This is a genomic window from Clavibacter sp. GW821-FHT01D01, assembly GCF_059422605.1.
On record NZ_JBWKXC010000010.1, the window covers coordinates 54,161 to 109,335 of the forward strand.

The 55,175-nt window shown below is 74.7% G+C and carries 51 protein-coding genes and 1 pseudogene (2 of these 52 running past the window's edge); 32 read left to right on the plus strand and 20 right to left on the minus strand.

Going from position 1 to position 55,175, the window contains the following annotated elements; genetic code table 11:
* On the plus strand, positions 1 to 852 hold the 3' portion of the coding sequence (locus AC07VC_RS13180) for a cytochrome P450 (RefSeq protein WP_494674971.1). 396 nt of this gene lie to the left of the window's left edge; only the last 852 of its 1,248 coding nucleotides appear in the window; the start codon falls outside the window, past its left edge; its stop codon occupies positions 850 to 852.
* A 19-nt stretch (positions 853 to 871) separates the two neighbouring features.
* Here the strand turns inward: AC07VC_RS13180 and AC07VC_RS13185 are convergent, their stop codons facing one another.
* Positions 872 to 1,216 (minus strand): YciI family protein, encoded by a 345-nt coding sequence (locus AC07VC_RS13185; RefSeq protein ID WP_494674970.1) that lies wholly within the window; start codon positions 1,214 to 1,216, stop codon positions 872 to 874.
* 60 nt (positions 1,217 to 1,276) lie between these two features.
* Complete coding sequence (locus AC07VC_RS13190; RefSeq protein ID WP_494674969.1) at positions 1,277 to 2,572, minus strand: hypothetical protein; 1,296 nt, start codon at positions 2,570 to 2,572, stop codon at positions 1,277 to 1,279.
* A gap of 130 nt (positions 2,573 to 2,702) precedes the next feature.
* On the opposite strand from AC07VC_RS13190, the gene AC07VC_RS13195 reads away from it, so the two are divergent.
* Positions 2,703 to 3,041 carry a hypothetical protein gene (locus AC07VC_RS13195; RefSeq protein ID WP_317230799.1) on the plus strand — a complete coding sequence of 113 codons (339 nt, stop codon included), beginning with the start codon at positions 2,703 to 2,705 and terminating at the stop codon, positions 3,039 to 3,041.
* 75 nt (positions 3,042 to 3,116) lie between these two features.
* Here AC07VC_RS13195 and AC07VC_RS13200 read toward each other — a convergent pair whose 3' ends face one another.
* On the minus strand, positions 3,117 to 4,070 hold the full coding sequence (locus AC07VC_RS13200; RefSeq protein ID WP_494674968.1) for a manganese catalase family protein: 954 nt from the start codon (positions 4,068 to 4,070) through the stop codon (positions 3,117 to 3,119).
* A 226-nt stretch (positions 4,071 to 4,296) separates the two neighbouring features.
* On the opposite strand from AC07VC_RS13200, the gene AC07VC_RS13205 reads away from it, so the two are divergent.
* The 8 genes from AC07VC_RS13205 (at position 4,297) to AC07VC_RS13240 (ending at position 14,298) form a co-directional block, all read left to right on the plus strand.
* Positions 4,297 to 5,319 (plus strand): LacI family DNA-binding transcriptional regulator, encoded by a 1,023-nt coding sequence (locus AC07VC_RS13205; protein ID WP_494674967.1) that lies wholly within the window; start codon positions 4,297 to 4,299, stop codon positions 5,317 to 5,319.
* Positions 5,320 to 5,445: 126 nt separating this feature from the next.
* The gene (locus tag AC07VC_RS13210) at positions 5,446 to 7,122 is read left to right on the plus strand and encodes a sugar ABC transporter ATP-binding protein (RefSeq protein ID WP_494674966.1); all 1,677 of its coding nucleotides are present in this window, start codon (positions 5,446 to 5,448) and stop codon (positions 7,120 to 7,122) included.
* Between the two features lie 167 nt (positions 7,123 to 7,289).
* The gene (locus AC07VC_RS13215; RefSeq protein ID WP_317229586.1) at positions 7,290 to 8,294 is read left to right on the plus strand and encodes an ABC transporter substrate-binding protein; all 1,005 of its coding nucleotides are present in this window, start codon (positions 7,290 to 7,292) and stop codon (positions 8,292 to 8,294) included.
* Between the two features lie 125 nt (positions 8,295 to 8,419).
* Positions 8,420 to 10,027 (plus strand): sugar ABC transporter ATP-binding protein, encoded by a 1,608-nt coding sequence (locus AC07VC_RS13220; RefSeq protein WP_494674965.1) that lies wholly within the window; start codon positions 8,420 to 8,422, stop codon positions 10,025 to 10,027.
* Positions 10,024 to 11,100, plus strand: coding sequence for an ABC transporter permease (locus AC07VC_RS13225; RefSeq protein WP_494674964.1), 1,077 nt, complete (start codon positions 10,024 to 10,026; stop codon positions 11,098 to 11,100). The genes AC07VC_RS13220 and AC07VC_RS13225 overlap by 4 nt, the downstream gene beginning before the upstream one ends.
* Positions 11,097 to 12,155: an ABC transporter permease gene (locus tag AC07VC_RS13230; RefSeq protein ID WP_494674963.1), complete on the plus strand. Its 1,059-nt coding sequence runs from the start codon at positions 11,097 to 11,099 to the stop codon at positions 12,153 to 12,155. Before AC07VC_RS13225 ends, AC07VC_RS13230 begins: the two co-directional genes overlap by 4 nt.
* A gap of 65 nt (positions 12,156 to 12,220) precedes the next feature.
* Positions 12,221 to 13,345: an epoxide hydrolase family protein gene (locus tag AC07VC_RS13235; protein WP_494674962.1), complete on the plus strand. Its 1,125-nt coding sequence runs from the start codon at positions 12,221 to 12,223 to the stop codon at positions 13,343 to 13,345.
* Positions 13,346 to 13,353: 8 nt separating this feature from the next.
* Positions 13,354 to 14,298 carry an aminoglycoside phosphotransferase family protein gene (locus AC07VC_RS13240; RefSeq protein ID WP_494674961.1) on the plus strand — a complete coding sequence of 315 codons (945 nt, stop codon included), beginning with the start codon at positions 13,354 to 13,356 and terminating at the stop codon, positions 14,296 to 14,298.
* Between the two features lie 50 nt (positions 14,299 to 14,348).
* Here the strand turns inward: AC07VC_RS13240 and AC07VC_RS13245 are convergent, their stop codons facing one another.
* The 4 genes from AC07VC_RS13245 to AC07VC_RS13260 all read right to left on the minus strand — a co-directional run bounded on the left by AC07VC_RS13245 (position 14,349) and on the right by AC07VC_RS13260 (position 16,349).
* Positions 14,349 to 14,780 carry a VOC family protein gene (locus AC07VC_RS13245; protein ID WP_494674960.1) on the minus strand — a complete coding sequence of 144 codons (432 nt, stop codon included), beginning with the start codon at positions 14,778 to 14,780 and terminating at the stop codon, positions 14,349 to 14,351.
* Positions 14,781 to 14,907: 127 nt separating this feature from the next.
* A complete protein-coding gene (locus tag AC07VC_RS13250) occupies positions 14,908 to 15,315 on the minus strand; it encodes a DoxX family protein (RefSeq protein WP_494674959.1) in 408 nt (135 codons plus the stop codon).
* A complete protein-coding gene (locus AC07VC_RS13255; RefSeq protein WP_494674958.1) occupies positions 15,315 to 15,737 on the minus strand; it encodes an organic hydroperoxide resistance protein in 423 nt (140 codons plus the stop codon). Before AC07VC_RS13255 ends, AC07VC_RS13250 begins: the two co-directional genes overlap by 1 nt.
* Positions 15,738 to 15,815: 78 nt before the next feature.
* Positions 15,816 to 16,349 (minus strand): MarR family winged helix-turn-helix transcriptional regulator, encoded by a 534-nt coding sequence (locus AC07VC_RS13260; RefSeq protein WP_317229595.1) that lies wholly within the window; start codon positions 16,347 to 16,349, stop codon positions 15,816 to 15,818.
* A gap of 88 nt (positions 16,350 to 16,437) precedes the next feature.
* Between AC07VC_RS13260 and AC07VC_RS13265 the strand changes: the two genes are divergently transcribed.
* From AC07VC_RS13265 to AC07VC_RS13285, 5 genes are all read left to right on the plus strand, one after another.
* Positions 16,438 to 16,800, plus strand: a complete 363-nt coding sequence (locus AC07VC_RS13265) for a hypothetical protein (protein WP_317229596.1) — start codon at positions 16,438 to 16,440, stop codon at positions 16,798 to 16,800.
* 268 nt (positions 16,801 to 17,068) lie between these two features.
* A complete protein-coding gene (locus tag AC07VC_RS13270) occupies positions 17,069 to 18,418 on the plus strand; it encodes an ABC transporter substrate-binding protein (protein ID WP_317229597.1) in 1,350 nt (449 codons plus the stop codon).
* A 55-nt stretch (positions 18,419 to 18,473) separates the two neighbouring features.
* Positions 18,474 to 19,337 (plus strand): carbohydrate ABC transporter permease, encoded by an 864-nt coding sequence (locus AC07VC_RS13275; RefSeq protein WP_043674404.1) that lies wholly within the window; start codon positions 18,474 to 18,476, stop codon positions 19,335 to 19,337.
* Positions 19,334 to 20,260 carry a carbohydrate ABC transporter permease gene (locus tag AC07VC_RS13280; RefSeq protein WP_317229599.1) on the plus strand — a complete coding sequence of 309 codons (927 nt, stop codon included), beginning with the start codon at positions 19,334 to 19,336 and terminating at the stop codon, positions 20,258 to 20,260. Before AC07VC_RS13275 ends, AC07VC_RS13280 begins: the two co-directional genes overlap by 4 nt.
* Positions 20,257 to 21,912, plus strand: coding sequence for a glycoside hydrolase family 13 protein (locus tag AC07VC_RS13285; protein ID WP_494674957.1), 1,656 nt, complete (start codon positions 20,257 to 20,259; stop codon positions 21,910 to 21,912). The genes AC07VC_RS13280 and AC07VC_RS13285 overlap by 4 nt, the downstream gene beginning before the upstream one ends.
* Positions 21,913 to 21,954: 42 nt before the next feature.
* Here the strand turns inward: AC07VC_RS13285 and AC07VC_RS13290 are convergent, their stop codons facing one another.
* Complete coding sequence (locus AC07VC_RS13290) at positions 21,955 to 23,151, minus strand: glycosyltransferase (RefSeq protein WP_494674956.1); 1,197 nt, start codon at positions 23,149 to 23,151, stop codon at positions 21,955 to 21,957.
* 64 nt (positions 23,152 to 23,215) lie between these two features.
* Between AC07VC_RS13290 and AC07VC_RS13295 the strand changes: the two genes are divergently transcribed.
* Entirely contained in the window at positions 23,216 to 24,112 is an 897-nt protein-coding gene (locus AC07VC_RS13295) for a UbiA family prenyltransferase (RefSeq protein WP_494674955.1), read from the plus strand.
* Positions 24,109 to 25,542, plus strand: a complete 1,434-nt coding sequence (locus AC07VC_RS13300) for a phytoene desaturase family protein (protein ID WP_494674954.1) — start codon at positions 24,109 to 24,111, stop codon at positions 25,540 to 25,542. Before AC07VC_RS13295 ends, AC07VC_RS13300 begins: the two co-directional genes overlap by 4 nt.
* Before the next feature lie 100 nt (positions 25,543 to 25,642).
* On the opposite strand, the gene AC07VC_RS13305 is transcribed toward AC07VC_RS13300, so the two are convergent.
* Positions 25,643 to 26,380, minus strand: coding sequence for a hypothetical protein (locus tag AC07VC_RS13305; protein ID WP_494674953.1), 738 nt, complete (start codon positions 26,378 to 26,380; stop codon positions 25,643 to 25,645).
* A gap of 93 nt (positions 26,381 to 26,473) precedes the next feature.
* Here AC07VC_RS13305 and AC07VC_RS13310 point away from each other — a divergent pair, with 93 nt between their 5' ends.
* Entirely contained in the window at positions 26,474 to 27,325 is an 852-nt protein-coding gene (locus AC07VC_RS13310; RefSeq protein WP_494674952.1) for an alpha/beta fold hydrolase, read from the plus strand.
* An 80-nt stretch (positions 27,326 to 27,405) separates the two neighbouring features.
* On the opposite strand, the gene AC07VC_RS13315 is transcribed toward AC07VC_RS13310, so the two are convergent.
* Positions 27,406 to 29,004: an MFS transporter gene (locus tag AC07VC_RS13315; protein WP_494674951.1), complete on the minus strand. Its 1,599-nt coding sequence runs from the start codon at positions 29,002 to 29,004 to the stop codon at positions 27,406 to 27,408.
* 581 nt (positions 29,005 to 29,585) lie between these two features.
* Here AC07VC_RS13315 and AC07VC_RS13320 point away from each other — a divergent pair.
* The 4 genes from AC07VC_RS13320 to AC07VC_RS13335 all read left to right on the plus strand — a co-directional run bounded on the left by AC07VC_RS13320 (position 29,586) and on the right by AC07VC_RS13335 (position 32,330).
* The gene (locus AC07VC_RS13320) at positions 29,586 to 29,936 is read left to right on the plus strand and encodes a hypothetical protein (RefSeq protein WP_494674950.1); all 351 of its coding nucleotides are present in this window, start codon (positions 29,586 to 29,588) and stop codon (positions 29,934 to 29,936) included.
* A 71-nt stretch (positions 29,937 to 30,007) separates the two neighbouring features.
* A complete protein-coding gene (locus AC07VC_RS13325; RefSeq protein ID WP_494674949.1) occupies positions 30,008 to 31,432 on the plus strand; it encodes a sensor histidine kinase in 1,425 nt (474 codons plus the stop codon).
* On the plus strand, positions 31,429 to 32,151 hold the full coding sequence (locus AC07VC_RS13330) for a response regulator (protein ID WP_494674948.1): 723 nt from the start codon (positions 31,429 to 31,431) through the stop codon (positions 32,149 to 32,151). The genes AC07VC_RS13325 and AC07VC_RS13330 overlap by 4 nt, the downstream gene beginning before the upstream one ends.
* A complete protein-coding gene (locus tag AC07VC_RS13335; RefSeq protein ID WP_494674947.1) occupies positions 32,151 to 32,330 on the plus strand; it encodes a hypothetical protein in 180 nt (59 codons plus the stop codon). The genes AC07VC_RS13330 and AC07VC_RS13335 overlap by 1 nt, the downstream gene beginning before the upstream one ends.
* Before the next feature lie 45 nt (positions 32,331 to 32,375).
* Here AC07VC_RS13335 and AC07VC_RS13340 read toward each other — a convergent pair whose 3' ends face one another.
* Positions 32,376 to 33,797, minus strand: coding sequence for an MFS transporter (locus tag AC07VC_RS13340; RefSeq protein ID WP_317230908.1), 1,422 nt, complete (start codon positions 33,795 to 33,797; stop codon positions 32,376 to 32,378).
* Between the two features lie 101 nt (positions 33,798 to 33,898).
* Positions 33,899 to 34,681: an SDR family oxidoreductase gene (locus tag AC07VC_RS13345; RefSeq protein ID WP_494674946.1), complete on the minus strand. Its 783-nt coding sequence runs from the start codon at positions 34,679 to 34,681 to the stop codon at positions 33,899 to 33,901.
* Between the two features lie 52 nt (positions 34,682 to 34,733).
* Between AC07VC_RS13345 and AC07VC_RS13350 the strand changes: the two genes are divergently transcribed.
* Together AC07VC_RS13350 and AC07VC_RS13355 are read left to right on the plus strand one after the other, a co-directional pair.
* A complete protein-coding gene (locus AC07VC_RS13350) occupies positions 34,734 to 35,567 on the plus strand; it encodes an SDR family NAD(P)-dependent oxidoreductase (RefSeq protein ID WP_494674945.1) in 834 nt (277 codons plus the stop codon).
* A complete protein-coding gene (locus AC07VC_RS13355) occupies positions 35,564 to 36,454 on the plus strand; it encodes an SMP-30/gluconolactonase/LRE family protein (protein ID WP_494674944.1) in 891 nt (296 codons plus the stop codon). Before AC07VC_RS13350 ends, AC07VC_RS13355 begins: the two co-directional genes overlap by 4 nt.
* On the opposite strand, the gene AC07VC_RS13360 is transcribed toward AC07VC_RS13355, so the two are convergent.
* The 3 genes and pseudogenes from AC07VC_RS13360 to AC07VC_RS13370 form a co-directional block, all read right to left on the minus strand.
* Positions 36,445 to 36,867, minus strand: a complete 423-nt coding sequence (locus AC07VC_RS13360; RefSeq protein ID WP_494674943.1) for a hypothetical protein — start codon at positions 36,865 to 36,867, stop codon at positions 36,445 to 36,447. The two genes, AC07VC_RS13355 and AC07VC_RS13360, sit on opposite strands and share 10 nt — an antisense overlap.
* 12 nt (positions 36,868 to 36,879) lie before the next feature.
* Positions 36,880 to 37,311: an XRE family transcriptional regulator gene (locus tag AC07VC_RS13365; protein WP_494676590.1), complete on the minus strand. Its 432-nt coding sequence runs from the start codon at positions 37,309 to 37,311 to the stop codon at positions 36,880 to 36,882.
* A 78-nt stretch (positions 37,312 to 37,389) separates the two neighbouring features.
* Positions 37,390 to 37,776, minus strand: a pseudogene (locus tag AC07VC_RS13370) (type II toxin-antitoxin system HicA family toxin); the annotation flags it as partial.
* On the opposite strand from AC07VC_RS13370, the gene AC07VC_RS13375 reads away from it, so the two are divergent.
* The 8 genes from AC07VC_RS13375 to AC07VC_RS13410 all read left to right on the plus strand — a co-directional run bounded on the left by AC07VC_RS13375 (position 37,762) and on the right by AC07VC_RS13410 (position 51,286).
* Positions 37,762 to 38,643, plus strand: coding sequence for an ABC transporter ATP-binding protein (locus tag AC07VC_RS13375; protein WP_317230859.1), 882 nt, complete (start codon positions 37,762 to 37,764; stop codon positions 38,641 to 38,643). The pseudogene AC07VC_RS13370 and the gene AC07VC_RS13375 sit on opposite strands and share 15 nt — an antisense overlap.
* 53 nt (positions 38,644 to 38,696) lie before the next feature.
* Positions 38,697 to 39,767 (plus strand): ABC transporter permease, encoded by a 1,071-nt coding sequence (locus AC07VC_RS13380; protein ID WP_094116879.1) that lies wholly within the window; start codon positions 38,697 to 38,699, stop codon positions 39,765 to 39,767.
* On the plus strand, positions 39,764 to 40,231 hold the full coding sequence (locus AC07VC_RS13385) for a small multi-drug export protein (RefSeq protein ID WP_494674942.1): 468 nt from the start codon (positions 39,764 to 39,766) through the stop codon (positions 40,229 to 40,231). Before AC07VC_RS13380 ends, AC07VC_RS13385 begins: the two co-directional genes overlap by 4 nt.
* A 190-nt stretch (positions 40,232 to 40,421) precedes the next feature.
* A complete protein-coding gene (locus tag AC07VC_RS13390; protein ID WP_494674941.1) occupies positions 40,422 to 40,826 on the plus strand; it encodes a hypothetical protein in 405 nt (134 codons plus the stop codon).
* Complete coding sequence (locus tag AC07VC_RS13395; RefSeq protein WP_494674940.1) at positions 40,808 to 43,717, plus strand: vWA domain-containing protein; 2,910 nt, start codon at positions 40,808 to 40,810, stop codon at positions 43,715 to 43,717. The genes AC07VC_RS13390 and AC07VC_RS13395 overlap by 19 nt, the downstream gene beginning before the upstream one ends.
* A gap of 67 nt (positions 43,718 to 43,784) precedes the next feature.
* Positions 43,785 to 47,198 (plus strand): tubulin-like doman-containing protein, encoded by a 3,414-nt coding sequence (locus AC07VC_RS13400; RefSeq protein WP_317230761.1) that lies wholly within the window; start codon positions 43,785 to 43,787, stop codon positions 47,196 to 47,198.
* Between the two features lies 1 nt (position 47,199).
* Positions 47,200 to 50,346, plus strand: a complete 3,147-nt coding sequence (locus tag AC07VC_RS13405) for a hypothetical protein (protein WP_494674939.1) — start codon at positions 47,200 to 47,202, stop codon at positions 50,344 to 50,346.
* A 196-nt stretch (positions 50,347 to 50,542) separates the two neighbouring features.
* Positions 50,543 to 51,286, plus strand: coding sequence for an HNH endonuclease family protein (locus AC07VC_RS13410; protein WP_494674938.1), 744 nt, complete (start codon positions 50,543 to 50,545; stop codon positions 51,284 to 51,286).
* 54 nt (positions 51,287 to 51,340) lie between these two features.
* Here AC07VC_RS13410 and AC07VC_RS13415 read toward each other — a convergent pair whose 3' ends face one another.
* The 5 genes in view from AC07VC_RS13415 to AC07VC_RS13435 are tightly spaced (at most 56 nt apart) and all read right to left on the minus strand, a layout consistent with a single transcriptional unit that may run on beyond the window.
* Entirely contained in the window at positions 51,341 to 51,991 is a 651-nt protein-coding gene (locus AC07VC_RS13415; protein WP_494674937.1) for a bifunctional 4-hydroxy-2-oxoglutarate aldolase/2-dehydro-3-deoxy-phosphogluconate aldolase, read from the minus strand.
* Positions 51,988 to 52,884: a sugar kinase gene (locus tag AC07VC_RS13420; RefSeq protein WP_494674936.1), complete on the minus strand. Its 897-nt coding sequence runs from the start codon at positions 52,882 to 52,884 to the stop codon at positions 51,988 to 51,990. The genes AC07VC_RS13415 and AC07VC_RS13420 overlap by 4 nt, the downstream gene beginning before the upstream one ends.
* Positions 52,881 to 53,726, minus strand: coding sequence for a 5-dehydro-4-deoxy-D-glucuronate isomerase (kduI, locus tag AC07VC_RS13425; protein WP_494674935.1), 846 nt, complete (start codon positions 53,724 to 53,726; stop codon positions 52,881 to 52,883). The genes AC07VC_RS13420 and kduI overlap by 4 nt, the downstream gene beginning before the upstream one ends.
* 56 nt (positions 53,727 to 53,782) lie before the next feature.
* Positions 53,783 to 54,547 carry a 2-dehydro-3-deoxy-D-gluconate 5-dehydrogenase KduD gene (gene kduD / locus AC07VC_RS13430; RefSeq protein ID WP_494674934.1) on the minus strand — a complete coding sequence of 255 codons (765 nt, stop codon included), beginning with the start codon at positions 54,545 to 54,547 and terminating at the stop codon, positions 53,783 to 53,785.
* On the minus strand, positions 54,544 to 55,175 hold the 3' portion of the coding sequence (locus AC07VC_RS13435; protein WP_494674933.1) for a fumarylacetoacetate hydrolase family protein. The gene runs 262 nt beyond the window's last position; only the last 632 of its 894 coding nucleotides appear in the window; its start codon lies off the right edge, out of view; its stop codon occupies positions 54,544 to 54,546. The genes kduD and AC07VC_RS13435 overlap by 4 nt, the downstream gene beginning before the upstream one ends.

The following is a 55,175-nucleotide window of genomic DNA, read 5'->3' on the forward strand; positions in this document are numbered from 1 at the left end:
GACGAGCTCGTCGAGGTGCTCATGCGCACCGCATGCCGCTGGGTCGGGATCCCCGTGGACGACGACGAGGTCCGGCGCGTCGGCGCCGACGTCGCCGACATGGTCGAGCGGGCCGCGTCCGTCGGCCCCGTGAACTGGGCCGCGCGCGCCCGGCGCCGGCGCGCCGAGCGGTGGGCGCGCGACGTGGTGCGACGCGCCCGCGACGGCCGCCTGCCGGTCGCCGCCGGCTCGCCGCTGCAGGACGTCGTGACCCACGTCGACGCCGACGGCTCGCCGCTCACCGTCGAGGCCGCGGGCGTGGAGCTCCTCAACCTCGTGCGCCCCACGGTCGCGGTCGCGCGCTTCATCGACTTCGCGCTGCACGCCCTGCACGCCCACCCCCGCTGGGCGCGGGCCTTCGCCGCCGGCGACGAGACCGACCTCCGGGGCTTCGTGCAGGAGGTGCGCCGCTCCTACCCCTTCTTCCCCGTGATCGCCGGCACCGTCCGGAACGGCTTCGACGGCCTCGGCGGGACCTTCGCGCCGGGCGACTGGGTGATGCTCGACCTCTTCGGCACCAACCGCGACCCCCGCCTCTGGCGGGATCCGGAGTCCTTCGACCCCACGCGCTTCCGCGACTGGGACGGCGACCCGAACACCCTGATCCCCCAGGGCGGCGGCGACGCGGCGACGGGCCACCGCTGCCCGGGCGAGGACATCACGATCGCGCTCGTCGAGCAGGCCGTGCGCCTCGCCACCCGCGCGACCGACATGACGCTCCCGCCGCAGGACCTCCGCATCTCGCTGCGGCGGTTCCCGGCGCTCCCGCGGAGCGGGGTGCGCGTCGCCGTGCGGGGGCTGCGGTCGGACTGACGCGAGGGCTCCCGGCCCGTCAGCCGCGGAGGACGCCGCCGCCCTCCACGGGGCGCACCTCGACGCCGGCACCGGTGCGCGCCGCCGGATTCCCGTGCGCGATCGCGACAGCGGCGTCGAGGTCGGGCGCGTCGATCACGCAGAAGCCGGCGACCTGCGGGCCCGACGACCGCAGCGGCCCGGCCGAGGCGGTGCCGCTCCGGATGGCGACCGCCTCGCCGGGCGGACCCAGCGCGTAGGCGATCGCGAGGGACCCGGATCCGGCCAGCTCCTCCGCATGGCGGTCGTGGGCGGCGCGCTCCTCGTCGGTCGGCGGGTCCGCCGCCTCCGGGTCGCTGTGGATGAGGACGACGTACTGCGGCATGGGCATCCCTTCGTCACCGCGATCCTGCCCCCGGCCGACGACGAGGGCAACGGAGCGTCGTCAGCGCACGCACACCGACTCGGCGGAGATGCTGAGGCCCTCGGCGGTGCCGCGGATGCTGGCGGTCGCCACGCCGTCGGCCCGGCCGTCGCCGGCGGACCAGAAGTCGCGGCCCATGGCGCGGCCGCTCGGCACGAAGCCCGCGTCGGCCCACGCGCCGGTGATCGCGTCGAAGGGGGCCTGGGCGTCGTCCATGACGGTGAACACCGGGATGAGCACGCGGCCCGTCGCCTGCGTCGCCGCGGAGCCGTCCGCGCACGCCGTGGCCTCCGCGGTCGCCTCGGCCGGCACGCCGGCGATGGCGACCGCGGACTCGAGGAAGGCGCGCACCCCGGCCTCCTGGGCGGCCACGTCGACGAGGACGGGCGGGGCCTCCGGCACCGGCGGATCGGCCGGCGCCTCCGGCTCGACCGGCTGCGGCAGGTCGGCGGGCTCGGGCGCGCCGAGGGGGAGGCCGACCCAGCCCGTGACCTCCCGTTCGTCGTCGGACGAGCGGTCCGACGCGTACGCGGTCCGCACCGTGAAGGCCGTCCGCGGGGCACTGCCCGCGTCCGCGGCCTCGTCGACCGTCGCGGCGAGGACGGCCGCGACCGGCTCGACGTCGTCCGTCTCGACGGTGACCGCGGCCCGGCCCATGTCGGGTCCCGGCGTGGAGTACACGCCGGTCACGCCCGGCCGGGCCGCGAGCGCGTCGATCGCGGACAGGAGCGCGGATCCCGGTGCCGTGGCGGTCACGCCGACCGAGACGATCTCGTCCTGGAGCACCACGAGGCCGTCGCCGAGGATCGGACGGAAGCGGTCCGCCGCCTCCGCGACCGTCGCGCCCTCGCGGAGGACGACCCAGCGGCCGCCGCCGGCGAGATGCACGGAGGCGGCACCCGGGATGCGGCGCCACGCGTCGGCGAGGTCGACGTCGTCGGCGACCTGCGGGTCGAGCGTCACGCCCGCGATCCCGGAACCCTCCGGGACCTCGAGGGAGAGGTCGAGCTGGGCCGCGGTCACGCCGTCGCCGAGGGCGCCCCGCACGGCGGCGGCCAGGGCGAGGTCGGGGGTCTCGGCGGTGACGTCGACGGAGGCGACCCACCGGCCCGATCGGAGGAGGTCGGGCGAGTACAGCGACGTCGCGACCTCCGCGACCCCGTCCACCGCGACGAGCCGCGTCCGCAGGGCCTCCACGCTGGCGACCGCCGCCTCGGGCGGTGGCGGCGACAGCCACGAGCACCCGCTCAGCACCGCGACGACGAGCGCGACCGCCGCGATCGCCGAGGTCGCGCGCCACCGCGCCGTCGCCCTCATGCCCGCGTCCCCATGCCCTCCACCGTAGGGACGGGGAGTGGAGCCGGCGTCCCTCGGAGGCATCACCGGCATGGGCCGGGCGGATGGCGTGCCGGTAGCGTCGAGGGGAGGCGAGGGAAGGCGGTCGCGCATGGGCGTGTGGACGATGCTCGGGATCATCGCGGTGGTGACCGCCGTGCTGGCGCTCCTCGTGCCGCACGCGCAGCGGTTCGACGCCCCGTGGATCCGCCGCCTCGGCTACCGCGCCGTCGACGACGCCCCCGCGTCCCGCGAGGACGCCGCCCGCCGCGCCGGATCCCGCGTGGTGACGCCGCTCGCCGTGGTCTCGCTGCTCGTCACGGTCGGCGGCCTGGTCGCGACCGGCAGCGGCCCCGCCTCCGGGATCTCGACGCTCGTCGGCCTGCTGCTCGCGGGTGCCGCCGTGCTCGCGGGGCACCTCGCCGCGGAGCGCGCGGCCCGGCGCGGCTGACGCCGGCCGCCCGGCACGACGACGGCGCCGCCTCCCGAGGGAGACGGCGCCGCGGCGTGGAGCGGTTGAGGCGGATCAGCCCTTCGCGGGTCCGTAGAACGCCTCGATGTCGGCGAGCTCGCGCTCCGCCGTCTCCTGGATGAGGGCCATGAGGTCCGTGTCGAGCCCCGGCGCGAACTCCTCGAGGCGCTCGGGCGCGATGGTCGAGGGGAAGCCCTCGGGCGCCTGCTCGGTGGCGGTGAGGTCGGTGCCGTCGTTCGAGGGCGATGCGCCCTGGAAGATGCGGCCGGCCTCGCTCTTGCCGTCGAGGTCGAAGCTGTACTGCTTGCTCTGGAGGCCCAGGTCCACCAGCTTCTTGACCTCGGGGAACTGCTCGGCGTTCGTCTTCGGGATCGGCAGGAGCTTGCCCCAGTCGACGCCGAGCGTCTCGAGCGCCTTGGCGTACGCGTTCTCGTGCGCCTGGTCGCGCACGATGAGGTACGCGACGGTGGCACGCGCCACGGGGTTGTCGGTCATCTCGTAGATGCGGCACTTCTGCAGGCGGCCGGTCGACTCGAGCATGACGTTGTAGAGCAGATCGAGCGGGAGGTTGCCGGAGTTGTAGACGTAGCTGCCGCTCCACGGGTTGCCGGCGGAGTCGACGGGCAGCGCGCCCTGCGCGCCCACGAGGTAGTGGTGGATGTTGCCCGTGTCGAGGGCGATCTTCAGCGGCGTCGCGCCGCCCTTGCCGGGGGTGTCGAGCGGGTCGGTGAGCTTGCCGCTGTACTCGGGCGCGCCGTCGAGGAGGCGCGAGATGGTGGTGCCGATCAGCTCGACGTGGCTGATCTCCTCGGTGCCGATGCCCTGGATCAGGTCGCGGTACGGCTTCGCCGACGCCCCGCGGAAGTTCATGGCCTGGAAGAGGTACTGCATCATCGTGCGCATCTCGCCGAACTGGCCGCCGAGGCCCTCCTGCAGCGCGTTGGCGGCGGCGGGGTCGGGCTCGCCGTCGGCGATCTCGTTGATCCATGTCTGTGCGTGGAAGTACATGGGAGCTCCTGTTTCTTCGGGCGGCGGAATGGCCGCTCCCTCGACCCTGCTCCCGCCTCCGAGCAGTGGGAACCGGCGGTCGGCCGCTTGCCAGGGAGCGCCGCGGGCACGGGTGGAGCCGGGAGGGCCCCCGGTAGGGTGTGCCCAGCATGGGAGATCCGACCAGCCCGCGACCCGGCGGGCGCGACGTCCGTCGCCGCCTCGGAGGATGCCGGATGGAGTGCGGGTGAGCGTCAGGAGCGGCGGCGAGCGGCTCGGGCTCCGCGAGGTCGCGGAACGGGCCGGCGTCTCCCACATGACCGTGTCGCGCGTGCTCAACGGGCACCCGCAGGTGAAGGAGTCGACGCGCCAGCGCGTCCTCGAGGTCGTCGCCGAGCTCGACTTCCGGCCCAACAGCGCCGCGCGGGAGCTGGTGACCCAGCGGGCCCTGCGCATCGGCGTGCTCATCGAGAGCGCCGTGGAGTTCGGGCCGTCGAGCATCCTCCGCGCCATCGAGCGGTCGGCACGCGACGGCGGCTACTCGGTCGCGTCGTTCGCGCTGCGCGACGACGAGGACGCGACGCCGGAGGAGGCGGTGCGCCACCTCACCGGGCAGGGCATCGACGCGCTCTGCGTCGTGGCGCCGCGGTCGTCGTCGGTGGCCGTGCTCCGCACCATCACGACGGGGCTGCCGACGCTCGTCGTGAAGGCCGAGAAGGACCCGGCGTTCCTCACCGTGTCGGTGGACCAGTCCGCGGGCACCCGGCTCGCGGTCGACCACCTCGCGAGCCTCGGCCACCGCGACGTTCTCCACCTCTCCGGCCCGCTCGACTGGCTCGACGCGCGCGCTCGCGAGCGCGCCTTCCACACGCGCACCCGGGCGTGGGGCATGCGCGAACGGCCCATCGTCATCGGCGACTGGTCGAGCGACTTCGGCTACGACTTCGCGCGGGGCCTCACGACGGTCCCCGAGTACACGGCCGTGTTCGTGGCCAACGACGAGATGGCCCTCGGCGTGATCCACGGGCTGCACGACCGCGGGATCCGCGTGCCGGAGGACCTGAGCGTCGTCGGCTTCGACGACCTCCCCGTCTCGCGGCACTTCCTCCCGCCGCTCACCACGGTGCGGCAGGACTTCCCCGCCCTCGGCGCGCTCGTGGTCGACGTGCTCATCGCGGCGATCGAGGGGCGCGAGACCCCGCGGTCCAGCCGCATCCCCGCCGAGCTCGTCGTGCGCGACTCCAGCGCCGCCGCCCGCCGCGCGGACTGACGCGCCGACGACCCGGCGACGCGGCCACCGTTCCGGCCTCGCCCGCCCGCCGGGCGGCCGCTACAGTCGAGCCAGCCGGGCGCCGCCCGGCACGCGGCCGCCACGGCCCGACCCGAGGAGCACCAGGTGCGTCACGCACGGGGATCGACGACGATCCGCCCGACCGGCCCGACGGTCGCCGCGGACGGCACGACCGCGCGCCGCGGCAGCCCCGGGCACCCCGGCACGCCGGCCGGCCCGACCGTCCGCATGACGGGCATCACCGTGGCCTTCCCCAACGGCGTGGCGCTCGACGGCGTCGACCTCGACCTGCACCCCGGCGAGGTGCACGCGCTCCTCGGCGAGAACGGCGCGGGCAAGTCGACGCTCATCAAGGCGCTGCTCGGCGTGCACCGCATCGAGGCGGGCGAGATCCTCGTGGACGGCGAGCCCGTGCGGCTCGGCGGTCCGGCGGACGCCCGGGCGCTCGGCATCCAGGCCGCGTTCCAGGAGTCGCACCTGGTCGAGAACCTGAGCGTCGGCGAGAACGTGATGCTCGGCCACGAGCTGCGCCACCGCCTCGGGATCTCCTGGCGCGCCACCCACGCCCGCGCCGCCGCGATGCTCGCGGAGCTCGGCCTCGCGGAGCTGGATCCCCGCGACCGCCTCGCCGACCTCTCCCCCGCGAACCGCCAGCTGGTCTCCATCGCCCGCGCCATGGTCGACCGGCCGCGCGTCCTGGTGCTCGACGAGCCCACCTCCAGCCTCGACGCCGACGACGTGGCGCGCCTCTTCCGGGTCATCCGGCGGCTCCGCGACCAGGGCGTCGCGATCCTGTTCGTCTCCCACTTCCTCGAGCAGGTGCTCGCCCTCAGCGACCGGATGACCGTGCTCCGCGGCGGTGTGAAGGAGGGCGACTACCTGCCGCACGAGATCGACCGGGCCGAGGTGATCGCCCGCATGATCGGGAAGGACGTCGCGCACCTGAAGCGCATCGGCTCGGAGCGGCGCGCGCACCGGGTGGACCCGGTCGGGCCGCCGCTCTACCGCGCCGCCGGGGTGGGCCGCCGCGGCATGCTGCGGCCCGTGGACCTGGAGCTGCACCCGGGCGAGGTGGTCGGCATCGCGGGGCTCCGCGGATCCGGCCGCACCGAGCTCGCGCGCCTGCTCGCCGGCGCCGACCGGGCCGACGGCGGCGTGGTGACCCTCGGGGGCCGCGACATCGTGATCGACCGGCCGGCGGACGCCCTGCGGAACCGCGTGGCCCTCTCGGCGGAGGACCGCGGCGCGGAGGGCCTCATCGCCGACCTCAGCGTGCGGGAGAACATCGTGCTCGCCCTGCAGGCGCTGCGCGGATGGGCGCACCCGCTCTCCCGCGCCGAGCGCGAGGACCTCGTGGAGCGGCACATCGAGCACTTCGGCATCACGCCAGCCGATCCCGCGACGCCGGCCGGCCAGCTCTCCGGCGGCAACCAGCAGAAGGTGCTGCTCGCGCGCTGGCTGGCGATCCGCCCGCGCGTGCTGATCCTCGACGAGCCGACCCGCGGCGTCGACATCCGGGCGAAGGTCGACATCCAGGCGCACATCGCGCAGCTGGCACTGGAGGGCGTCGCGGTGGTGTTCATCTCCTCGGCCTTCGACGAGCTCGTGCGCGTGAGCGACCGGATCGTGGTGCTGAAGGACCGGGAGAAGATCGGCGAGCTGAGCAACGGGCCCGGGGTGACGGTCGACACGATCGTGGAGCTGATCGCCGCGCCGGGCGACGAGGAGGACGAGGACGACTTCCCGCTGCCGGACCTGCCGGACCTGCCGCCCCGCCGCTGACCTCCGCACCACCGCGTGGATGTTCCCGGTAACAGATGCTTGCGCTCCGGAAACTGTTACCGGTAACATCCCCAGCACGCGGCAGCACCCCGCGCATCCGCAGCACGACCGGTCCCCGAGGGCCGGATGCGGGACGGAGCCGTCCCGCCATCTCAAGGAGGAGATACATGTCCACGAAGAGGCGCATCGCCACCATCGCCGCAGCCGGGGCCATCGCCCTGAGCCTCGCGGCCTGCAACAGCAACTCCGGCACCGGGTCCACCGCCGGCGGCGCCGCCGACAGCGGCGGGGAGACCGCCACCGTCGGCTTCGTCGCGGTCGGCCCCGAGGGCGCCTGGCGCCAGGCCAACGAGAAGAACATCCAGGACACCTTCACGAAGGAGGCCGGGTTCGACCTCAAGTACGCCCCCGCCACCAACAACGACCAGAAGTCGCAGATCGACGCGTTCACGTCGTTCGTCGACGAGGGCGTCGACGTGATCCTGCTGTCGGCCACCGAGGGCTCCGGCTGGGAGGACTCGCTCGAGCGCGCCAAGGAGGCGGAGATCCCCGTGGTCCTCATCGACCGCGGCATCGAGCCGGACGACGACTCCCTGTACGCGACCCGCATCGCGCCCGACAACATCGCGGTCAGCGAGTCGGTCGCCGACTGGGCGAAGACGGCGCTGCCCGAGGGCGGCAAGTACTTCACGCTCGAGGGCCCCGCGGGCGTCTCGGTCGTCAACGAGCGCAACGAGGGCTGGAACGACGTCATCGGCTCCGATTCCGCCTTCACCAAGGTCGGCGCGCAGACCGCCAACTGGTCCACCGAGGAGGCGAAGAGCGTCTTCGAGACCGTGCTGAAGTCGAACGGGAACGACGTGCAGATGGTCTTCGCGCAGAACGACGAGATGGGCCTCGGCGCCGTCCAGGCCGTCGAGGAGGCGGGCCTCACGCCCGGCGAGGACGTGAAGATCGCGACCATCGACGGCACCAAGGGCGCGCTGCAGGCCCTGGCCGACGGCAAGCTCAGCTTCGTCGCCGAGTACAACCCGCTGTTCGGGGACACCGCGCTCGAGGCCGTGCAGAAGCTGCTCGACGGCGAGAGCGTCGAGTCCTCGATCGTCGTCCCGTCGGACACGTTCGACTCCCCCGAGAAGGCCGCCACCGCGCTGCCCGACCGGAAGTTCTAGCCCGCCCGCACGGCACACCCGGCGGGGGGGGGGGGGGGGCCCCCCCCCCCCCCCCCCCCCCCCCGCCCGTCCCGCGCCCGCTGCCGCACGCAGCCGGCGCCGACGGCAGACAAGGAGCACGCGCCATGCAGGCACCCATCCCCATCGTCGAGATGCGGGGCATCACCATCTCCTTCCCGGGCGTCAAGGCGCTCGACGGGGTCGACCTCCGCCTCTTCCCCGGCGAGGTCCACACGCTCATGGGCGAGAACGGCGCCGGGAAGTCGACGCTCATCAAGGCGCTCACGGGCGTCTACGGCATCGACTCCGGCACGGTCGTCGTCGACGGCGCCGAGCGGCGCCTCACCGGCACCGCCGACGCGCAGGCGGCCGGCATCTCGACCGTGTACCAGGAGGTGAACCTCTGCGGGAACCTCACCATCGGCGAGAACGTCATGCTCGGCCACGAGCGCCGCGGCCGGTTCGGCATCGACTGGAAGGGCACGCACGCGGCCGCCTCCGAGGTGCTGGCCCGCGTGGGGCTCGGTCACCTGGATCCGCGCACCCCCCTCTCCTCGCTCAGCCTCGCGCTGCAGCAGCTCGTCGCGATCAGCCGCGCCACCGTCATCGACGCGAAGGTGCTCATCCTCGACGAGCCGACGTCCAGCCTCGACGCCGACGAGGTCGAGGGCCTCTTCCGCGTGATGCGCCGCCTCCGCGACGAGGGCGTCGCCATCCTCTTCGTCTCCCACTTCCTCGACCAGGTGTTCGCGATCAGCGACCGGCTCACCGTGCTCCGGAACGGCAAGCGCGTCGGCGAGCACCTCACCCGCGACATCGACCGGGCCGGCCTCATCGCCCAGATGATCGGCAAGGACCTCCAGGCCCTCCGCTCCCTCGACCGGGAGCGCGCCAGCCGACGGGTCGCCGACGGCGAGCCCGTCTACCGCGCCACCGGCATCGGCCGGAAGGGCTCGCTCGACGCGACCGACATCGAGCTGCGCCGCGGCGAGGTCGTGGGCCTCGCCGGCCTCCTCGGCTCCGGCCGCACCGAGCTCGCGCGCCTCCTCTACGGCGTCGACCGGCCCGACTCGGGATCCGTCACCATGGACGGCGCGTCCGTCGCCATCACCTCCCCCGCCAAGGCGCTGAAGCGCCGCATCGCGTTCTCCAGCGAGAACCGCCGCGACGAGGGCATCATCCGCGACCTCAGCGTGCGGGAGAACCTCGTGCTCGCCGTGCAGGCGAAGCGCGGCTGGGCCCGGCCGCTGTCGGCCAAGGAGAAGGACCGCATCGTCTCCAAGTACCTGACCGAGCTCAACGTGCGCCCGGCCGACCCCGACCGGCCCATCCGGAACCTGTCCGGCGGCAACCAGCAGAAGGTGCTGCTCGGGCGGTGGCTCGCGACCGAGCCGGAGCTGCTGATCCTCGACGAGCCGACCCGCGGGATCGACGTGGGCGCGAAGGCCGAGATCCAGGAGCAGGTCGCGGCACTCGCCGACACGGGTGTCGCCGTCGTCTTCATCTCCTCGGAGCTCGAGGAGGTGGTGCGGCTCAGCGACCGCATCGTCGTGCTCAAGGACCACCGCAAGATCGCCGAGCTCGAGGCCGGGCCGGACGTGACGGCCGAGTCCATCGTGACCACCATCGCCGAGGAGGGGGTGTCCGACGTCGACCTCGACGCCGTGCCGGACCCCGCCCGCGACCCCGCATCCGCATCCGCATCCGCATCCGCCGAGGAGGCCCGCCGATGAGCGGCACCACGACCACGCCCGCCCGCCCGCTCGCCGACCTGCTGCACCGGCCCTGGTTCTGGGGCTCGGTGGCGATCATCCTGCTGCTGGCCGTGAACGTCGCCAAGGACCCCGGCTACCTCGCCCTCTCGGTGAACCCCGAGACGGGGAACCTCGTCGGCAACCTCGTCGACATCCTCCGGGCCGCCGCGCCCGTGCTCATGATCGCGGTGGGCATGTGCCTCGTCATCGCGACCGGCGGCATCGACCTCAGCGTCGGCTCGATCATGGTGGTCGCCGGGGCCGTGTCGATGGAGTTCCTGAAGGCCGCCGGATCCGACTCGCTCGGCGTCGCGCTCGGCGCGATCGGCCTGGCGCTCCTCATCAGCGTCATCCTCGGCGCCGTCAACGGCATGCTCGTCTCCGTCGTGGGGCTGCAGCCGTTCATCAGCACCCTCGTGATCATGCTCGCCGGGCGCGGCCTCGCGAAGGTCATCACGGCGGGCCAGAACACGGCCGCCGCCAACGAGCCGTTCCGCTGGGTCGCGAACGGGTACCTCGTGGGGCTGCCGGTGGTGTTCCTGCTGGCGGTGCTCATCACGATCGGCGTGGCCGTGCTGGTGCGCCGCAGCGCGCTGGGCCTCATGATCGAGGCGATCGGCATGGACCCGCAGGCCGCGCGCCTCGCCGGGCTCGACCGCCGGGCGCTCCTGTTCACGGCGTACATCGCGAGCGGGCTGCTCGCGGGCGTCGCCGGCATCTTCGCCACCGCGAGCGTCATGACCGTCGACGTCTCCCGCACTGGCTACCAGCTGGAGCTCGACGCGATCCTCGCGGTCGTCATCGGCGGCACCTCGCTCGCCGGCGGCAAGTTCCACCTGCTGGGGGCCTCCGTCGGCGCGCTCCTCATCGCGACCCTCGACAAGACGGTCGTGTTCCTCGGCATCTCCTCCTCGGCCACGCCCGCCTTCAAGGCGATCGTGATCGTGGCGCTCTGCCTCCTGCAATCGCAGCGCGTCCGCGCGCTGTTCACGAGGCGCCGCCCCGCGGCGCCCGCCCCCGTGACGACCGAGAAGGAGGCCGTGCCCGCATGAGCGCCACGACGATCCGCCCGCCCCTCGCCCCGACGCCCGCGCCGGGACCCGGCACCGCGCCGCGCCCGCCGCGCCGCCGGCTCCGCATCCGCCTCGACTCGCTGCCCACCGTCGCCGCCCTGGTGATCCTGCTCGCGATGCTGGCCTACGGGGAGATCGCGTACGGCCGCATCCTGCAGGCCGCCACGCTCTCCAACCTGCTCATCAACAACGCGCACGTCATCGTGCTCGCCGTGGGGCTCACCTTCGTGATCCTCACGGGCGGCATCGACCTGTCCGTCGGCGCGATCGTCGCCGTCAGCAGCGTCGCCGGCGTCCTGCTCGCGAACGCGGGGTGGAACCCGTGGGTGGTGATGGTGCTGATGATCCTCATCGGCACCGCCTCGGGCGTCGTCTCCGGGGTGCTGATCCAGTACTTCGACGTGCAGCCGTTCATCGCGACCCTCGCGATGATGTTCCTCGGCCGCGGCCTCGCCTCCATCCTCAGCACCGTGCCGGAGCGCCTCGACGACGAGTCGCCGTTGCGCTCCCTCGCGACGGACATGAAGGTGGTCGACGGCCCGAAGGTGAACGACGTGGTGACCACGCCCGGCGTGCTCATCGCGCTGGTCGTGGTGGGCGTCGCGTTCTTCGTGCTGCACCGCACCCGCCTCGGCCGCACCGTCTACGCGACGGGCGGCTCCGAGCAGTCGGCCGCGCTCATGGGCCTGCCCGTGCGGCGCACCAAGCTCGCCGTCTACGTCATCAGCGGCTCCCTGGCCGGCCTCGCGTCGGTCATTTACACGGCCCGCCTCGGCAGCGCGCAGAACATCACCGGCATCGGCTGGGAGCTCGACGCGATCGCGGCGACCGTCATCGGCGGCACCCTCCTCACGGGCGGCGTCGGCTTCGTGCTCGGCTCGGTCGTCGGCGCGCTGGTGCTCGGCCTCATGAACGTCCTCATCACGCGCGACGGCGGCATCCCGCCGGAGGCGACCACCATCATCACGGGCGGCATCCTGCTGGTCTTCGTGCTCCTGCAGCGCGCGGTGATGGCGCGGCGGCGGCGGGCCTAGGACTCCCGGCGGCGGCGCACGGGATCATGGGGGCACCGCGCCCGCCCGCCACGTCAGGACCGACCATGACCGACCCGCTCCCCCTCGACGTCAGCGACGCCGACCTCGACGACCTCCGCGACCGGATCCGCCGCACGCGCTGGGCGCCGGAGTGGCCGGTCGCGGCGTGGGAGGCGGGCACCGACCAGGCCCTCCTGCGCCGCCTCGCCGCGGTGTGGGCGGACGGCTTCGACTGGCGGGCGCGCGAGCGGGAGATCCGGGCGCTGCCGTGGGCGGTCGCCGACCTCGACGGCACCCCCGTCTCCTACCTCCGCTTCGACGCGGAGCGTCCCGGCCGCCTCCCCGTGATCCTCACCAACGGCTGGCCGAGCACCGCGCTCGAGCTGGTGCCGCTCGCGGAGCGCCTGTCGCAGCCGTCCCGCTCCGGCGGCGACGCGGCGGACGCGGCCACCGTCATCGTGCCCGCGCTCCCGGGGTTCCCGTTCTCGCCGCCGCGGCCGCGGATCGACGAGCCGACGCACGAGCTCTGGCACCGGCTGATGGCCGACGAGCTGGGCTTCGCGCGGTACGCGGCGCACGGCGGCGACCTCGGCGCGGGGATCACGTCGCGGCTGGCGGAGGCGCACCCGGAGGCGGTGGCGGGGATCCACCTGATGGCGGTCGCCGCGCCGGCCGACCTCGACGAGGCGACGCTCACCGACGCGGAGTGCGCGCACCGGGAGGAGGTGCGCACGTGGCACGCGGACGAGGGCGCGTACGAGCACCAGCAGCGGACGCGCCCGCTGACGCTCGCGCCCGCGCTCCAGGACTCGCCCGTGGGGCTGCTGTCGTGGATCCTCGAGAAGCACCGCGCCTGGAGCGACTGCGGCGGCGACGTGTCCACGCGGTTCAGCGACGAACACCTGCTGACGCTCGCGTCGCTCTACTGGTTCACGGGATCCATCGGCAGCTCGCTCCGCCCCTACTACGCGCACGCCTCCGGCCGCACGGCCCCGGTCGGCCGCGTGCGGGTGCCGACCGCGGTCGCGGTGTTCCCGCACGACCTCGTGCACCCGCCGCGGAGCTGGGCGGAGCGCACCCACGACGTGGTCCGGTACACGACCATGCCGCGCGGCGGGCACTTCGCCCCGCACGAGGAGCCGGACCTGCTGGCCGACGACATCCGCGCGTTCCTGCGGACGCTGGCCTAGGCGCGCGGGTGGTGGACGGCCGGACGCCGACCGGGGGCCGTCCCCGAGGAGACGACGCGCGCCCCGCGGCGCTCGACGGGATCCTCCGCCGCATCGGCGCAGCGCCCGACGACGCGCGGGAGCTCCCCGGCGGATCCGTGAACCGCACGTACCGCGTCGCGCGGACGGGCGGCGACGTGGTGGTCCGGTTCCCGGCCGATGCGCGGCGCGCCGACGAGTTCCCCGTCGAGGAGTGGGCGGCGGGCGCCGCCGCGCGTGCGGGCATCGCGGTCCCCGCGGTCCTCGAGCGCGGGATCCATGACGGCGTCCCCTACCTCGTGCAGGCCTTCGTGCCGTCGCACGCGGAGCCCGTCGCCGATCCGTGGACGGAGCTCGGCCGCCTCGCCCGCGCGGTCGGCCGGGTCGACCTCGCCGACGCCCCCGACCCGCTCTTCACGCGCTTCGGGCGCGACCTGCCCGCCGCGTGGGCGGCGCACCTCGCCTACGGCCGCGCGTCGCTCGACGGCGACGACCCGCTCCTCCGCGACGGCGCCTACCCGGCGGACGCCCTCCCCTGGCTACGGGAGCGGTTCGCCGCCCTTGCCCGGGCCCCGTTCGACCACGGCCTCGCGCACGGCGACCTCGCGCCGCGGAACCTGCTGTCCCGCGGTCCGGGCGCCGCCCCGGTCCTGATCGACTGGGGCGCCGCGGAGACCGGACCCGTGCCATGGACCGACGCCCGCCGGGTGACGGCGTGGACGCACCTCGACGGATCCGTCACCGCGGCGGAGCACGACGCGTTCATGGCCGCGGCCGGCCTCGACGGCGCCGGGGCGCAGCGCACGCTCGTGGCGATGACGGCGCTGCACCTCGTGGACGTGACGCGCTGGGCGCGCGAGCGGCGGCCGGACCTGTACGCCGAGCACTCCGCGCGGTGCCGCGCGGGGCTCGCGCGGCTCGCCGGGCTGGGCTGAGCTGCCCCGCTAGCGGCACAGCGCGAGCGGAGTCGTGACAGGAACCGCGATCAGCCCTGCGCGTCCATGGCCGGCGGGCCGCCCGCGGCGAACGCCGGGTCCATGTGGCCGATCTCGAGGATGTTCCCGTCGGGATCCGTGAGCTGGCGCTGGTACATGAAGCCGTAGTCCGCGGCCGGGCGCGCCTCGGTGCCGCCCGCGGCGAGCCCGGCGGCGACGGCCGTGTCGACCTCCTCGCGGCTGTCGAGGTTCACCGACGTCAGCGCCGAGACGGCCGTCGACGGGTCGCCGAGCGGCTGGTCGGTGAACGACTGGAAGAACGGGCGCGTCAGGATCATGAGGCAGCTGTGGTCCTCCTCGACCACGATGCAGGCGGCGTTCTCGTCGGTGAACGCGGGGTTCACGGTGAAGCCGACGGCCGTGTAGAACGCCTTCGCGCGCTCCAGGTCGGTGACGGGCAGGTTCACGAAGATCATGGGCATGGGTCTCTCCTTCGAGACGCGGGTGGAGCGGATGCGCCCATGCTGGCCACGGGTGCCGGGGAGCGTCAAGGGCGACGACCACCGGTTCCCGTGCGGGTCCCGGTGGTCGTCGCACGCAGCGGGCGGGTCAGCGCCGGCGCAGCGCCCCCGTCGACCAGAGCGCGACCGCGACGAGCACCGGCTGGAAGAACAGGCGGCCGAGGCGCTTGCCGTCGGTGTCGAGGCCGAAGGCGTCGCGGCGGTGGACGTACTGCGCGATGTTGCCGGGGAAGATCGCCGTGAAGAACGCGGCGGCGGCCCAGCCCGCGAGGCCGCGGCGCGAGCGCGCGAACAGCAGGGCGGAGCCGAGCGTGATCTCGGCCACGCCGGATCCGACGACGGTCACGTCCTCGGGCACCGGCAGCGACTTCGGCACCTGGGCGCGGAACTCCTCGCGCGCGACCGTGAGGTGCGTGATGCCCGCGAGGGCGAGGAACGAGCCGAGCACGACGCGGGCGGCCGTGCGGGGGAAGGACGTAGGGGCGTGGCCGGCCATCAGTCGTCCGAGACCGTGACGACGACCTCGATGTTGCCGCGGGTCGCGTTCGAGTACGGGCAGACCTTGTGCGCCTGGTCGGCGAGCTCCTGCGCGAGGTCGTGCTCGACCCCGGGGATGACGACCTCGAGGTGCACGGCCAGCTGGTAGCCGCCCTCGCCGTTGGATCCGATGCTCACGCGGCTGCCCACGCTCGAGTCCGCGATGGAGACCTTGCGGCCGCGCGCGACGCCCTGCAGGGCGGAGTGGAAGCAGGCGGCGTAGCCGGCGGCGAAGAGCTGCTCGGGGTTCGCGCCCTCGCCGGATCCGCCCATGGCCTTCGGGATGGAGAGGTCGAGCGCGAGGTCGCTGTCGCTGACGGCGACGCGTCCGTTCCGGCCGGCTCCCGTGGCGAGGGCCTCCGCGGTGTACAGGGCGTCCATGTGGTTCCTTCCGATCGTGGCCGCGGGGCGGCCGGGGCCGCGCGGGGGCGCGGCGGGTGGGTGGTGGTGGATGGTGCGTCAGGTGGCGGCCGGCGCCGCGGCGGTCGGCACCGCGGGAGGCGCGGCCGGATGGGCGAGCGCCTCGGCGGCGGTCTCCTGCATGCCCGCGGTGACGAGGTGCAGGGCCGCGAGGAGCTGCCGGGCCCGGTCGAGGTCGAGGCCCATGCCGCGGATCACGGCGGCCGGCACGTGCGCGAGCTCGGCCCGCACGGCGCGGCCGCGGTCCGCGAGCGACACGGTGACGACGCGCTGGTCGGCGGAGACGCGACGGCGGGCGACGAAGCCGGCCTCCTCCATGCGCGCGAGCAGCGGCGACAGCGTGCCCGAGTCGAGGTCGAGCTGACGACCCAGATCCGTGACGGTGCGGTCGTCGCCCGACCACAGCAGGACGAGCACCAGGTACTGCGGGTAGGTGAGGCCCCACGGCGCGAGGAGCGCGCGGTACGCCTGCGTGGTGGAGCGCGAGGCCGTGTAGAGCGAGAAGCACACCAGCTCGTCGGTGATGCGCGCGGGCGTCGCCGTCGTGTCGTCGAGGGGGGTCGCGTCGGGCATGGTCCGAGCCTGTCAGGAAACAAGGTTGTGCGCAATTCATCTCGGCCGATGCTCAGCTGCGCCCCACCGCCGCGTACCCTGGAGCGACATGATCACGAGACGAGAGGCCGCGCTGCGGCTGGGCATCCCGCTGGAGATGGCCACGCGCCACGGCATCCCGGGGCGCGTCCCGGAGTCCGAGATCGCGGCGATGGACCAGGATCCGCCGCCCTGGCTCGCGCAGTCCCGCGCGAACTCCTCCGGCAAGCGCCCCGTGTGGGTGCAGCTCACGTGCGAGGTGTGCGGCTTCACGGAGGCCGTGCGCCCCAAGAAGTGGTGGCCGGAGTTCTCCTACCTCTCGTGCGAGCGCCACTCCCCCGACGAGCTGCCCGAGCCCGCCCTCGGCCTCGCCCGGCGCGAGGTCGACGGCATCGGCAGCCGGTTCGTCGGCGTGGTGGACGAGCGGCCGTAGGGCGGATCCCCGCACCTCCCGCCGCGCCGACGGGCTGCCTCGTCCGATCGGCGAACCCGGCATTTCGCGTTGCTGGGCGTCGACCACGAAGTCACACGCTCCGGACGTGCACCCGTAGTTTGTGGACTAACGACCCGTCGCGGGTCGGGGTCGCGGCCGGCGATCCCGGCACGAGCGCCCGCAGGGGTCGGGCACCACCCGGACCGCACGCCCGCGTGCATCCTCCTCGTCCCGTCGCCCCGCGCGACCCGCACCCCGAAGGACTCCGATGCGCGACACAGCCCCCTCGACCACCCGCCGGCGACGTGGCCCGATCCGCCTGGCGCTCGGCGCCGCGGTGGCCGCCGCGACCGTCGCCCTCGCCGGCTGCGGCGCCGGCGCCGACGTGGGAGGCGCGGGCGTCGCCTGCGACATCCCGCAGCCGGACGCGAAGACGACCGTCAACGTCCTCTCCTACAACAGCCCCTCGACGAACCCGTTCACCGACGCGATCGCCACCGGCTGCACGGGCGGGAACCTCACGGTCAACGCGCCGACCACCGACTTCGGCGGCCAGAACCAGCGCGCCGTGCAGTCCATGTCGGGGGCGAACCCCAGCTACGACCTCGTCGAGGTCTACGGCACCGTGTACCCGCTCTACGCGGAGCGCGGCTGGATCGAGCCGCTCGACGACCGCATCGCGGACGCGGGCGACGAGCTCGCCATCGACGACATCGACCCGACGCTCCTGGAGTCGCTGCAGTACGACGGGAAGCAGGTCGGCATCCCCACCTTCTGGGGCACGATCATCTTCATCTACCGCGAGGACATCCTCTCCGACCTCGGCATCGAGGTGCCGACCACGTTCGAGGAGATGTACGCCGCCGCCGACACCATCCGCACGGAGACCGGCATGGCGAACCCGCTGGCCCTCCCGTTCAACGCGGCCGGCGACAACTCGAGCGCCTACAACCAGTACCTCGGCTCGCTCGGCGGCACCTGGTTCGAGGACGGCTCCGCCACCCCGACGCTCGACACCCCCGAGTCGATCGCCGCGCTCGACACCCTCCGCGCCACGTACCAGCAGATGAGCTCGCAGTCGACCTCGTGGTCGTCGCCCGAGGTCATCACGCAGCTGCAGACCGGCCAGGCCGCGATGTCGATGCTGTTCGCCGGCCGCGTCTCCGCGCTGCTCGACGAGGGCCAGACGGAGAACTTCGACGACTTCGCGTTCGCCGTGCCGCCGTCCGTGCAGGAGGGCGGCACCCCCGCGACCAGCCTCTCGGTCGACGGGCTCTCGATCGCCGCGAACTCGAAGGTCGACAAGGACCTCCTCTTCGACCTGCTCGGCGTCGCGACCGGCGCGGACGCCGCGACCGAGGCCGCCAAGGCCACCATCCCGGCCCGCACCACGCAGGCGCAGGCCGCCGACCTCCCGTTCGAGGAGGCCGCGCGCGACGTGCTCGAGAGCGAGAAGCCGAACGGCCTGCCGCTCGTGCCGTACATGTCCGACGTGTTCGCCGCGATGGCGCCGATCCTCGCGCAGGTCGTCGACGGCACGCTGTCCTCCGCGGACGGCGCCGCCCAGCTCCAGGCGGCGGCCGTGCAGGCCATCGCCACGGCGGGCTTCGCGCCCTGATGCGCGGATCCACCCGCGACGGCACCCGCCCGGGCTCGGCGCCCGGCAGCCGGGCATGAGGCTCAAGACCTTCGCCGCGTTCACGGCCCCCGCCATCATCCTGATGGCGGGGCTGCTGATCGTGCCGCTGATCACGACCCTCGTCTGGAGCTTCCAGAACGTGCCCGTCGGCCAGCCGGGCGTCTTCAACGGCGTGGCGAACTACGTCGAGATCTTCACCGACCGCCGCTTCGGCCGGGACGCCGCGTTCACCATCACCTACGCGATCGTCATGACGGTCGCGAAGCTCATCGTCGGCTACGGCATCGCGCTGCTGCTGAACCGCATCGAGCGGGGGCGCATGGTGATCCTCGGGCTCCTCATGGCGAGCTACGTGGTGCCCACCGTCATCGGCGCGCTCAACTTCTCCTGGCTCTTCAACGACATCTTCGGCGGCGTCGTGAACCAGGGCCTCGCGGTGTTCGGGATCCACGTGGACTGGCTGACGGAGACCGGGCCCGCCCGCGTGCTCATCGGCCTGCACGCGCTCTGGCACGAGACGCCGTTCGTGATCCTCGTGCTCCTCGCGGGCCTGCAGACGCTCCCCGAGGAGCCGCTCGAGGCCGCGCAGCTCGACGGCGCCGGGTGGTGGCAGCGCCAGCGCTACATGATCGTGCCGCTGCTCGCGCCGCTGTTCTCGTTCGTGACGCTCATCAGCCTGATGGACAGCCTCAAGGTGTTCGACTCCATCCGGATCATCACCCCGGCGGCCGGCAGCGTCGGCACCGAGTCCCTCATGGTGTTCGTCTACCAGGTGGCCCTCGGGGAGTCGTACCGGCTGGGGGTGGCGAGCGCGGTGAACGTGGTGACCATCGTCATCACGCTCGTGCTGCTGATCCCGTTCCTCCGACAGACCTGGAAGGGGGCGCGGGCCGCATGACCGCATCCACCCCGCTCGTGCCCACCGGCCGGACCCGTGTGCCCCGCGGCGACGGCCCCACCGGGTCCGGCCGCACGCTCACCGCGCGGGAGCGCCGACGTCGCGAGCGCATCGGCTCGCTGTGGGCCGGCGCGGCGCTCGTCGTCATCGTCATCGTCGCGCTCAGCCCGTTCCTGTGGGCGCTGCTCACGGCGGTCAAGCCGTTCCAGGACGCGTTCACCAACCCGCCGACGTGGATCTTCGAGCCGCGCCTCGACGCGTTCGTCGACCTGTGGCGCGGCACCCTGTTCGCCGAGGTGCTCGTCAACACGTTCATCGTGGCCGGGCTCACGGTCGTGGTCGCGCTGGTCGTCGGCGCGCCCGCCGCGTACGCGTTCGCGCGCTACGCGGGGGTCGTCGGGCCGATCCTGCTGGTGCTCGCCGTGGTGCTGCGGACCATCCCGCGGTTCGCCGTGGTGCTGCCGTTCTACGAGATGAGCCAGGCGCTCGGCATCTACGACACCAAGATCGCCCTGGTCGCGGCGCTCGTGGCGGTGAACATGCCGTTCACGCTGCTGCTGCTCGTCGGGTTCTTCCGCGACATCCCGACCGAGCTCGACGAGGCCGCGATGATCGACGGCTGCAGCCGCTTCGGCGCGTTCCGCCGCGTCATCGTGCCGCTCATGGGCCCCGGCCTCGTGACGGCGGGCGTCTTCACCCTGCTCGTCGCGTTCCAGGAGTACCTCGTGGCGCTCACGCTCACGCAGAACCAGGCCGTCACGATCCCCGTCTTCATCGCCGCGCAGAAGGGGGCGGACGACATCTCGACCTACCAGACGCTGGCGGCGGCGAGCATCGCGCTCGTGATCCCCGTGGTGCTCATCGCGGTCTTCGCGCGCAGGTACCTCGTGGCCGGCCTCGGCGGCGGCGCCGTCAAGGGATGACCTCCGAGCGGGCGGCGGAGACCGCGTGGTGGCGCTCGGCGGTCGTCTACCAGGTGCTCCTCCGCAGCTTCGCCGACGGCGACGGGGACGGCGTGGGCGACCTCGCGGGCTTGCGCGACCGACTCCCGTACCTGGCGGCGCTCGGCGTCGACGCCATCTGGGTGAACCCCTGGTACCCCTCGCCGATGGTCGACGCGGGCTACGACGTGGCGGACTACCGCGACGTGGACCCGGCCTACGGCACGCTCGCCGACGCGGAGGCCCTGATCGCCGAGGCGCACGCCCTCGGCATGCGCGTGCTCCTCGACATCGTCCCCAACCACACCTCCGACGCGCACCCCTGGTTCCGCGCGGCGCTGGACGGGGATCCGGCGGCCCGGGCGCGGTACCACTTCCGCGACGGGCAGGGCGCGGACGGCGAGCTGCCGCCCAACGACTGGGAGAGCTGCTTCCGCGGCCCCGCGTGGACCCGCACCACCGATCCCGACGGGCGCCCGGGCGCCTGGTACCTGCACCTGTTCGCCGCGGAGCAGCCCGACCTCGACTGGACGAGCCCCGAGGTGCGCGCGGAGTTCGTCGACGTGCTGCGCTTCTGGTTCGACCGCGGCGTCGACGGCTTCCGGGTCGACGTCGCGCACGGGCTGGCGAAGGCGGCCGGGCTCCCCGACGGGCGGGGCGCCGACCGCCGCACCGAGGCGCATCCGGGCTGGGACCAGGACGAGGTCCACGACGTGTACCGGGAGTGGCGCGGGGTCGCCGACTCCTACGACCCGCCGCGGATCTTCGTCGCCGAGGCCTGGGTGGCGCGGCCCGAGCGGCTGCCGCTCTACCTCCGCCCCGACGAGCTGCACACCGCGTTCGAGTTCGAGCCGCTGCACACGGCGTTCCGCGCGGGACCCTGGCGGCGGGTCATCGACCAGGGCCTGGCGAAGGCCGCCGACACGGGCGCACCGAGCGCCTGGGCGCTGACCAACCACGACGTGGTCCGGCAGGCGACCCGCTACGGCCGGGAGCAGCCGGAGGTGCGGGCCTCGAACGAGCAGCAGCGCGCCCGCTTCGGGGTGGACCCGGTCGACCGCGAGCTCGGCCGCCGTCGCGCCCGCGCGGCCGTCACGCTCACGATGGCCCTTCCCGGCGTCGCCTACCTCTACTTCGGCGAGGAGCTCGGGCTGCACGAGGTGGAGGACATCCCCGACGCGCGCCGCCGCGACCCCATCCACCTCCGCTCGGGCGGCAGCGACCCGGGGCGGGACGGCTCCCGGGTGCCGATCCCCTGGTCGGGGTCGGCGACCCCGTTCGGCTTCTCGACCGGCGTCCCCGACGGCGGCCCGGGACCGTGGCTGCCGCAGCCGGACGAGTGGGCGGGGCTCACGGTCGAGCGCCAGGAGGCGGATCCCGCGTCGACGCTCGCGCACTACCGGCGGCTGCTGGCGGCGCGCCGCGAGCTCGTGGTGGCGTCGGAGCCGCTGGTGTGGCTGCCCAGCCCGGCCGATGCGCTCGCCTTCCGGCGCGGATCGCTCGAGTGCTGGATCGCGTTCGGCCCCGACCCGGTGCCGCTGCCGCCCGGCCGCCGGGTGGTGCTCAGCTCCACGGGCGCCGTCCACGACGCGCTCCCGCCCGACACGGCGGTCTGGCTGGTGCCCGACAGCTGATCGCGCTGCGGCACCTGCTCAGCGGGAGCGGCCGCCGCCGCGTCAGAGCGACTCGAGCACGTCGACCGCCCGCCGCACGCCCTGCTCCCGTCGCATGAGCCCGCCCACCTCGGCCGCCCTCCCGCGACGGGACAGGGCGTCGCCCATCGCCCGGGCGAGGGCGTCGACCGACATCCCGCGGCGCGGGACCGGCGCGGCGGCGACCCCCTGCCGGTGCAGCCGGGCGGCCCAGAACGGCTGGTCGGCGGTGACGGGCACCACGACGGCGGGCACGCCGGCCCGCGCGACGGCATGGGAGGTGCCGGCCCCTCCGTGGTGCAGCGCGAGCGCCGCGCCCGGCAGCACGGCGTCGAACGGCACGGACCGGACCGCCAGCACGTCCGGCCCGCCGCTCTCCGCGGGCAGCGCGAGCCCGCCCCATCCGGTGACGAGCAGCACGCGGAGGCCGTGGGAGCGGGCCGCGGCGACGATCGCGTGCCCCCGGGAGGCCGCGTCGCCCGTGCCCATGGACCCGAACGAGGCGACGAGGACGGGCCCGGCCCGGAGGAAGGCGTCGACGGCCGGGTCGAGGGACTCGGCGTGCGCCGCGTCGTACCAGGCCCCGGTCTGGTGCACCCGCTCCGGCCAGTCGTCGGGCCGCGGCAGCAGGGCGGGGCTCACGGCCATGAGGGTTGCGCGCGACGGCGAGCGCACCGCAGGACGACGACCGCCCGGCAGCTCGGCCGCGGCGCGCGCCACGTCGGCGTCGAACAGGCGCGCGGCTGCCCGCGGCACGGCGTAGGTGGACCGGTTGCGCGCGCCGAGGTCGCGGGTGGCCGTGGGCCCCCCGGCGGCGGGGAAGCGCGCGCTGGGCGTGGCGACCGGCGCGAGCTCGGCCAGCACGCGGGGCACGCCGAGGGCGTCCGCCACCATCGGCGCGCTGAGGACCAGGGGGTGGTGCACCACCACGTCCGGGTCGAAGGCGAGCGTCTCCCGCACGGCGACGGCGAGCATCCGCCGCATCGCCGGCCGCACCTCCGCGCGCACGTGGCGCAGGAGGGCCCAGGGAGCGCGACCGGCCGGGGAGAGCATCCGCCGCGCGTCCAGGCCGATCCCGACGGCGTCGACCCCCGCGGGTACGACCGCGTCGTCGGGCAGCGCCAGCCGCACCTCGTGACCGCGGGCCGCGGCGTGTCGCGCCAGGGCGACGAAGGGCTCCACGTCGCCGCGGGTGCCGGCGGTGAGCAGCATCAGGCGCATCCGCCCAGTCTGCGCCCGGAAGCCGTAAGACCGGCGACCCAGCGGGCGGCGTACGGTCGATGACGTGACGGACGGCAGCGAGCGGATGTCGCGCACCGCGCCGGCGGGGATCGCCACGGCCGTGCGCCGCCTCGTGCTCATCTCCCGCCCGGTGCTGTGGATCAACACCATCGGGTCCGGCTTCGTGGCGGTGTGGCTCACGGGCGCGCTGTTCGACCTGCGGGCCCTGCCGGTCATCCTGTGGCTCACCCTCCCGTTCAACCTCCTCATCTACGGCGTCAACGACGTCTACGACCAGGAGACGGACGCGGCGAACCCCCGCAAGGGCTCCCTCGAGGGCGCCCGGATCCGGTCGTCCGAGGTCCGGCTCATCGCCTGGGCGGTCGCCGTGCTCAACGTGCCGTTCCTCATCTGCTTCCTGCTGGTGCTCCCCCCGCTCGCGAACGCGGCGATCCTGCTCTACGCGGGCGTGTTCGTCTTCTACTCGGCGCCCCCGCTGCGCTTCAAGGCGCGGCCGTTCCTCGACTCGCTGAGCAACGCGGCGTACGCGCTGCCGCTCGTCTTCGTGCCGGCGGCCCTCGGCGTGGCGCCGGTCTGGCCCGCGGCGCTGGGCCTCATGGCCTGGAGCGTGGCCAAGCACGCCTTCGACGCGGTGCAGGACATCGTGGAGGACCGCGACGCCGGCATCACCACCACCGCGGTGCGGCTCGGTCCGCGCGGGACGGCGCTCTGGAGCGGGGCCTGGTGGATCGTCGCGACCGCGCTGTTCGCCGTCGTGAGCGTGCCCGTGGCGGCCGTCAACGCGCTGATCGCCGGCTGCCTCGTGGTGCGCCTGCTGCGCGACCCGACGCCGGAGACCGGCCATCGGCTCTACCGCCTGTCGGTCGCGTTCCCGTACATCGCGGGGTCGGTCGCCGGGGTGCTGCTCATGGTCGCGATCGTGCTGGTGGGCTACCCGTGAGCCGCATCGTCGTGGTCGGAGGCGGGATGGGCGGGCTCACCGCCTCCGCCCTGCTGGCGCACGCGGGCCACCGCGTCACCCTGCTCGAGGCCTCCGCGGAGCTCGGCGGCAAGAGCCGCCGCATCCTGCTGGGCGGGGACCGCGTCGACACCGGGCCGTCGCTGGTGACGTTCCCGGCGGTGTGGGACGAGCTCCTGCGGCGGCTCGGCGACGGCGGACGCGCGTCCGACCGGGCCCGCGAGGACGGCCGGCTCGACCTGGTGCGGATGCCGGAGGTCGGCCGCTACTACTTCGACGGCGAGGAGACCTCCCTGCCGGTGGCGCCCGACCACCCCTGGTACCCCGCCTGGCGTCGGTTCTCCGACCTGCACGCGCCCCTCGCCGACGACGTGACGGAGCTGCTGCTCGCCGACCCCCTCGACCGGGCCGCCCTGCCGGCGCTGCGCCGGCTGCTGGCCGTCTACGGCTCCCGCCTCACCACGCGCGCCTATCTCGACAGCCTGCCGTGGCTCCCCGACGGGCTGCGCGAGGTCATCGCGATCCACACCCTCAACGCGGGCGTCTCGCCCTCCCGCACGCCCGCCCTCTACGCGAGCATGCCGGCGATCATGGCGGAGACGGGCGCGTGGGTGCCGCGCGGCGGGGTCTACGAGATCGTGCTGGCGCTCGGCCGGCTGGCCGCGGCGGCCGGCGTCGAGGTGCGGACCGGCGAGGCGGTCACCCGGATCGAGCGCGGATCCGTCACCACGGCCGTGGGGCGCTACCCGGCCGACCTCGTCGTGAGCGCCCTGGACGCCGACCGCCTGGCCGCGCTGACCGGGCCGTCGCGGCTCCCGACGCTGCCCCGCCTGCGCCCCCGCGCCCTCTCCTGCTCCGCCGTGGCGGTGTACGGCGCGCTGCGGGAGGAGCTGCCCGCGCATCTCGCCTCGCACAGCGTCGTGCTGCCGACGCGGCCCGCCGCCCTGCACCGCAGCCTCGAGGCGGGCGACGAGCCGGCGGACACGATGGTGTTCGTCAACCAGTACCGCGCGGGTGAGGTCTACCCGAACGCGCGCAGCACCGTCGGGATCCTGCTCACCGCGCCCGCCGACGGCGGCCGCTACACGGCCGAGCATCCCTTCGTGCGCCGCGAGGTCGAGCGCGTCTCGGCGGCGATGGGGCTCCACGGGCCCCTCACCGACCTCCTCGACGAGCAGGAGGTGCTCGATCCGGCGTACTACGCGGGAGGCGGCGAACCGCACGGCGCGCTGTACGGCGCGGCGCGCCCCCCGTGGCTCAGCGGCCCGTTCCACCGCCCCTCGTACAACGACCCCTGGCGCCCCTGGCTCTGGCGGGTCGGCGCCTCGGTGCACCCCGGCGGCGGCATCCCGGCGGTCGTGGGCGGTGCCATGATCGCGGTGACCCGGCTGCTCCGGTCGACCCCGGCCTGACGCGGGAGCTCGAACCGCTCGGCGCGCTCGAGGAGGTCCGTCCCCCGGCACCGCCACCGGCACCGCCGCGCGACCCGCCCTCGTCCGGGCCGGCGGCCGCCTAGCCCGCGGTCACGCGGACCGACGAGCCGTCGAGCACGAACTCGAGCGCCGTGCCCTCGGTGAACGCCTCGAGGAGGTCGGCGGGCATGTCGTCGTCGACCGTGAGCACGGCCCGTGCCGGGAACGAGCCGGCCTCGCAGCCGCCGACCGGGGATCCGGTGCGGGCGGGTCGCGGGGCGACCACGGCCACGCAGCGGGAGTCGTCCTCGGGGTTGACGAGGCCGATGACGGTGAGGCCCCGGAAGTCGCCCACGCCGGTCGCCGCGTCCTGGTACCAGTCGTCCCAGCGGGAGGGCACCGCGCGGTCGGGGTCGAGGGCGACGACCCCGACCTCGCGCCCGCCGACGGCGAGACCCGAGGAGAGCGCGACGGTCGCGCCGATCGCGACCACGACGGACGCGGCCCACAGCACCGCGGTGCGGCGGCGCATCCGGGGTCGGGCGCCGGGCAGGGCGTCACGGGCGGCGTCGTCGTGGGCGTCGTCGTCGCGGCCGTCGCGGGCGCGCTCCTCGTCGGCGGCGCGCACCTTGGCGGCGTGCCGCCCGGAGGGGACGCGCGGTGCGGTGCCGGGACGGATCGCGTCCGGCGCGGTCGTCCGCGACGCCGCGGCGCCCTGCCCCGCCTCGAGCTCCCGCAGGCGGTCGAGCTCCGCGTCGTCGAGGTCGGCGGCCGGCCCGTAGGCGCGGCGGCGCAGCTCGCGGAGCTCGCGGAGCTCGCCGTCCCGCGCCTGGTCCATGCCGTCGATCCTGTCACCGTCGCGCGTCGGCGACCGCGCCCCCGTCGGGATCCGACGCTGGCCGGCTCCCCCGCCCCGGCCTACGCTCGGCGCATGCCCACCGAGACGGACCTGCGACTGCCGGACGGCCGCACGCTGCACTGCTACGACACGGGAGCCGGCGACGACGCCGACCTGGTCGTCGCCTACCACCACGGCACGCCGAACGTCGGCCCGCCGCCCGAGCCGCTCGTCGACGCGCCGGAGGGCCGCGGCATCCGGTGGATCTCCTACGACCGGCCCGGGTACGGCGGCTCCACGCGGAACCCCGGCCGCACCGTCGCGACCACGGCGGCCGACGACCTGGCCGTCGCGGACGCGCTCGGGATCGACCGGTTCGCGGTGCTCGGCCACTCGAGCGGCGGCGTGCTCGCGCTCGCGGCGGCGGCCTCGCTCGGCGCGCGCGTGCTCGGCGCGGTCTGCGGGGCGGCGCTCGCCCCCGTCGAGGCCGAGGGGCTCGACTGGTTCGCCGGCATGCACGCGGGCGGCGAGCGGGAGCTGCGCGCCGCGCACGCCGGCCGGGAGGAGCTGGAGGCCGCGCTCGCCGCCTCCGAGTTCGACCCGGCGATGTTCACCGACGGCGACCTGCGCGCGCTCCAGACGGACTGGGCGTGGCTGGACGGCGTCGCGGCCCGCGGCTTCGACGCGGGACCCGGCGGCATGGTCGACGACGACCTCGCGCTCGTCGCCGACTGGGGCGTCGACCTCGCGGACGTCACCGCGCCGGTCATCCTGCTGCACGGCGACGCCGACCGGATCGCGCCGGTCGCCCACGCGCGCTGGCTCGCGGACCGGGTGCCCGGCGCGGGGCTCGTCGTGCGGCCGGGCGACGGCCACATCTCGGTGCTGCACGGCGCCGCCGACGCGCTCGCGCGGCTGCGCGAGCGGATCGCCGCGGCCGGCTAGCCCGGAGACGGCACTCGCCGACCCGGACGGATCCGGATCGGCGAGGGCGGTGCGGCGTCGGGCGCCGCGGTCGTGCCGGGTCAGTGCCCGCGCGACGCCCGTCGCGGCAGGGCGAACACGAGCGCGAAGGCGACGACCGCGAAGATCGCGCTGACGCCCATGGCCGAGGCGGACGCGTCGGTGAAGGCCTGCGGCACCATCTGCGGTCCGCGGATCCCGGCCCCGGCGACGCCCGCGAACAGCACGCTGCCGATGACGGCGATGCCGACCGCGGAGCCGACGCGCTGCACGGTGCCGATCACGCCGGAGGCCGCGCCCGCCTCGGCGGGGTCGACGGTCGCGACGATGAACTGCGCGTTCGGGGCGATGAACAGGCCGTTGCCGACGCCCGCGAGCAGCAGCGGGACGAGGAGCATCCAGCTGGTGAGGTCGGCGGCGGCCGTGTTCAGGAGCACGAGCCACAGCCAGATGAGCCCGACGCTCACGAGCGCCGTCCCGATCACGAGCACGTTCCGCCCGAGGCGGTTCGTGAGGCGGTTGCTCTGCGAGGAGCCGACGATGCTGCCGATCGCGAACGGGATGGAGACGAGGCCCGAGGCGAGGGCGGTGTTGCCGAGACCCGACTGCCAGAGGATCGAGATGGTGAAGAAGATGCTCGTGAAGGCCGCGAAGTAGACCATCGCGAGGATCACGCCGCCCGTGAACGCGGGGTGCGTGAACAGGTGCGGCGGCACGAGGACGCTCTTCGCGCGCTTCGTCTGCGCGACCTCCCACACGCCGAAGAGGGCGAGGAGCACGACGCCGCCCGCGAGGGAGAGGTAGGTCCAGAGCGGCCAGCCCTGGTCCTGGCCGTCGATCAGCGGCACGAGCAGTGCCACCAGGCCGGCGCTCACGAGCAGGATGCCGACGATGTCGACGCCCGTGGCCGCGGGCTGGGCGGGGGTCGGAGCGCCCCCGGCCGGCGCGCCGGACCGCTGGCCGGCCTGGGCGCGCACGTCGCCCGCGACCTCCTCCGCCACGCGGCGGCTGGGGAGCAGGAAGACCGCGGCGACGACGGTGGCGAGGCCGACGGGCAGGTTCACGAAGAAGACCAGGCGCCAGCCCAACTCCTCCCCCGCCGCCTGGATGATGAGGCCGCCCACGATCGGGCCGAGCGCCGACGAGACGCCGATGACGGCGCCCATGATGGCGAACGCCTTGCCGCGCACCTGCGGCGGGAACAGCAGCTGGATGAACGCGGTCACCGCCGGCACGAACAGTCCCCCGGCGAGTCCCTGCACCACGCGGGAGATCACGAGCTGGAGGTCGTCCTGCGCCACGCCGCACGCGAGGCTCGCGAGCGTGAACAGCGCGATGCCGGTCACGAACACCCACTTGTGCCCGAAGCGGTCGCCGAGGCGTCCCGCGGGGATGAGCGCCAGGCCGAACGCGAGCGCGTAGCCGGAGATGATCCAGCTCAGCGTCGACTCGGAGGCGTCGAGGCTCGTGCGGATCGTGGGCAGCGCCACGTTCACGATGGTGGTGTCGAGCAGCGCGATGAACATGCCGGCGAGCAGCACGATGAGCGCCTGCCAGGCGCGACGCGATACGGCCGGGGCGGCGGGGCGTCCGGAGCCGGGCGCGGCGGACGGCTCGGCGCCGCCCGACGCCGGGCGGGCGGATGCGGTGGTGTCGGACATGGGGTCCTCTCATGCCGACGCGGGCGTCGGCGGTGGTGACGGTGCGGGCGGATCCGGCCGGCGAGCGCAGGGGCGGGCCACGAGGGCGCGGGACGGGTCGGGCGCCTCGGGGCGGGCGGACGGCACGCGGAGGAGGGATCCGCGACGGTGCGGGAGAGACGGCCGAGCGGATGCGCCCGGGCCGCCAGTCTGCCACCGGTTGACCCATGCGGCCTATCCCGGTGTCCCCCCTCAGCGTCCCGTCACGTGGCAGGCGGCCCCATCGCCGGATCGGCGGCCCGCGCGCTGGGTGGGAGCAGCGCCCCACTATCGCGCTGGCTATGGCGCTCGACGCGGATCCGGCCTAAGGTCCGACCAGTCCCGAGTTGTTACCCGATGCTGGGGACGTCGTGCCACGACACCGGAGCGCAACAGCCGGGGACGTGGTCGCGAACACAGCAGCCGACGGACCCGAGCCGACGGATGTGAGCTGGGCCCGGTAGGCGATCGCGAGCACGCCGGGCTCGGACTCGGTGGCCTGTCCCGCAACGCCTCACGTGAACGTGCCTGATCACTGCCGCACGACGATCGAGAAGACGTCCATGCCCGACGCACCGCATCCCCCGAGACCGCGCTTCCTCCGCCGGGAGGACATCGAGCTCCTCGTCGCCGTCGCGTGGAACGAGGAGGGCGGCCGTCGCGGCCTGCGCCCGCTGGCATGGCGGATCGGCGACGCGGACTTCGTGCACTTCATCGGCTCGGCCGACGCGTACACGCACGACAGCCGGCAGGAGATCATCGAGGACTGGATCGCCGAGCTCGGCCTGGCCGACTCGATCGACCCCCTCGAGCCGCCCCTCGACCGGCGCGGGGCCGACATGGTCTGGACCGGGAGCATCGGCGCCATCGGGATGCAGTTCCGCTACCCCGCACCCGATCCCGCGACGGGCTGACGCGCTGCCGCCGGCCCCGTTCCGTCATCCGACGGATGCGGCGCGCCGGACCGCGTCGATACCGTGGACGGATGAGCGCCGCATCCGCCCCCGACAGCGTCGACCGCTTCTGGGTCCGCCCGCGCCCGGACCGCGCCGGCCTCCGCTTCGACCTGCTGCTCGCCCTCGTGATGCTCGTGTGCACCACGGGGAGCTGCATGCTCTACTACGCGATCGGCATGTACCCGTCGCGGCCGCCGCTGTGGGTCATCGGGGCGTGGATCCTGCTCATGACCGGCTCGCTCGCCTTCCGCCGCCTGCAGCCCGAGATCGTGACGCTGGTGGTCGGCGCGACCTTCATCGTCGGCGCGTACCAGTTCGTGCCCGAGGTGCTCTTCTCCAACATCGCGATGTTCATCGCCATGTACTCGCTCGGCGCCTGGGGGCGGAACCGCCTCCGGGCGAACGTCGTGCGCGGCATCGTCGTGGTCGGGATGTTCGCGTGGCTCTTCGCGGCGCTGCTGCAGACGTCCGGGTACTTCTCGCTCGCGGGGTCGAGCTTCGAGTCCGCGCCCGACGACGCGTGGGTGCCCGCGCCGGTCGCGGCCGGGCTGGTCTCGATCGTCACGAACCTCCTCTACTTCGGCGGCGCCTGGTACTTCGGCGACCGGGCGTGGGCCTCCGCGCGCGACCGGTGCGCGCTCGAGACGCGCACCGAGGAGCTGGCCCGCGAGCGGGAGCGCGTCGCCGAGCAGGCCGTCACGCTCGAGCGGGTGCGCATCGCCCGCGAGCTGCACGACGTGGTCGCGCACCACGTCTCCGTGATGGGCGTGCACGCGGGCGCCGCGCGACGCGTGCTCGCGCGCGACGCCGACAAGGCCGCCGCGTCGCTCGGCATCGTCGAGGACAACGCGCGCAGCGCCATCGAGGAGCTGCACCGGATGCTCGTCGCGCTCCGGCAGGAGGAGGACGGCACGGGATCATCCGGGGACGGCGGCGCGGGCGGCGACGCGAGCCGCACCGCCTCCACGCGCGGCGTCGACCAGCTGCACGAGCTCGTCGCGGACGCGTGCGGCGCCGGCCTGCAGGTCGCCTGCGACACCATCGGCACCCCGCGGCCGCTCGCCCCGACCGTCGACCTCATCGTCTACCGGGTCGCGCAGGAGTCGCTCACGAACGTGCGGAAGCACGCGGGTACGGGGGCGCGCGTGGACCTGCGCCTGCGGTACCTCGCCGACCGCGTGGAGGTGGAGGTGAGCGACGCGGGGCCCGCGGGCGCCGCGACGTCCAGCGCCGCCGCGCCGGCCCGGAAGGGCCCGGGCGGGCTGGGGCAGCGCGGCATGCGGGAGCGCGTGGCCGCGGTGGGCGGATCCATCGAGATCGGCCCGAAGGCCCGCGGCGGCTACCTCGTGCGCGCCAGCCTGCCGACGCGGCCCGCATCCGCGGCGGCGAGCCCCGCACCCGCATCCGCACCCGCACCCGCACCCGTCCCCGTCCCCGAGGAGAGCCGCGCATGACCGCCGACCCGATCGCGCCCGCCCCCGTCCGCGTCCTGCTCGTCGACGACCAGGCGCTCGTGCGCGCGGGCTTCCGCGTGATCCTCGAGAGCGAGGACGGCATCGAGGTGGTCGGCGAGGCGGCCGACGGCGAGGAGGGCGTGCGCCGCGCCGCGGAGCTCCGTCCGGACGTCATCTGCATGGACGTGCAGATGCCCCGCGTCGACGGCCTCGAGGCCACGCGCCGCATCGTGCAGGACCCGGCGATCACCGCCGGGGTCCTCATGCTCACCACCTTCGACCGCGAGGACTACCTCTTCACCGCGCTCGACGCGGGCGCGAGCGGGTTCGTGCTGAAGAGCGCGTCGCCGGAGTCGCTCGTGGAGGCGGTGCACGTCATCGCGCGCGGCGACGCACTGCTGTCCCCCGACGTCACGCGCCGGGTCATCGAGCGGTTCGCCCGCGGATCCGCGGCGCCCCACGAGGACGCCGCCCCCGTCGCCGCGCCCACGATCCCCACCGACCCGCGCGTGGCGACCCTCACGGACCGCGAGCTGGAGGTGCTCCGACTGCTCGCGGAGGGCCTCGCCAACGCGGAGATCGCCGAGCGGCTGTACCTCGGGGAAGCCACCGTGAAGACGCACGTCTCGCGCCTCCTGCTCAAGCTCGGCGTGCGCGACCGCGTGCAGGCCGTCGTGTTCGCCTACGAGCGCGGCATCGTGGTGCCGGGCGCGAGCTGATGGACGCCTCCGCCGTCATCATCGCCGCGGTCATCGTCGTGATCCTCGGCCTCGGTGTACTGCCCCTCCGCGGGCGCGGCGCGCGCTCCGGCTCCGGTTCCCCCGGGTCGACCGGCCGGTCCCGACGTCCCGCGACCGCCGACGGCGGCGGGTCCGACGGAGGAGGCGGGTCCGACTGACCCGCCGGCCCGACGGACGGGCAGGCCGGCAGGCCGTGAGCGGCCTCAGCGGGCCGCGATGTCCCCGCGCTCCTCGCGGCGGCGGCGCAGCGCCGACTCGTCCTTGCCGACGATCGCCAGCAGCACGATCGCGAGGACGACGCACACGAGGATGAGGACGAAGGTGACGTCCCAGCCGAACGCGTGCACGGAGGCGCCGATGCCCGTGGAGGCGAGCGTCGCGCCGAGCACGTAGCCGAACAGGCCCGTGAACCCGGCCGCGGTGCCGGCGACCTTGCGGGGGCTGAGGTCCAGCGCCTGCAGGCCGATGAGCATGACCGGGCCGTAGATCAGGCCGCCGATGAGGACGAGGGCGGCGAGCGAGATCCAGAGCGGGCCGTCGACGGGCGAGAGCCAGTAGATGGCGACGGCCACGCCGACCGCGGCCATGAACAGGATCCCCGTGGGCGAGCGCCGTCCGCGGAACACCTTGTCGCTGATGTACCCGCAGAGGAGCGTGCCGGGGATGCCCGCGAGCTCGAACAGCGAGAACCCGGCGATGCCCTCGCCGAGGCTGGCGCCTCGCACGTCGGCCAGGTAGATCGGCGCCCAGACGAGCACGCCGTAGCGGAGCGTGTAGACGAAGACGTTGGCGAGCGCGAGGTTCACCATGGTGCGGTTGCCGATGACGTACCGGCGGATGGTCGACCAGGTCGACGCGCCCTCGTCGGCTGCGTCGGTCTCGACGGGCGCCGGGTCGTGGCGGTGCTCCTCGATGGGCGGCAGGCCCTCCGACTCGGGGGTGTCGCGGAGGAGCACGAAGGCGATCAGCGCGATGACGATGCAGACGAGCGCCGGGAACCAGAACGCGCTCTGCCAGGTGCCGAAGGTCGCGATCGCGAGGCCCGCGAGGCCGCCCGCGCCGGCGCCGCCGACGTTGTGGGCGACGTTCCAGATGGCGGTCTTCCCGCCGCGCTCCGAGGTGGAGAACCAGTGCACGAGGGTGCGGCCGGACGGCGGCCAGCCCATCCCCTGGAAGAAGCCGTTCACGATCATGACGACGGCGAACAGCGCCACGGAGGCGCCGACGGCCGGCACGAACGCCACCACCAGGTTCGCGAGCGCCGACAGGAGCAGGCCGATGGGCAGGAACCAGCGGGCGCTGCTGCGGTCGCTGACGATGGCGCTCAGGAACTTGCTGAAGCCGTACGCGAGCAGCACGCCGTTGGTGAGGATCCCGAGGCCGAGGGCGCTGAAGCCGTTCTCGTCGCGGAGGATCGTGGCCACCAGGGGCACGTTGTTGCGGATGAGGTAGTAGGCCGCGTAGCCGATGAAGATGCCCATGAACACCTGCAGCCGGAGCCGCGGGTAGCGCCGCGCGACGGTGGCGTCGTCCAGCCGCGGTGCGGGCGGCGGGGCCGCCATGAAGGAGAGGAGACCGCGCCGCATGGCGTCCCCGTCGGTGCGCGTGCGCTCGCTCGTGCTCATGCTGTGCCTCCTGTGGGTCACCTCGGCGTGACGGAGGACCACTCAACTCCCTTCCCAGACGATCGACTAGGGGGAGGGTGGATCCGGCGCGCCGGTCCCGCTCAGAAGCCGCCGCGCTGCGACATCGGGGAGAGCACCAGCTCGTCGATCCGCACGTGCGGCGGCGACGCGAGAACGAACAGGGCGGCGCGCGCCACGTCGTCGGGCGTGAGCATCGCGGCGCGCTCGGCGGCGTCCGGCACGGTGGGGCGCAGCGCCAGGAAGTCGCTGTCGATGGTGCCCGGGCAGAGGTGCGTGGCGCGGATCCCCGCGCCCGCCTCCTGCGCGTTGAGGTCGCGCACGAGCGTCGAGAGCGCCGTCTTCGAGGCGCTGTAGGCCACCCCGGCACCCGGCGAGTGGGTCCACGCGGCGTACGAGGAGACGAGCACGACCGTGCCGCCGGCGACGCGCAGGAGCGGCAGCGCGGTGGCGACCTGGTGCGCGGGTCCGGTGAGGTTGGTCGCGACGATGCGGTCGAAGTCGGCGAGGTCCTGCTCGGCCCACGACCGGCGCGGGGCGTTGAGGCCGGCCGCCACGACGACCCCGTCGAGCCGGTCGAGGCCCGCGACCACGGCGGCGAGCGCGGCGTCGTCGGTGACGTCGAGCGGGGCGACGACCGCGGTGGACCCGAGGTCGTCCACGAGCGCGCGCGTCTCCTCGAGCGGTTCGAGGCGGCGGCCCGAGAGCACGAGGTGCCAGCCGTCGCGGGCCGCGGCGACGGCGGTGGCGCGTCCGACGCCGGATCCCGCGCCGCTCACCCACAGGGTCCGCGGGCCTCCCGCCAGCTCCCCCGGCGCGCCGAGGTCGTGGTCGTCGTGCTGGTCGTTCATCCGTGCTCCGGACATGGCGGTCTCCCCTACGTTGAGGGAAACGCTATTAGGACTGTGGGGAACACGCATGCTCATCGACCTCCACGACAGGGTCGTCGTCGTCTCCGGTGCCGCGCAGGGCATCGGCCGCGCGCTCGCGGAGCGCTTCCTGGCCGAGGGGTGCCGGGTCTTCGGGCTCGACCTCCGCTTCGGGGGCGAGCTCCCCGACGGGATCACGGGGATCGTCGCCGACGTCACCGACCCGGCGTCCGTGCAGGCGGCGGTCGCCGAGGTGCTCGCGGCCGCGGGCCGCATCGACGTGCTCGTCAACAACGCGGGCATCAACGTCGAGGGCCGGGTCGAGACGTTGGAGCCCGCGCGCTGGCAGGCCGCGTTCGACGTCAACGTGGGCGGCGTGTTCCTGCTGTCCCAGGCCGTCATCCCCGCCATGAAGGCGGCGGGAGGCGGGCGCATCATCAACGCGGCGTCGTTCGCGGCCGTCGTCCCGAGCGTCGGCGCGGCCGCGTACGGCGCGTCGAAGGCGGCCGTCGTGCAGTTCACGCGCGTGCTCGCGAGCGAGCTGGGGCCGTGGGGCATCACCGTCAACGCGTACGCGCCGGGAATGATCCCGACGGCCATGAACGGGTTCGCCGAGATGCCGGAGCCCGCGCAGGACCGCCTGCTCGACACCCTCAGCATCCGCCGGTGGGAGCGGCCCGACGACGTGGCCGACCTGCTGGTGTTCCTCGCGAGCGACCGGGCCGGCTACATCACCGGCACCCTCGTGGACGTGAGCGGCGGCAAGCTCGCCACGCAGATGCCGCAGCGCGCCTACGAGGGCGAGGGCGCTCCCGTACGCGGGCCGCGCGACGGCGCCGCGACCGGCGCGTCCGACGCGGCGGCCGCGGGCGGCGACCGATGAGCGTCACCGTGTGGGAGGCGCAGCCGCTCGACACCGTGCGCTCCGAGCACGCCGAGGCGCCGTTCTGGGATGAGGCGCGCGGCACCCTGCTCTGGGCGGACCAGTACGTCGGGATCCTGCGCGAGGCCGCGTTCGATCCCGTGTCCCTCACGGTGGGTCCGGTCACGGAGACGCAGGTCGGCGGCCCCCTCGGCGCGGTCGTCCGGCACGCGGACGGCGGCCACGTGCTCGCCGCGCGCGACGGCTTCGTCCGCCTCACGGCGGACGGCGAGCTGATCCCGATGGCGGACGTCCTCCCGGACGACGGCATCCGCCGCCGCATGAACGACGGCGAGGTGGATCCGCGCGGCCGCCTCTGGGCCGGGTCCATGGCCTTCGACAAGACGCCCGGCGCGGGCGCGCTGTACCTGCTCGACCGGGGCGTCGCGACGACCGTCCTCGAGGGCGTCACCATCTCGAACGGCACGGCCTTCTCGGCCGACGGGTCGGAGATGCTCTACATCGACACCACCACCCAGCAGGTGCGCCGCTTCCGCGTGACCGACGAGGGCGGCCTCGCGGATCCCGAGCTGGTGGTCGAGATCGACCCCGCCGACGGCCACCCGGACGGCATGTGCGTCGACCACGAGGGCTTCCTCTGGGTCGCGCTCTGGGGCGGCGGCGAGGTGCGCCGCTACTCCCCGACCGGCGAGCACGTCGGCTCGGTGCGCGTGGACGCACCCCAGGTCTCCAGCTGCGCGTTCGTCGGGCCCGATCGCGACGTGCTCGTGATCACGACCTCCCAGGAGGGCTACTCGGCGGAGGACTCGGCGCGCAACCCGCGCGCGGGGATGCTGTTCGCGGTGCGGCCGGGCGTCACGGGCCCGGGCGCCGCCGCCTACGCGTAGGCGGTCGCCGAGGCGGAGTCGACGAACGCGGCGCCGCGTCCGGCCTGACGGGCGGCCGCGCGCACGAGCGCGGTCGAGGCGAGGACCACGGCCAGCCCGACGACGCTCGCGGCCGCGACCTCGCCCAGGGACGAGTGCGCGAGCACCAGGCCGGTGACGAGGGCGGCGCACTGAACGACCCAGAGCCCCACGACCCAGCCGCGTCCGGCGCCCGGCCCCTGCGGGACCCGTGCCAGGCGCCGCCGTGCGACGACGAGGGCGGACACGCGCACGGCGGCCGACAGCGCCAGGAGGGTGAGCCCGGCGAGCGCGAGCGGCCCGCTGCCCCGGTCCGTGGCGAGCAGCGCGAACAGGACGAGACCCGCGGCGGCGGTGCCGTCGGCGACGGCCTGGACGACAGTGAGGATCCGCATGGTCCGACCCTATTAGGAGGCGACGCGGCGGCCGCCGTCGCCCGCCTCCGCGGCGAGCCGCTGGGCGCGCTGGTACGAGATGGAGAAGGCAGCGGCCGCGGCCCCCAGCGCGTAACCCTGCTCGCGCAGCCGGTGCACGGCCTCGCGCCGGAGCAGCGCCGCGCGCCGCATCGCCTCCCGGGCCTCGACCTCCGCGCGAGCGCCCTCTTCCCACAGGCGACGCACCTCGGCGGGCACCTCCACCTCGACCTGCACCTGGAGGGCCCCGGGATCGACGTCCAGCCACGCGGCGGCGAGGTCACGGGCCTCGGAGGCCAGGCTCGAGGCGGAGACCGCCGCGCCGACGGCGGTCACGGTCGTCCCGTCCGGCCCCGGCTGCGTGAGCTCCGGGATGGTGATGGTCCACCACCTGCCGCCCTCGCGGTGGGCGCGAGCGCGCAGCACGCGCCGGGGGGGGTCTCGTCCATGTCGGTCGTCCCACTCTCTCGGGGTGTCGGGGAGGATCGCCCGGAGCTGCCGGATGGTCCCGGGGGAGACCTCGCCGCCGTGCTGGCTGACGGGGAAGGTCAGGTTCGAGTCCGCGGGCCCCCGCATCTCGTGGCTGCCCCGCTGCCGCTCCAGGATCCAGCCCCTGCTCCGCAGGAACCGCGCGACTTCCCGATGCTCCCGCGGGGACGTCACGAAGATGGACCAGGGTGGGCTGGCAGCGATAGGCACGGGCCCCTTGTGCTCGCCGCGGCACGGAGATGGACGGATCGGCCGACGGCATCCCGGGAGGAGGGAGCCGAGCCGCCCCTCCCCCACGGGGTTCCCCCGGACGGCGGACTCGCCCAGCGCCCCTCCCCTCCTAGCGTGAGCAGCACGGATCACCCACGCCCACCGAGGAGGCCCTCCGTGCTCGAAGTCCACAACGTCACACGATCGTTCGGGGACCGCCGCGTCCTCGACGACGTGTCCTTCACCGTGAAGCCGGGGAGGCTCACCGGCTTCGTCGGCGGCAACGGCGCCGGCAAGACCACCACCATGCGGATCATGCTCGGCGTGCTCACCGCCGACTCCGGCACCGTGTCGCTGAACGGCCGCGACCTCGGCACCACGAGCCGCCGCACCTTCGGCTACATGCCCGAGGAGCGCGGGCTCTACCCGAAGATGAAGCTGCAGGAGCAGATCGTCTACCTCGGCCGCCTGCACGGCATGAGCGCCGCCGACGCGACCGCCAGCACCGAGCGCCTGCTCGAGCGGCTGAGCCTCGGCGAGCGCCGGGACGACGCGATCGAGTCGCTCTCCCTCGGCAACCAGCAGCGCGCGCAGATCGCGGCGAGCCTCGTGCACGACCCCGAGGTGCTGGTGCTCGACGAGCCGTTCTCCGGCCTCGACCCGATCGCCGTCGAGACGGTCCTCGGGGTCCTCACCGAGCGGGCCGCGCAGGGCGTGCCCGTGCTCTTCAGCTCGCACCAGCTCGACATCGTGGAGCGCCTCTGCGACGACGTGGTCGTCATCGCCGAGGGCCGGATCCGCGCGTCGGGCGACCGCGAGGAGCTGCGCGACCAGCACAGCCGCCCCCTCACGGAGCTCGTCATCGACGGCGACGGCGGCTGGGTGCGCGACGTGCCCGGCGTCGAGGTCGTCGAGTTCGACGGCGGCTACGTGCTCTTCGAGGCCGACGAGGACGCTCGCCAGCGGGTGCTCGCCGAGGCCGTGTCCCGCGGATCCGTCACGGGCTTCTCCCGCCGGCGTCCGACCCTCAGCGAGATCTTCCAGGAGGTGGTGCAGTGAGCACCGCACGCACGACCGGCCGGAGCGCCGTCCCGTCCTTCGCCCAGTCCACGATGCTCGTGACGGGCCGCGAGGTGCGCATGCGCCTGCGCAGCAAGTCGTTCCTCATCAGCACCGCGATCCTGCTCCTCGGGATCCTCGTCTCCATCGTCGTCAGCGGCTTCCTCGTCGCGAACGCCGGCGGGGACGAGGACCGGACGCGCGTCGCGGTGGTCGGCACCGCCCAGCAGGCCGTGTCCGCCGCGCCGTCGCTCGAGGGCGTGCCCGCCGACAGCGTCGAGGACGCGCGGGGGATGGTGCGCGACGGCGACGTGGAGGCCGCGGTCGTCCCCGACGACCAGGCCGCCGACGACGCGGGCGTGCTCGTGATCGGCGACGAGTCCGCCCCCGACGGCGTCGTCAGCGCCCTCACCGAGACCCCGCGCGTCGAGCTCCTCGACGAGCCGACCACCAACCCCGCCATCGCGTACCTGGTGGCCATCGCGTTCGGGCTCGTGTTCTTCATCTCGGCGCTCACGTTCGGGCAGATCATCGCCCAGAGCGTCGTGGAGGAGAAGCAGACCCGCGTGGTGGAGCTGCTCATGTCGACCATCCCCGTGCGGGCGCTGCTCGCGGGCAAGGTGCTCGGCAACAGCATCCTCGCGTTCACGCAGATCGCGCTCATCGCCCTGATGACCGGCGTCGGCCTCCTCGTGACCGACCAGACGGCGCTCCTCGCGCTCGTCGGCCCGGCCGTGCTGTGGTTCGTCGTGTTCTTCCTGTTCGGGTTCGTGCTGCTCGCGTCGCTGTTCGCGGCCGCCGCGTCGCTCGTGTCCCGCCAGGAGGACGTGGGCGCCGTCACGGCCCCCGTCACCTACCTCGTGATGATCCCGTACTTCGCGGTCATCTTCTTCAACGACAACCCCGTGGTGATGACGGTCATGTCGTACGTGCCGTTCTCCGCACCCGTGGGCATGCCGATGCGCCTGTTCCTCGGCGAGGCGCAGTGGTGGGAGCCGATCCTGTCGCTCGTCGTCCTCATCGCCACGACCCTCGTGGTGGTCGCCCTCGGGTCCCGCATCTACAGCAACTCGCTGCTCCGCACCGGATCGCGCGTGAAGCTGAAGGAGGCGCTGAAGGGATGATCGAGGCGCTGCAGGACTTCACGGCCGGCCTCCCCGAGGTGCTCCGGTGGTTCGGGGTCATGGTGACCGCGATGATCCCGTTCCTCGAGGTCGAGCTCGCGGCGGTGCTGGGCGTGCTCAGCGGCCAGCACGTCGTGGTCGCGGTGCTCGCGGCCGTGGTCGGGAACGCCGCCGTGGTCGCGCTCATCGTGCTGGTCGCCTCGCGGACCCGCACCCGCCTCACCCGCGACAGCGCGAAGGAGGAGACGCCCCGCCGCGCGAAGGTGCGGCGCACCTTCGACCGCTACGGGGTGCCGGGCGTCAGCCTCCTCGGGCCGATCCTGCTGCCGACGCACTTCACGTCGGCCGCCATGGTCTCCTTCGGCGCCCACCCCCGCGCGGTGCTCCTGTGGGAGACGATCGCGATCGTCGTGTGGGGCGTCGCGTTCGGCGCCCTCGCGGCGCTGGGGCTCGCGGCGGTCTGACCCGCGGCTCCGCGCGGCTCCCGCGCACCCCTCGCCGACGCTCCCCGTCGACCGGCCGCATCCGCTCCCCCGCGGATGCGGCCGGTCCGCGTCCTGCGACCGTTTGGGCCCGGACCCGGATTCCTCCCATACTGGAAACGCTGTCGCGCGTTCCCCCGACAGGACCGCGGCGACGACGAGAGGCAGGACGATGGCCGTTCGACCGTCGACGACCCGCCCCCGGCGGGGCACGGCCGACCCCGTCCCGCTCATCGCCGGGTACGCGCTCCTCGCCGTCAGCCTCGTCCTCGCCGTGTGCGCGGCGCTGCTCGCGAGCGTGCCCGTGACGTTCGGCCCGGTCGCCCTGCCGATCGTGCAGGAGGGCGCCTGGTGGATCCCGCTGCTGGGCTACGTCGCGACCCCGCTCCTGCTCGTCGTCGCCTACGGCCTCGACGTCGTCGGCCAGCGGCGCCGGCTGCGCGACGACCGCAACTTCGCGCCCCGGCCCGACTACACGACCCAGCTGCGCCTGCTCATCGCGGGCGGCCTCGTGCTCGGGATCTGGCACACCGTCAACCTCAGCGTGACGCTCTCGGCGTGGTGGGGGCTCTCGTGATCCGCCGCCTCGCCGCCGGCGCCCTCGCCGCGGCGCTCGCGCTGGGCGGCCTCGCCGCCGGCGCCGCCGCCTCCGCCACGGAGACGGCCGGGGCGATGGCGCGGGGGACCGCCGCCGCCACCGCGGCAGTGCAGGCCACCGCCGGCGGGAGCGCGACCGGGCTCTCCGACACCGGCCGCGGCGCCATCGACGACCTCCGCACGTGCCTCGCCTCCTCGGACGTCCTCAACGTCTACTACCTGGTCGACAACTCGGGCTCGCTCAGCTCCGGCGGCGCCACCGGGCGCGGCTCCGACCCGGACGTCGCCCGCGCCGACATCCTCGGCGGCAGCCTCGCCGAGCTGGGGGCGCTCGGCGACGACCTCACGGTCAACTGGGGCGCCGCGTTCTTCAGCTCCGCCTTCCAGCCGGCCGTCGACTGGACCGCGTACGACGACCAGAGCCCCGACCGGCTCCGCGAGACCATCCGCGACAAGCGGCCCACGGGCGACACCGACTGGCTGGCGGCGCTGCAGGGCGTGCAGTCGCAGCTGCAGGACCAGCCGAGCGCCGGATCCGCGTGCCAGCTGGTGCTGTGGATGACGGACGGCCGGATCGACCTCGGGAACGCGTCCGCCACCGCCGACGCCGTGAACGCGCTCTGCGGACGGCCCATCTCCTCGGGCGCCGCACCCCAGGGCTACGGCCTCCTCGCCGCGCTCCGCCAGTCGGGCGTCGTCGTGATCGGCACCCTCCTCGCCGACGGGGCCGCGCGGGACCAGGCCGCGGTGATGTACCCGCTCGTGGAGGGATCCGGTCCGTACCAGGGGTCGACCGTGGCGTGCGGCCCGCCCGAGGCGCCCGAGGGCGCCGTGCGCGGCGCCGTCGTCGACGCCTCCGACCCGGACGCGCTCGCCGCCGTGTTCCTCCAGCTCGGCAGCCGCATCGCGGGCGGCTACCCGCAGCCGCTCGCCAGCGACGGCTCCTTCTGGATCGACGCGGGCGTCTCCCGCGTGCAGATCGTCGTGGCCGACGACGGCTGGTCCCTCGAGGCCCCGGCCGGCTCCGGCCTCGGCACCGTCACCGAGGCGGACCTCCCCGCCGGGGTGACCGTGCGGCAGTCGTCGGGCGCCCGCCTGGTGGAGGTCGACGCCTCAGATCCCGCCCTCGCCGGCCAGTGGCGGCTGACCGCCGACGGCGTCGAGGACGTCTACTTCTTCAGCGACCTGCGCATCGTCTTCGACGACGCCAACGAGGTGACCCGGAGCGCCGACGGCTCGCTCGAGGCCACGCTCTCCGCCCGCGTGGAGCGCGCCGACGGCCGCCCGGCGGACCTCCGCGCCTTCGAGACGGCCGCGTTCTCGGGCAGCTACACGGTCGACGGCGTGACCGCGCCCCTCGCCGGCGCCGCGATCGACGCGGCGTCCGGCGCCGTCACGCTGCCGCTGCCCGCCGACGTGGGCGCGTCGGAGCTCCTCGTCACCGCGTCGCTGGATCCGCTCGTCACCTCGCCGCACGCGGTCCAGCTGGCCCCGGTCACGACCCAGCAGCGCATCCGCACGGTCCTGCCCGGGCAGTTCCCGAGCGCGGCCGGATCGCTGCGGCTCACCGACCTCGAGGGCGCCGACGGCCTCGCCACGGGCGAGCTCACGCTCACGGGACCGACCGAGGGCGGCGACGGCACCGTGTGCCTCACGGGACAGCCCGCCATCACGAGCGACAACGCCGACCGCGCCGGCACGTTCGCCTGGACGGTCACCGCCGCCGACGGCACCGCGCTCTCCGCGGACGACTGCGTGACGGTGCCGCAGGGCGGCAGCACGGTGCTGTCCGTCACCGCCGCGAACCCCACCCCCGCCGACGCGGACGTCTCCGCGACCCTCCCGCTGTCCGTGGCCTCGGGCGCGGGCGACGCCGTGCCGCAGGACGTGCCGGTGGGGTTCCGCTCGACCTTCCCCGTGAACGTGGGCGCGGTGGTCGGCCTGACGCTCGGCCTCATCCTGCTGGGCGCGCTGATCCCGCTCGTCGCGCTGTGGGTGCTCAACCTCGTCACGACGCGCATCGCCATGCGCGGCTCGTTCCAGCGCGCGGTCGTGCCGGTGCGCATCTCCGAGGCGGGCGTGACCGTGGAGGAGGCGCCCGACCGCGTGGCCGAGCGGTTCCGGAACATCCGGGAGGCCGAGGCGCGCAGCCTCGACGACGCCGAGCTCGGCGGGCTGAAGGCGGTCGTGCCGCTCTGGCCGCTGCGGGCTCCGACCTTCCGCGTGGGCCCCCCGCCCGGCCGCATCGTCCTGGCGGGTCGCACCGGATCCGGGTCCGCCCGCACCGGCGACCGTCGCGCCGACGGCTCCCTCCGCTTCGCGTCCCTCCCCCTCGACGCCTTCTGGGCCATCACGGCGACGGAGTCGGCGATCGACGCGTCCCGACCCGGCGAGCCCGTCGCCGGCACCGCCGTGCTCTACCACCGCTACGTCACGACCGAGGACGCCGGGCAGTACGCGACCCGCATCGCGGACCTCGAGCGGGACGCCGCCCCGACCGCGCACGAGACGATCACCGCCCTGCGCGCGCGTCGGGCGGAGCGCCGCGCGGCCGCCGTCCGGACCCCGCGCGGCGGGGACGGCGCGGGGACGACGGCCGGCGCCCGCGGATCCGCCCCGCGGGACGGCGCGCGGCCGACGCCGCCGCCCGCTCCCGGCTCCGCTCCCGCTCCCGCTCCCGGCGCGACCGGGTCGGGCCCGTCCGCCCCGCCCCCGCCGCCCCGCCGCGGCCCCGCATCCGGACCCACCGCGCCGCCGCCGGGACGCACCCCGCCGCCGCCCGGCGGAGGCACCCCGCCGCCGCCCGGCCGGGGCTCCGGGAGCCGTCCCCCCGGCACCCCTCCGCCGCCACCCCCGCCGCGCTCCCGCTGACCCGCCCGTCCTCCCGCGACCCCCGCCGCGCACCCCCGCACCGCACCACCGACGAAAGCGACACCTCATGCTCAAGCCGTTCCTCCTCATCGGCGTCGGCGGCTCCGGCGGCAAGACGCTCCGCGGCATCAAGTACCAGCTGGAGCTGAAGCTGCAGCAGCTCGGCTGGAAGGACGGGATCCCCGCCGCCTGGCAGTTCCTGCACTTCGACACCCCCACGGTCCAGGACGGCACCGAGTTCCCCGCGCCGTTCCTCCCGCGCCAGGACTACCGCGGGCTCGTCAGCACCGCGGCGACGTACGAGATCATCCACGGCACCATCACGAACGCGCACTCCACGAACCGGGAGCTCGCCGCCGACATCGGCCGCCAGCTGCCCGACCCGCGGTTCGTGCGGGTGGACGTGACCAAGGGCGCCGGCCAGTACCGCGCGGTCGGCCGGGCGGTGGCGCTCGCCGCGACGAAGGACATCGCGGCCGCGGCGCGCACCGCCATCAACCGCCTCAACGACGCGACGGCCCTCGCCGAGCTGCAGACCCTGGGCGCGCACCTCGGCGCGCGCGACGACGGCGGCGACACGAGCCCCACGGTCATCGCCATCTCGTCCATCGCGGGCGGATCCGGTGCCGGCCAGTTCCTCGACGTCATCGAGGTCGTGAAGTCCACCGTGAAGCAGTACCAGTGGGCGAACGAGTTCTTCAGCATCCTCTACGCGCCCGACGTGTTCGACCAGCTCGGCGTCACGGCCGGCATGCCCGGCAACGCGCTCGCGGCCATCGCGGAGACGATGAACGGCTACTGGACCGACACCCCCTCGCCCGCCACCATCGAGCTCCTCCGCACCCAGGGCGTCGCGCCCTCCTACGGGTCGGCGATGGACCGGGTCGGCGCCGCGTACCCCTTCATCGTGGGGCGCAGCAACAGCAAGGTGACGTTCGAGGACCAGACCGCCGTCTACAACGCGGTCGCGACGAGCCTCACCGCGTGGATCACCGACGAGCGCGTGCAGGCCGACATGGTGCAGTACTCCTCCGGCAACTGGCAGGCCCGCTCCGCCGCGAACGTGCTGCCCGACACCACGGGCCTGCGCTCCCCCTCCGGCCGGAACTCCCCGCCGTTCTCCTCCATCGGCTTCGGCCGCGTCACGCTCGGCCGCGAGCGGTTCCTCGAGTACGCCGCCGAGCGCCTGGCCCGCTCCGCGGTCGACCGCATGCTCACCGCCCACATCGAGGACGACCCGATGCTCGAGCGCATGACCGAGCGCGAGCACGTGGAGCGCACGGCCGACAGCGAGTACCAGCGGTTCCTGCGGGACCTCCGCCTCAACGAGGAGACGGAGGCGCACAACGACGTCACCGACGCCCTCCGGGACCGCGCCGAGCTCGACGCGCTGCTGGGCGAGCTGTACCGTCGGGCCGACGAGCAGCTGAACGACCCCGCCTCCCTCGACCGCGCGGGCGGCGCCGACCTCACCACCTGGACCGACCGCCTGATGAGCGCGTACGGCACGCTCAGCCCGCGCCTGCTCCAGCGCGACAGCGACGCCCGCCAGCACCGGCTCGACGAGTGGATCCGGACCATGCCGGCCCACATCCTCACGACCGTGAGCGAGCACGTCGCGGGCCAGGGCCTCCCGGTCGCCGTCGCGATGCTCGGCCGCCTCGAGCGCGCGCTGCAGAGCACCATCGGCGGGCTCGAGGCCGAGTCGCGGCAGAACCGCGAGTGGACCGAGGGCCTCCGCAGCTACGTGGCGGACGACCTGCGGACCTCCATCAACCAGCAGTCGATCCGCCCCGACAGCGACGCGTTCCGCCAGGCGCTGTCCCGGCTGCAGCAGGGCCTGGAGTGGGAGACCGAGGCGCGCCTGCGCCACTCCGCCGCCGGGCTCCTGACCGAGCTCCGCGACACGCTGCTCGTGCCGCTCGCCGCGCACCTGCAGGGCTCCCTCATCGCGCTCCGGCAGCGGGTCAGCGCCCGGAAGACCGCGGACGACCGGGAGAACGACTACGAGTTCTGGCCCACGCGGGTCGACGCCACCGTGCCCCGGAAGTACTACCCGGCGCCCAACGAGCGCCTGCTGCTCGACGCCGGCGACTACCCGGCCGAGTTCGAGCGGCTCGTCCTCGCCTCCGTGGACGGGCGGGCGAAGTACCAGGACGCGGTGCTCGAGGTGATCCGCACCATGCTCGTCGGCACGCGCCTCGGCGAGGAGGACCGGGGCGACGCCCTGCCGTGGTCCCTCATCGAGAACCCCCGCGCCTGGAAGCCGAAGGTGACGGCCGAGGCCGACCTGTCGCGCGCCGCCCAGACCCCGCGCTTCGAGGTCGCCAGCGAGCCCGAGCGCTACGCCGCCCGCGCGCGCGAGTGGATGAAGCGCGACGGCACCCCGTTCAACGCCTACATCGGCGAGGACCTCCGCAGCTTCTTCGACGAGGACGCGCTCGCCCCCGACGTGTTCGCGGCCCGCCGCGAGCGCTTCCGGGAGCAGCTCCAGTCGGCGCTCGGCGCCGCCGAGCCGCTCGTGAAGCTGAACCCCGCCCTCCTCCGCACGGTCCACGACAAGGCCGTCAACGAGAGCACGAGCCTCGTCTTCAGCTCCATCCCCTTCCGCGAGGGCACGAAGATGCACGCCGTCACGAAGGGCGTCCTCGCGCAGATGGGCGTCTGGGACGACGCGACGAGCGACTCCTGGTTCAAGGACCAGCGCGTCGACTCGATCGAGGTGTTCGCGATGTCCGGCTTCCCCTACGAGCCCGTGGTGATGGACTCCGTCATGGAGCCCATCACGCGCGGCTGGCTCGAGCAGTCCAACCTCACGTCGAGCCGCGACGCGTTCTGGCAGTTCAAGCGCTCGCGCCTGCTCGGCGAGTCCATCCCCGCCGACCCGTCGGTCATCTCCGCGATGATCCGCGGCTGGTACGTCGCCAAGACCCTCGGCCGGCTGTCGGTGCACGACGACCGCGGCGAGAAGGGCCCGAAGCTCGGCGTCTGGGACCCGCGGAGCCGCACGGTCGCGCACTTCCCGTACCCGCTGCTCAGCGGCGAGGAGGAGGTGCCGCCGCTCGACTACCCGGGCGTGGTGCTCGAGTCGCTGTCGCTCGCGATGGCGCTCAGCAACAACGCCGGCACGCTGGAGCCCCTGCTCCCGTACCAGGTGCTCGCGGCCCTCGGCGGGGCGGGCGGCACGTCGCGCGCCCTCGGGGACTGGATCCGCCGCGGCGAGCTCGACGCGGGTGCCGACCAGCCGGCCGCCGCCCGGGCCGGCGACGCCGCGGGGACCCTCGAGTCGCGCCGGGACGCCGTGCAGCGCTACCTCAGCGCCGAGCTCGACGGCTTCGAGCGCAAGGTCGTCCACCAGGCCGACCTCGTCTCCGTGTACTCGTACCCCGTGACGTGGGAGATGCGGGACCGGTTCGTCGAGGAGCTGCGCTCGCTCATCTCCTCCACGTCCTCCACCGTCCCCGAGGACAGCGGGGTCTGACGTGTCGGAGCCCTTCTGGCGCGACGCCAAGGCCAGCGTCGTCCTGCTCCCGAGCGGCACGCAGGGCGAGGACATCCTCGCCCTCGCGGAGCGCTGGACGGGGATGGGGCTGCTGTCCCCCGCGCTCTACGTCATGCCCGAGAACGTGGGCGACTCCACGCAGGGGCCGCCCCGGATCGACGCCATCGTGCTCGGCACCGGGGAGGACCTCGCGCCCCTCGCCGTCAGCGTCGACCTCTTCGAGGCGCTCGCGGAGGAGCAGCTGGCCGTCCTCCGGCTCGTGAAGCTCCGCGCGGCCACCCTGTCGCGCGAGGTGGACGAGGCGCAGGACGCGATCGCGGATCTGGTCCGCTCGTACGTGCGCCTGTCCATGCCGCTGCCGAGCCCGACCGCGAACATCCGGGAGCAGACCACCACGCTCAGCAACGTCACCCTCGTGTGCGCGCCCAGCGGGTTCCAGCTGCGCCAGCGCGTCGACTGGGCGAGCAGCGAGACGGGCATCGTGGTCGTCGCGTCGCCCGAGGACCGGTCGAGCCCCTGGTCGGGCGACGCCTTCGTGCGCGACGACGAGCGCTTCGTCGGATTCACGCTCATGCACCTCGCGAGCGTCGCCGGCCTGTGGGCGGGCGTCCCCGACGGCAGCTTCGAGCTGATGGAGCGGCAGACCTCCGGCAGCGACGGCGTCTACGTGTCCCGCGTGTTCCTCAACGCGGTGCTCACCGAGTCGCTCGGCCAGCGGATCGCGGCGGGCGTCCTCCAGGGCGCCGCGGATCCGCGCTCCCTGCTCATCGACCCGTCCGTCAGCCCGCCGCCGCGCGGGACCGCGTACATCGACTCGTCGCAGATCGCCGCGTACGTCGACCGCATGGTCGACGGGGCCATGGCGCTGGACGACGGGCTGCTCGGATTCGACGCCCCCGCCGAGGCCCAGGATCCGCCCCGGCGCCGCTTCGGGTTCTGGATGACCCTGTGGCGATTCCTCGTCTTCTCCGGCGCGAAGCTCGGCCAGATGCCGTGGTGGACCTGGCGGTGGATCAGCTCCCGCGCCCATCGGACGCTCACGCGGACGCTGCACACGGACGACGGGTCCGCCGTGTCGGGCCCCTCGTACGCGGAGGTCCTCGACATCCGCGACCGGCAGGTCATCGAGCAGTCCCGGCACCTCCTCGAGGCCGAGCGGGCGGCGCGCGCCGAGGCCTCGACCCCCGCGGGCCTCGCGAGCGTGCGGACCACCCCGCGGCTCTGGGCGGGCCTCCGCGAGCTGGTGTTCGGATCCCTCGACGGCAGCGCGGACCTGAGCTCCGCCGGATTCGCCCCGGTGGAGGGCCAGGTGCCCGTGTTCGGGCGCGTCTCCGACGTGCTCGCCCTGCCCGGCGAGCCGTGGCTGTCCGACGATCGCGACGTGCCGCCCGGCTTCCCGGCGTCGATCGACTGGTACGCCGTGGCGCTGGAGGATCCGCGCGCCCGCCTGGGCGAGTGGGTCGCCGCCGCCGACTCCCTCCCGCCCGAGCTGGTGCCCGAGCCGGTGGCGGATCCGGCACCGGAGTCGGCGGCGGAGCGCGCCGCGGACGACCCGACGGCCGGCGAGGACGCGTCCGCTGGGGACGGCGGGACCGCCGACGACAGCGCGACCGCCGCCGCCCGCGGCGTCGACGGGGACCCGGCCCGGGTGGCCGCTCCCCCCGTCGCGACGCCCGAGCGCGGCGCCCCCGCCCAGCTGGCGGCGATCGCCGCCGCCGAGGAGGCGCGCCGCCGCGCGGCCCGCGAGTCCCGCACCGCCGCCCTCGACTCGTACGACGAGTGGGCGGCCGCTCAGAGCCACTCGTTCGTCTGGCGCCTCCTCGGGCGCCTCGCCGACGAGCGCCGCAGCGCCGACCTGCTCGTCGCCCGGCTCGTCCGCGAGATCGGCGCCGTCGCGCCCTTCGAGCCGGGGACGCTCCTCCGCCTCCGCCGCACGTTCCACCGCACCGTGCTCATCACGGTGATCGTCGCCGCGGTGCTCGGCGCCCTGGGACTCGGGATCCTCCGCGGGCTCGCGGACGCGGCCGAGCGGGATCCGGACGCGCAGTACGGCACGTGGCAGCGCATCGTGCTGTGGGCGCTCGCCGCGCTCCTCGCCGTCGTCGTCGCGGTCGTGCTCGGGGCGCTCGTGCGCTACCACGCGGGCTGGTCGGCGTTCGAGCGGCGCATCGACGTCGAGCGCGCGAAGCTGCGGCAGCTCGGCGCCCGCGCCCGGCGCGCCCGCGAGGAGGGGGCTCGGCTGCGCTCCCTGCACAAGCAGGCGGTCGAGTGGGTGACGCTCCTGTCCACGGCCATCCACCGGCCCTGGCACGTGCCCGCCGCCTGGAGCGAGCGCGACCACTTCGACGTCGCCCGGGGCGCCATGCCGTTCGCCACGCAGATCGCCACCATCGACGACGGCGAGAGCGCCTCCACGCTCCGCATGCGCAGCTCGATGGCCGGGCACCTGCTGCGCAAGGGCTGGCGGCACGACGCGTTCGAGGCGCTCGTGCAGGAGATGGCGGCCGACAACGGGGCCCGCCAGGGCTTCAGCCTCCGGGCCCTCGACGAGGACCTGCCGCACGCGTCGAACCACACGCGGCAGATGCTGCTGCGCGCGCTCGACGACGAGGCCCTCCTCACCCGCGTCGCGACCCCGCGGCTGGTGGACCTCGTGCGGGCGTCGCAGCGCGAGGAGCAGGAGACCGGGCGGCCGAAGGTGCGGCCCGTGGGATCCAACCCGCTCGACGTGCTCCGCCGGTCCGGCGACCACGGCCGCACGACCGGCGAGGACGTGCCGTGGGACGACTTCCTGCTGACGTCGCTGTCGCGCGCGTCCGACCCGATGACGCCGCTCAGCGTGTCGTCCCTGACGGACCTGCGGCTGCCGGAGCGCCATCACGAGCGGGTGACCTCGTTCCTCGTGATCCCGGAGCGCCTGCGCGACCGCGTCTCCGGATCCCGCGACGCCGACCTGCACGTCGTCCCCGTCACGGCCGCCACCGGCGCCGCCGTGGACCTCGCCTGGCGCGTCGACGTCGTCGGACCGGTGCCGAAGGCCGCCATCCGGCTGTGGGAGGCGGACGGCCGTCGCCGTCCGGCGCCGACCGCGCCGCTCGCGACGGACGCCCCGGACACGGGCGTCTGAGCGGGTGAGCGCGCCGCCGCCCCCGCCTCCGCGGCCCCGCGGGATCCCGGTCCCGCCGCCCGGGCCGCCGCCGCGCGCGGGCGGGCCGGCGGGTGCGCCCAGACCGGCACCGCGTGCACCGCGTGCGCCGGGTGCGCCGGGCACACCGGTCGCGCCGTCCCGCGCCCGGCGTCGGCTCGCGCTCGCGGCGGCCGCCGTGATCGTCGCGGCCTCCGTCGTCGCGGTGGTCGCGTCCGCGGTCGTCGGCGGCGCGGGCGGTCCCGACGACGCGGCGGCGCCCGCGGCACCCGCGGCGGAGCCGTCGACGCGCACGACCGTCCCGACCGCGCCCGCGCGCACGACCGCGCCGCCGGCGTCCGCCGCGCCCGATCCCGCCCCCGGCTCGGCGGCGCGCGAGGTCCTCGCGACCCTCCGCGAGGACGACGACCGGGCCGCCGTCCGCTACGACCGGGACCTCTTCGGCGAGACCTGGTACGACGTCGACCGCGACGGCTGCGACACCCGCAACGACATCCTCGGCCGCGACCTCGCCGATCCCGTCCTCCGGCCGGGCACGGGCGGCTGCAAGGTCACGGCCGGGCAGCTGGTGGACCCCTACGACGGCACCCCGGTCGCCTTCGCCTCGGGCCCGGAGTCCTCGCGCCTCGTGCAGATCGACCACGTCGTCGCGCTGGCCTGGGCCTGGCGGTACGGCGCGGAGTCGTGGACGGACGACCAGCGCCTGCGCTTCGCCAACGATCCCCGGAACCTCCTCGCCGCCACCGAGGCGACGAACCAGGCGAAGAGCGACTCCGGGCCGGCGGAGTGGCTGCCCGCCGACCCCGCGCGGGCGTGCGCGCACGTGGAGCGGTTCGTCGCGGTCCTCGCGGCGTACGACCTCGGCATCGACGCCGCCGAGCGCGATGCGGCGGACCGGGCCCTCCGCGCCTGCCCGGCCTAGTCCGGCGCGTCAGCCCGGCCTGTCCGGCGCGTCAGCCCGCCGGGACCCGGCGCGTCAGCCCGCCCGGGTCCGCGCCAGCAGCTCCCCCATCAGGTCGAGCTGGGCCGGGTCCTCGAGGGCCGAGCCGACCGCGGCGACGCGGACGCCGGCGTCGAGGTACTCGGGGAGGTTCCGCGCGTCGAGCCCGCCGGTAGCGACGAAGCGGACCCCGGGGAAGGGACCGCGCATGTGGCGGAACCAGGCGGATCCGAGCCAGGTCGCGGGGAACGCCTTCATCCAGGTGAGCCCGAGCGCGACGCCGAGCTGCACCTCGGAGGGCGTCGCGACGCCCGGCAGGAACGGCAGCCCCTCGTCGGCGGCGGCGGCCACGACGCGCGGGTCCAGCCCCGGGGACACGAGGTATCCCGCGCCCGCGGCCCGGGCGCGCGCGACCTGGTCGACGCGCAGGATCGTGCCCGCCCCGACGGTCTTGCCGCGCGCGGCGCCGAGGCGGGCGACCTCGCGGAGGGCGACCTCGTCCTCCGGCGTCTGCAGCGGCACCTCGACGGAGTCGATGCCGAGGTCCCACGCGGTCGTGGCGAGCGCGATCGAGCGCTCCACGCCCATCCCGCGGAGGATGGCCATCAGCGGCGCCCCGGCGAACACGGCGTCGAACGGCGACGCGGCCTCCCTGTCGGACGCGGTGCGGGTGGGTGATGCGGTCATGGTGCCGGTGTCCTCTCGTCGATGGAGTCGCCCGCGTGGGCGAGGGTGAGCGCGGCGCGGTCGTGCCCGCGCCGCAGGCGGACGGCGAGGTCGGCGCCCTGCATGCGGGCGACCAGGTAGCCGCCCGCGAACGCGTCGCCGGCGCCCACGGCGTCGCGCACGACCACCTCGTGCGACGCCGCGAAGGCCGTGCGGGTGCCCGCGAACGCGGTGCAGCCGATCTCGGCGTCCTTGACGACGAGCTCGGCGACGTCGGGGAACGCGGCCCGCACGTCCTCCGCGGTGCGCGTGCCCCAGAGCCCCTCGGCCTCGTCGCGGCCGACGAGCACCACGTCCGCGAGGCGGGCCATGTCGGCGAGCACGGGGGCGGCCTCGCCCGCGCTCCAGAGCGCCGGCCGGTGGTTGACGTCGAGGCTCACGGGGATCCCCCGCTCGCGCGCCCGGGCGACGGACCGGCGCAGGAAGCGGGCGGCCTCCGGGGAGAGCGCGGCGGTGATCCCGGTCAGGTGCAGGTGCGCCACCCCGTCGAAGGGCGCCGCGTCGGCGTCGGCCTCGTCGAGGCGGGACGCGGCGGAGCCCCGGCGGTGGTAGACGACGCCGCGCCCCGGGTCCTTCACGTAGAGCCCGGTGGGGTGCCGCGGGTCGACGACCACGCTCGACACGTCGATCCCGCGCGCGGCGAGCTGGCGGAGGACGCGCGCGCCGAGCGCGTCGTCCCCCAGCCGGCTGTGCCACCGTGCCGGCACCCCGAGCGCGGCCGCGTGCGCGAGCACGTTCGACTCGGCGCCGCCGGCGTCCACGTGGAACTCCGCGGCGTCCGTCACGGACCCCGCAGCCGGGTACAGCACGGCCATCGTCTCGCCCATGGCGAGGAGCGCCCCCGCCGCGGTCATGCCAGGTCGGCGACCGGGGCCGGGTCCATGTCGTCGAAGGCCTGGTTCTCGCCGGCCATCGCCCACACGAACGAGTACGCCGCGGTGCCGACGCCGGAGTGCAGCGACCAGCTCGGCGAGATGACCGCCTGACGGTCCGCGACGACCAGGTGCCGCGTCTCCTGGCGCTCGCCGAGGAGGTGGATCACGCGCGCGTCCTCCGGCAGGTCGAAGTAGAGGTAGCACTCGGTGCGGCGGTCGTGCGTGTGCGCCGGCATGGTGTTCCACATCGAGCCCTCGTGCAGGCTGGTGACGCCCATGACGATCTGGCAGCTGCGCACCCCGCCCTCGTGGATGTACTGGTTGAGGGTCCGCCGGTTGCTGGTGGCCTGCTCGCCCAGCTCCCGGACGGTGCCCTCGCCGGGCGAGACGAGCACCGTGGGGTACGCGGTGTGCGCCGGCGCGGAGAAGAGGTAGAACCGGGCGCCCTCGGCGTCCGCGTCGCCGTCCGCGTCCGCGTCCGCGAACGCGATGTCCTCGACGCCCCGGCCGAGGTAGAGGCACGCGCCGGCGACGAGCGTGTGGGTCTCGCCGTCCGCGGTCACCGTCCCGATGCCGCCCACGTTCACGATGCCGAGCTCGCGGTGCTCGAGGAAGGTCGCGCTCCGGATCTCCGGGTAGCCCGTCAGCTCGAGGCGGCCGCCCGCGGGGACGGCGCCGCCGAGGACGATGCGGTCGTGGTGCGTGTACACGAGGCGGATCTCGCCCTCGACGAAGACGTCGGGGACGAGGAAGGCCTCCCGGAGGTCGGCCGTGGTCATGCCGGGGACCTGCGTGGGGTCCTTGGCGTAGCGCTGTTCCATGTCGGTGCTCCTGTCGGGCGTTCGGGGTCGAGGTCGGTGGTCGGGCAGGGTCGGGGTCAGCGGACGAGCCAACCGCCGTCGACGGGGAGGACGGTCCCCGTGACGTAGGCCGACGCGTCGGAGGCGAGGAAGACGAAGGCGCCCTGGAGGTCCGCGGGCTCGCCCCAGCGGCCGGCGGGGATGCGGGCGACGATGGACGCCTCCCGCTCGGCGTCGGCGCGCAGGGCGGCCGTGTTGTCCGTCGCGAGGTAGCCGGGCGCGATGGCGTTCACCGTCACGCCGGACGACGCCCACTCGTTGGCGAACGCCTTGGTGAGCCCGGCGACGGCGTGCTTGGAGGCCGTGTAGCCGGGCACGGTGATGCCGCCCTGGAACGACAGCATCGAGGCGACGGTGATGATGCGGCCGGATCCCTGGGCGAGCATGATCCGCCCGGCCGCCTGTGTGAGGTGGAAGACGCTGTCGAGGTTCACCCGCAGCACCTCGTCCCAGTCGGCGGCGCTGTGCTCGGCCGCGGGGGCGCGGCGGATGGTCCCGGCGTTGTTCACCAGCACGTCGATCCGCCCGAGCTCCGCGACGACCTCGTCGACGGCCGAGCGGAGCTCCTCCGGCGTGGCCGTGGCCAGGTCGCGGCGGATGAGGTGGGCCCGGCGGCCGAGTGCCCGGACGAGCTCGGCGGTCTCGGCGGCGTCGCCGCGGTCGATCAGGGCGATGTCCGCGCCCGCCTCGGCGAGCGCGAGCGCGGCGCCGCGGCCGATGCCGCGGCTGGTGCCGGTGACGGCGGCCACGCGGCCGTCGAGTCGGAAGCGGTCGAGGATCATCGGGGGGCCTTCCGGAAGGTGGTGGTGAGGGATCCCAGGCCGTCGACGCGCACGGTGACGGCGTCCCCGTCGGCGAGGGGGCGGTGGGCGGCGAGCGCGTCGGGAAGCTTCTGGGGGCTGCCCGTGGAGATCACGTCGCCGGGCTCGAGGGTCATGCCCTGGCTGAGGTGGTGCACGAGCGCGGACATCGGGAAGACGAGGTCGGCCGTGCCCTGCGACACGGTCACGCGGCCGTCGCGCTCGACCTCGAGGCGCAGGCCGTGCGGGTCGGGCACGTCGTCGGGCGTGACGAGCCACGGTCCGAGCGGCGCGAAGCCGTCGGCGCACTTGCCGAGGGTCCATTGGCTCGACCGGCCCTGCCAGGTGCGCTCGGACACGTCGTCCATGAGCGTGTACCCGCCGATGTGGGCGGCCGCGTCCGCGAGCGGGATGTCGCGGCCGCCGCGGCCGATGACGAGGGCGATCTCCCCCTCGTAGTCGACGTCGTCGGCCCCCGCGGGGATCGTGACGGGGTCGCCGGGCGCGGCCAGCGTGTTCGGGGTCTTGACGAAGACGTCCGGGACCTCGGGGACGGGCCGCTCCGGATCCCCCGGCGGCACGTGGCCGCGGTAGTTGTACCCGATGCAGA

What these genes read in the sequence shown, in the direction of transcription:
- AC07VC_RS13185 (WP_494674970.1), bottom strand. Translation starts at nt 1,216, where the DNA reads ATGCCGCAGTACGTCGTCCTCATCCACAGCGACCCGGAGGCGGCGGAC.
- AC07VC_RS13190 (WP_494674969.1), bottom strand. Translation starts at nt 2,572, where the DNA reads ATGAGGGCGACGGCGCGGTGGCGCGCGACCTCGGCGATCGCGGCGGTC.
- AC07VC_RS13195 (WP_317230799.1), top strand. Translation starts at nt 2,703, where the DNA reads ATGGGCGTGTGGACGATGCTCGGGATCATCGCGGTGGTGACCGCCGTG.
- AC07VC_RS13200 (WP_494674968.1), bottom strand. Translation starts at nt 4,070, where the DNA reads ATGTACTTCCACGCACAGACATGGATCAACGAGATCGCCGACGGCGAG.
- AC07VC_RS13215 (WP_317229586.1), top strand. Translation starts at nt 7,290, where the DNA reads ATGTCCACGAAGAGGCGCATCGCCACCATCGCCGCAGCCGGGGCCATC.
- AC07VC_RS13220 (WP_494674965.1), top strand. Translation starts at nt 8,420, where the DNA reads ATGCAGGCACCCATCCCCATCGTCGAGATGCGGGGCATCACCATCTCC.
- AC07VC_RS13225 (WP_494674964.1), top strand. Translation starts at nt 10,024, where the DNA reads ATGAGCGGCACCACGACCACGCCCGCCCGCCCGCTCGCCGACCTGCTG.
- AC07VC_RS13230 (WP_494674963.1), top strand. Translation starts at nt 11,097, where the DNA reads ATGAGCGCCACGACGATCCGCCCGCCCCTCGCCCCGACGCCCGCGCCG.
- AC07VC_RS13235 (WP_494674962.1), top strand. Translation starts at nt 12,221, where the DNA reads ATGACCGACCCGCTCCCCCTCGACGTCAGCGACGCCGACCTCGACGAC.
- AC07VC_RS13245 (WP_494674960.1), bottom strand. Translation starts at nt 14,780, where the DNA reads ATGCCCATGATCTTCGTGAACCTGCCCGTCACCGACCTGGAGCGCGCG.
- AC07VC_RS13250 (WP_494674959.1), bottom strand. Translation starts at nt 15,315, where the DNA reads ATGGCCGGCCACGCCCCTACGTCCTTCCCCCGCACGGCCGCCCGCGTC.
- AC07VC_RS13255 (WP_494674958.1), bottom strand. Translation starts at nt 15,737, where the DNA reads ATGGACGCCCTGTACACCGCGGAGGCCCTCGCCACGGGAGCCGGCCGG.
- AC07VC_RS13260 (WP_317229595.1), bottom strand. Translation starts at nt 16,349, where the DNA reads ATGCCCGACGCGACCCCCCTCGACGACACGACGGCGACGCCCGCGCGC.
- AC07VC_RS13265 (WP_317229596.1), top strand. Translation starts at nt 16,438, where the DNA reads ATGATCACGAGACGAGAGGCCGCGCTGCGGCTGGGCATCCCGCTGGAG.
- AC07VC_RS13270 (WP_317229597.1), top strand. Translation starts at nt 17,069, where the DNA reads ATGCGCGACACAGCCCCCTCGACCACCCGCCGGCGACGTGGCCCGATC.
- AC07VC_RS13275 (WP_043674404.1), top strand. Translation starts at nt 18,474, where the DNA reads ATGAGGCTCAAGACCTTCGCCGCGTTCACGGCCCCCGCCATCATCCTG.
- AC07VC_RS13280 (WP_317229599.1), top strand. Translation starts at nt 19,334, where the DNA reads ATGACCGCATCCACCCCGCTCGTGCCCACCGGCCGGACCCGTGTGCCC.
- AC07VC_RS13285 (WP_494674957.1), top strand. Translation starts at nt 20,257, where the DNA reads ATGACCTCCGAGCGGGCGGCGGAGACCGCGTGGTGGCGCTCGGCGGTC.
- AC07VC_RS13290 (WP_494674956.1), bottom strand. Translation starts at nt 23,151, where the DNA reads ATGCGCCTGATGCTGCTCACCGCCGGCACCCGCGGCGACGTGGAGCCC.
- AC07VC_RS13305 (WP_494674953.1), bottom strand. Translation starts at nt 26,380, where the DNA reads ATGGACCAGGCGCGGGACGGCGAGCTCCGCGAGCTCCGCGAGCTGCGC.
- AC07VC_RS13310 (WP_494674952.1), top strand. Translation starts at nt 26,474, where the DNA reads ATGCCCACCGAGACGGACCTGCGACTGCCGGACGGCCGCACGCTGCAC.
- AC07VC_RS13315 (WP_494674951.1), bottom strand. Translation starts at nt 29,004, where the DNA reads ATGTCCGACACCACCGCATCCGCCCGCCCGGCGTCGGGCGGCGCCGAG.
- AC07VC_RS13320 (WP_494674950.1), top strand. Translation starts at nt 29,586, where the DNA reads ATGCCCGACGCACCGCATCCCCCGAGACCGCGCTTCCTCCGCCGGGAG.
- AC07VC_RS13325 (WP_494674949.1), top strand. Translation starts at nt 30,008, where the DNA reads ATGAGCGCCGCATCCGCCCCCGACAGCGTCGACCGCTTCTGGGTCCGC.
- AC07VC_RS13330 (WP_494674948.1), top strand. Translation starts at nt 31,429, where the DNA reads ATGACCGCCGACCCGATCGCGCCCGCCCCCGTCCGCGTCCTGCTCGTC.
- AC07VC_RS13335 (WP_494674947.1), top strand. Translation starts at nt 32,151, where the DNA reads ATGGACGCCTCCGCCGTCATCATCGCCGCGGTCATCGTCGTGATCCTC.
- AC07VC_RS13340 (WP_317230908.1), bottom strand. Translation starts at nt 33,797, where the DNA reads ATGAGCACGAGCGAGCGCACGCGCACCGACGGGGACGCCATGCGGCGC.
- AC07VC_RS13345 (WP_494674946.1), bottom strand. Translation starts at nt 34,681, where the DNA reads ATGTCCGGAGCACGGATGAACGACCAGCACGACGACCACGACCTCGGC.
- AC07VC_RS13350 (WP_494674945.1), top strand. Translation starts at nt 34,734, where the DNA reads ATGCTCATCGACCTCCACGACAGGGTCGTCGTCGTCTCCGGTGCCGCG.
- AC07VC_RS13355 (WP_494674944.1), top strand. Translation starts at nt 35,564, where the DNA reads ATGAGCGTCACCGTGTGGGAGGCGCAGCCGCTCGACACCGTGCGCTCC.
- AC07VC_RS13360 (WP_494674943.1), bottom strand. Translation starts at nt 36,867, where the DNA reads ATGCGGATCCTCACTGTCGTCCAGGCCGTCGCCGACGGCACCGCCGCC.
- AC07VC_RS13380 (WP_094116879.1), top strand. Translation starts at nt 38,697, where the DNA reads ATGCTCGTGACGGGCCGCGAGGTGCGCATGCGCCTGCGCAGCAAGTCG.
- AC07VC_RS13385 (WP_494674942.1), top strand. Translation starts at nt 39,764, where the DNA reads ATGATCGAGGCGCTGCAGGACTTCACGGCCGGCCTCCCCGAGGTGCTC.
- AC07VC_RS13390 (WP_494674941.1), top strand. Translation starts at nt 40,422, where the DNA reads ATGGCCGTTCGACCGTCGACGACCCGCCCCCGGCGGGGCACGGCCGAC.
- AC07VC_RS13400 (WP_317230761.1), top strand. Translation starts at nt 43,785, where the DNA reads ATGCTCAAGCCGTTCCTCCTCATCGGCGTCGGCGGCTCCGGCGGCAAG.
- AC07VC_RS13415 (WP_494674937.1), bottom strand. Translation starts at nt 51,991, where the DNA reads ATGACCGCATCACCCACCCGCACCGCGTCCGACAGGGAGGCCGCGTCG.
- AC07VC_RS13420 (WP_494674936.1), bottom strand. Translation starts at nt 52,884, where the DNA reads ATGACCGCGGCGGGGGCGCTCCTCGCCATGGGCGAGACGATGGCCGTG.
- kduI (WP_494674935.1), bottom strand. Translation starts at nt 53,726, where the DNA reads ATGGAACAGCGCTACGCCAAGGACCCCACGCAGGTCCCCGGCATGACC.
- kduD (WP_494674934.1), bottom strand. Translation starts at nt 54,547, where the DNA reads ATGATCCTCGACCGCTTCCGACTCGACGGCCGCGTGGCCGCCGTCACC.